The sequence below is a fragment of the Micromonospora sp. NPDC005163 genome, from assembly GCF_053599835.1.
Genome location: NZ_JBSFYP010000058.1, coordinates 1 through 42636, shown reverse-complemented (window position 1 = coordinate 42636; position 42636 = coordinate 1). Strand labels below are relative to the sequence as shown.

36 protein-coding genes and 7 pseudogenes are annotated in these 42636 nt (G+C 69.2%); 21 read left to right on the top strand and 22 right to left on the bottom strand.

All coding sequences use genetic code 11. From position 1 onward, the window contains the following. The 4 genes and pseudogenes from ACWD6N_RS29290 to ACWD6N_RS29275 form a co-directional block, all read right to left on the bottom strand. Window positions 1–218, bottom strand: a 218-nt coding sequence (locus ACWD6N_RS29290) for a hypothetical protein (RefSeq protein ID WP_450005415.1), incomplete at its 3' end; no start/stop codon positions are given. Between the two features lie 247 nt (window positions 219–465). After that, window positions 466–1686, bottom strand: a pseudogene (locus ACWD6N_RS29285) (IS30 family transposase); the annotation flags it as partial. Continuing rightward, window positions 1655–2597: pseudogene (locus ACWD6N_RS29280) on the bottom strand (IS3 family transposase); the annotation flags it as partial. The pseudogenes ACWD6N_RS29280 and ACWD6N_RS29285, both read right to left, overlap by 32 nt. Before the next feature lie 274 nt (window positions 2598–2871). Next, window positions 2872–3030, bottom strand: a complete 159-nt coding sequence (locus ACWD6N_RS29275; RefSeq protein ID WP_354968791.1) for a hypothetical protein — start codon at window positions 3028–3030, stop codon at window positions 2872–2874. A 53-nt stretch (window positions 3031–3083) separates the two neighbouring features. Between ACWD6N_RS29275 and ACWD6N_RS29270 the strand changes: the two genes are divergently transcribed. Continuing rightward, window positions 3084–3827, top strand: a complete 744-nt coding sequence (locus ACWD6N_RS29270; protein ID WP_354968792.1) for an MOSC domain-containing protein — start codon at window positions 3084–3086, stop codon at window positions 3825–3827. A 478-nt stretch (window positions 3828–4305) separates the two neighbouring features. Here the strand turns inward: ACWD6N_RS29270 and ACWD6N_RS29265 are convergent, their stop codons facing one another. Continuing rightward, window positions 4306–4569, bottom strand: coding sequence for a transposase (locus ACWD6N_RS29265; protein ID WP_450005413.1), 264 nt, complete (start codon window positions 4567–4569; stop codon window positions 4306–4308). Between the two features lie 34 nt (window positions 4570–4603). Here ACWD6N_RS29265 and ACWD6N_RS29260 point away from each other — a divergent pair, with 34 nt between their 5' ends. Then, window positions 4604–5095 carry a hypothetical protein gene (locus ACWD6N_RS29260; RefSeq protein WP_354967714.1) on the top strand — a complete coding sequence of 164 codons (492 nt, stop codon included), beginning with the start codon at window positions 4604–4606 and terminating at the stop codon, window positions 5093–5095. A gap of 106 nt (window positions 5096–5201) precedes the next feature. Here ACWD6N_RS29260 and ACWD6N_RS29255 read toward each other — a convergent pair. Beyond that, a pseudogene (locus tag ACWD6N_RS29255) lies at window positions 5202–5330 on the bottom strand (transposase); the annotation flags it as partial. 332 nt (window positions 5331–5662) lie between these two features. Here ACWD6N_RS29255 and ACWD6N_RS29250 point away from each other — a divergent pair. Next, on the top strand, window positions 5663–5947 hold the full coding sequence (locus ACWD6N_RS29250) for a GNAT family N-acetyltransferase (RefSeq protein ID WP_354967804.1): 285 nt from the start codon (window positions 5663–5665) through the stop codon (window positions 5945–5947). Window positions 5948–6130: 183 nt separating this feature from the next. Here the strand turns inward: ACWD6N_RS29250 and ACWD6N_RS29245 are convergent. Next, window positions 6131–6860: pseudogene (locus ACWD6N_RS29245) on the bottom strand (SDR family oxidoreductase). A gap of 292 nt (window positions 6861–7152) precedes the next feature. On the opposite strand from ACWD6N_RS29245, the gene ACWD6N_RS29240 reads away from it, so the two are divergent. Together ACWD6N_RS29240 and ACWD6N_RS29235 are read left to right on the top strand one after the other, a co-directional pair. After that, window positions 7153–8442 carry an NAD(P)/FAD-dependent oxidoreductase gene (locus ACWD6N_RS29240; protein ID WP_354967715.1) on the top strand — a complete coding sequence of 430 codons (1290 nt, stop codon included), beginning with the start codon at window positions 7153–7155 and terminating at the stop codon, window positions 8440–8442. Between the two features lie 206 nt (window positions 8443–8648). Continuing rightward, complete coding sequence (locus ACWD6N_RS29235) at window positions 8649–9077, top strand: methyltransferase family protein (RefSeq protein WP_354967716.1); 429 nt, start codon at window positions 8649–8651, stop codon at window positions 9075–9077. Between the two features lie 6 nt (window positions 9078–9083). Here the strand turns inward: ACWD6N_RS29235 and ACWD6N_RS29230 are convergent, their stop codons facing one another. From ACWD6N_RS29230 to ACWD6N_RS29215, 4 genes are read right to left on the bottom strand one after another with little or no spacing between them, the layout of a single operon-like run. After that, entirely contained in the window at window positions 9084–9518 is a 435-nt protein-coding gene (locus ACWD6N_RS29230; RefSeq protein WP_354967717.1) for a PaaI family thioesterase, read from the bottom strand. 17 nt (window positions 9519–9535) lie between these two features. Then, window positions 9536–9943, bottom strand: coding sequence for a nuclear transport factor 2 family protein (locus ACWD6N_RS29225; protein WP_354967718.1), 408 nt, complete (start codon window positions 9941–9943; stop codon window positions 9536–9538). 54 nt (window positions 9944–9997) lie between these two features. Continuing rightward, complete coding sequence (gene nadC / locus ACWD6N_RS29220) at window positions 9998–10933, bottom strand: carboxylating nicotinate-nucleotide diphosphorylase (RefSeq protein WP_387330769.1); 936 nt, start codon at window positions 10931–10933, stop codon at window positions 9998–10000. A gap of 17 nt (window positions 10934–10950) precedes the next feature. Beyond that, window positions 10951–11805, bottom strand: a complete 855-nt coding sequence (locus tag ACWD6N_RS29215; RefSeq protein WP_450005408.1) for an NAD(P)H-dependent flavin oxidoreductase — start codon at window positions 11803–11805, stop codon at window positions 10951–10953. A 269-nt stretch (window positions 11806–12074) separates the two neighbouring features. Here ACWD6N_RS29215 and ACWD6N_RS29210 point away from each other — a divergent pair, with 269 nt between their 5' ends. Beyond that, window positions 12075–12455 (top strand): winged helix-turn-helix transcriptional regulator, encoded by a 381-nt coding sequence (locus ACWD6N_RS29210; protein ID WP_354967721.1) that lies wholly within the window; start codon window positions 12075–12077, stop codon window positions 12453–12455. A 35-nt stretch (window positions 12456–12490) separates the two neighbouring features. On the opposite strand, the pseudogene ACWD6N_RS29205 reads toward ACWD6N_RS29210, so the two are convergent. Beyond that, window positions 12491–13496 (bottom strand): annotated as a pseudogene (locus ACWD6N_RS29205) (IS3 family transposase); the annotation flags it as partial. 41 nt (window positions 13497–13537) lie between these two features. Continuing rightward, window positions 13538–13957: a hypothetical protein gene (locus ACWD6N_RS29200; RefSeq protein WP_354967722.1), complete on the bottom strand. Its 420-nt coding sequence runs from the start codon at window positions 13955–13957 to the stop codon at window positions 13538–13540. A gap of 232 nt (window positions 13958–14189) precedes the next feature. Here ACWD6N_RS29200 and ACWD6N_RS29195 point away from each other — a divergent pair, with 232 nt between their 5' ends. The 3 genes from ACWD6N_RS29195 (at window position 14190) to ACWD6N_RS29185 (ending at window position 16796) form a co-directional block, all read left to right on the top strand. After that, window positions 14190–14669, top strand: a complete 480-nt coding sequence (locus ACWD6N_RS29195; RefSeq protein WP_354967723.1) for a nuclear transport factor 2 family protein — start codon at window positions 14190–14192, stop codon at window positions 14667–14669. A 517-nt stretch (window positions 14670–15186) separates the two neighbouring features. Further along, window positions 15187–15789: an AfsR/SARP family transcriptional regulator gene (locus tag ACWD6N_RS29190; protein ID WP_354967724.1), complete on the top strand. Its 603-nt coding sequence runs from the start codon at window positions 15187–15189 to the stop codon at window positions 15787–15789. 536 nt (window positions 15790–16325) lie between these two features. Further along, window positions 16326–16796 carry a carboxymuconolactone decarboxylase family protein gene (locus ACWD6N_RS29185; protein ID WP_354967725.1) on the top strand — a complete coding sequence of 157 codons (471 nt, stop codon included), beginning with the start codon at window positions 16326–16328 and terminating at the stop codon, window positions 16794–16796. Between the two features lie 201 nt (window positions 16797–16997). Here ACWD6N_RS29185 and ACWD6N_RS29180 read toward each other — a convergent pair whose 3' ends face one another. Then, window positions 16998–17204 carry a hypothetical protein gene (locus ACWD6N_RS29180; protein WP_354967726.1) on the bottom strand — a complete coding sequence of 69 codons (207 nt, stop codon included), beginning with the start codon at window positions 17202–17204 and terminating at the stop codon, window positions 16998–17000. 1066 nt (window positions 17205–18270) lie between these two features. On the opposite strand from ACWD6N_RS29180, the gene ACWD6N_RS29175 reads away from it, so the two are divergent. From ACWD6N_RS29175 to ACWD6N_RS29155, 5 genes are all read left to right on the top strand, one after another. Beyond that, window positions 18271–18561, top strand: coding sequence for a metal-dependent hydrolase (locus ACWD6N_RS29175; protein WP_450005419.1), 291 nt, complete (start codon window positions 18271–18273; stop codon window positions 18559–18561). Between the two features lie 78 nt (window positions 18562–18639). Beyond that, a complete protein-coding gene (locus ACWD6N_RS29170) occupies window positions 18640–19011 on the top strand; it encodes a type II toxin-antitoxin system RelE/ParE family toxin (protein ID WP_354967727.1) in 372 nt (123 codons plus the stop codon). A 32-nt stretch (window positions 19012–19043) separates the two neighbouring features. Then, window positions 19044–19316: a helix-turn-helix domain-containing protein gene (locus ACWD6N_RS29165; RefSeq protein WP_354967728.1), complete on the top strand. Its 273-nt coding sequence runs from the start codon at window positions 19044–19046 to the stop codon at window positions 19314–19316. Window positions 19317–19352: 36 nt separating this feature from the next. Then, window positions 19353–19577 (top strand): hypothetical protein, encoded by a 225-nt coding sequence (locus ACWD6N_RS29160; RefSeq protein ID WP_354967729.1) that lies wholly within the window; start codon window positions 19353–19355, stop codon window positions 19575–19577. A gap of 218 nt (window positions 19578–19795) precedes the next feature. Next, a complete protein-coding gene (locus tag ACWD6N_RS29155) occupies window positions 19796–21511 on the top strand; it encodes a hypothetical protein (RefSeq protein WP_354967730.1) in 1716 nt (571 codons plus the stop codon). 14 nt (window positions 21512–21525) lie between these two features. On the opposite strand, the gene ACWD6N_RS29150 is transcribed toward ACWD6N_RS29155, so the two are convergent. Beyond that, on the bottom strand, window positions 21526–22629 hold the full coding sequence (locus ACWD6N_RS29150; RefSeq protein ID WP_354967731.1) for a TolB family protein: 1104 nt from the start codon (window positions 22627–22629) through the stop codon (window positions 21526–21528). A gap of 99 nt (window positions 22630–22728) precedes the next feature. Further along, window positions 22729–23973, bottom strand: coding sequence for an amidohydrolase (locus ACWD6N_RS29145; protein WP_387331112.1), 1245 nt, complete (start codon window positions 23971–23973; stop codon window positions 22729–22731). A gap of 147 nt (window positions 23974–24120) precedes the next feature. Here ACWD6N_RS29145 and ACWD6N_RS29140 point away from each other — a divergent pair. The 5 genes and pseudogenes from ACWD6N_RS29140 to ACWD6N_RS29120 all read left to right on the top strand — a co-directional run. Next, window positions 24121–24417 (top strand): annotated as a pseudogene (locus tag ACWD6N_RS29140) (transposase family protein); the annotation flags it as partial. A 172-nt stretch (window positions 24418–24589) separates the two neighbouring features. Continuing rightward, the gene (locus tag ACWD6N_RS29135; protein WP_450005417.1) at window positions 24590–25333 is read left to right on the top strand and encodes an ISAs1 family transposase; all 744 of its coding nucleotides are present in this window, start codon (window positions 24590–24592) and stop codon (window positions 25331–25333) included. Between the two features lie 241 nt (window positions 25334–25574). Beyond that, complete coding sequence (locus ACWD6N_RS29130; protein WP_354967732.1) at window positions 25575–26039, top strand: amidohydrolase family protein; 465 nt, start codon at window positions 25575–25577, stop codon at window positions 26037–26039. Window positions 26040–26153: 114 nt separating this feature from the next. After that, window positions 26154–26786 (top strand): ISAs1 family transposase, encoded by a 633-nt coding sequence (locus tag ACWD6N_RS29125; RefSeq protein WP_450005402.1) that lies wholly within the window; start codon window positions 26154–26156, stop codon window positions 26784–26786. A 399-nt stretch (window positions 26787–27185) separates the two neighbouring features. Then, the gene (locus ACWD6N_RS29120) at window positions 27186–27371 is read left to right on the top strand and encodes a hypothetical protein (RefSeq protein ID WP_354967734.1); all 186 of its coding nucleotides are present in this window, start codon (window positions 27186–27188) and stop codon (window positions 27369–27371) included. A 130-nt stretch (window positions 27372–27501) separates the two neighbouring features. Here ACWD6N_RS29120 and ACWD6N_RS29115 read toward each other — a convergent pair whose 3' ends face one another. Beyond that, window positions 27502–28194, bottom strand: a complete 693-nt coding sequence (locus ACWD6N_RS29115; RefSeq protein WP_387330090.1) for a hypothetical protein — start codon at window positions 28192–28194, stop codon at window positions 27502–27504. A gap of 147 nt (window positions 28195–28341) precedes the next feature. Between ACWD6N_RS29115 and ACWD6N_RS29110 the strand changes: the two genes are divergently transcribed. Next, the gene (locus tag ACWD6N_RS29110; protein WP_354967736.1) at window positions 28342–31464 is read left to right on the top strand and encodes a BTAD domain-containing putative transcriptional regulator; all 3123 of its coding nucleotides are present in this window, start codon (window positions 28342–28344) and stop codon (window positions 31462–31464) included. A gap of 375 nt (window positions 31465–31839) precedes the next feature. Here ACWD6N_RS29110 and ACWD6N_RS29105 read toward each other — a convergent pair whose 3' ends face one another. Continuing rightward, entirely contained in the window at window positions 31840–32910 is a 1071-nt protein-coding gene (locus tag ACWD6N_RS29105) for an integrase core domain-containing protein (RefSeq protein WP_450005399.1), read from the bottom strand. A gap of 312 nt (window positions 32911–33222) precedes the next feature. Between ACWD6N_RS29105 and ACWD6N_RS29100 the strand changes: the two are divergent. Continuing rightward, a pseudogene (locus tag ACWD6N_RS29100) lies at window positions 33223–33392 on the top strand (site-specific integrase); the annotation flags it as partial. Between the two features lie 346 nt (window positions 33393–33738). Here the strand turns inward: ACWD6N_RS29100 and ACWD6N_RS29095 are convergent. The 4 genes from ACWD6N_RS29095 to ACWD6N_RS29080 are packed head-to-tail and all read right to left on the bottom strand — an operon-like array spanning window position 33739 to window position 42116. Next, a complete protein-coding gene (locus tag ACWD6N_RS29095) occupies window positions 33739–34989 on the bottom strand; it encodes a TIGR02679 family protein (RefSeq protein WP_354967738.1) in 1251 nt (416 codons plus the stop codon). Further along, window positions 34986–39140 carry a TIGR02680 family protein gene (locus tag ACWD6N_RS29090; protein ID WP_450005397.1) on the bottom strand — a complete coding sequence of 1385 codons (4155 nt, stop codon included), beginning with the start codon at window positions 39138–39140 and terminating at the stop codon, window positions 34986–34988. The genes ACWD6N_RS29095 and ACWD6N_RS29090 overlap by 4 nt, the downstream gene beginning before the upstream one ends. A gap of 16 nt (window positions 39141–39156) precedes the next feature. Further along, window positions 39157–40551, bottom strand: coding sequence for a TIGR02678 family protein (locus ACWD6N_RS29085; RefSeq protein ID WP_354967740.1), 1395 nt, complete (start codon window positions 40549–40551; stop codon window positions 39157–39159). Continuing rightward, window positions 40548–42116, bottom strand: a complete 1569-nt coding sequence (locus ACWD6N_RS29080; RefSeq protein WP_354967741.1) for a TIGR02677 family protein — start codon at window positions 42114–42116, stop codon at window positions 40548–40550. Before ACWD6N_RS29080 ends, ACWD6N_RS29085 begins: the two co-directional genes overlap by 4 nt. Window positions 42117–42636 lie beyond the last annotated feature (520 nt).

Genomic DNA, 42636 nt, shown 5'->3' with positions numbered 1-42636 from the left:
GCGAAGCTGCCAGTGCCCTCCAGCGCCCAGACCCGACGGCCGGGCGCGTGTTCACGGGCCCAGGCCAACAGCCGCAGATAACCGAGTCCATCCGCACGGTCACCGGCGAGGTGGCCACGGACCCCGCCGGTGACCGTGTCGAGGATGGCCAGGTCGATCGTGTCGCGGTCGAGGTCACCACCGATGACGAAGTCGTAGTCCTCTGCCAGCATTACCATGCGTTGTCCTTCCGAGGGCGAGCGCGGTCGACGCCGACCTGGGAGAGGTCACCTGTCGCGGCAGCACTGTGAGGAGTCACGCCTGCAGGCGGACAAGCTCCTGATCAAGCCAAGACGAGTGGGTCAGGCCGGTGTCGGCTGCTCGAGGGACGGGTCCAACGCAAGGCACACCTGCCGGTGGCCAGTGTTCTCGAGAGTCACCTCATGCAGCCGGCACCAGCCTGCCGGTCTGACCCTCCCGGGCCACCAACAGACTCACAGTGTTCTCGTTCGTGCCTCGCTGCCACGGGCTGTGGGGATCGCAGAAGAAGACCGGAATGCCCGTGTCGACGCGTAGCTGGGCGTGCTGGGCCATCTCCGCGCCTTGGTCCCAGGTCAGCGACCGGCGCAACTGCTTGGGCAGCGTGGTGATCGTGGTGGCGATCGCGTCGCGGACTGCTTCGGCGCCATGCCCGGCAAGCGGCGGGCCGTTCTTGACCGGTGGGCCCTGGCCGTGGCCGTCCATCCGGGGCAGATGCAGCAGCATCGTGAACCGGGTGGTGCGCTCGACCAGCGTCCCGATCGCGGAGCTGTCCAAGCCGATGATGAGATCGCCTTCCCAGTGTCCGGGCACGGCCCGGTCCTCGGCCTCGGCAGGCCGCGCGCTGATCATCACTTCTTCGGTGACGAACTTCTTCCCGCGTCCGCGGGTCCTGGCCCGGGGCACCCGCAGCGCACGACCGGTGCGCAGACAGGCCGTCAACTCGCGGCGCAGCGCGCCGCGGCCCTGGATGTACAGGGCCTGGTAGATGGCCTCGTGCGAGATCCGCATCGTCTCGTCCTCGGGGAAGTCGACCGGGAGCCGGTTGGCGATCTGCTCCGGACTCCATGACGTCGCCCAGCGCCGGTCCTGACGACGCCCGTGACGACGCCCGATCCAGCGGACCTGCGGTCCTTCAACCCCGCTGCCGTCCGGAGCGCAGACCGTGCCAGCCAGCCGCTCCTGCACATATTGCCGCAGCCGGTCATTCGCGGCGAGCTTGCCCACCTTGGGCCGGCTCGCTTGGCGGTCGGCGTGCCACTGCGCGACCGAGGCCCGGTAGTCCAACCGGCCGCCACGGGTGGCCGCGTTGCGCCGCAGCTCCCGCGAAATCGTCGCCGGGGACCGCCCCAGATGGCGGGCGATCTCCCGCACTCCGCGCTCCTGGGCACGCAGCACGGCGATCTCCTCCCGCTCGGCGAACGACAGGTAGCGGCCAGACGACGGGTCCAGGCTGATCGACGGCATACCGCCACCCTCGCGGAACCACCGCGGCCCCAACGGCATTGACACACCGCACGCGACGGCGGCGTCCTCGCTCGACAGCCCCTCGGCGATCAGCCGCCAGAACCGTTGCCGTTCCTCACGCCGATTGACCGGAGGCCGGCCAGGTGACCGAAGCGGCGGCCGACCAGCCAGAATCGCCGCACGCGCCCTTCCTTGCGCCACAACATCCTCCTGCACGATCGAGGTGTTGCGACGACCAGTTGAATCCGCCCTGGCTACCTCTGTCGGAGTGCACCACGGTGCCGGCCGGGTCCCGTAGTCGGATTGCGTTGTGCAGCGCCGAGACGGCCAGGGAGGCCTTCATGCGGGTGCCGATGGAGTAGCCGACGATCCGGCCGGAGTACATGTCCTTGATCGCGCAGAGGTAGAGCTTGCCCTCAGCGGTGGGGTGTTCGGTGATGTCGGTCAGCCACAGCCGGTTCGGGGCGTCGGCGGTGAAGCGACGTCGGACCAGGTCGTCGTGCACCGGCGGCCCAGCCCGCCGGGTGAGGCCCTTGCGCTTGGCGAACACTGACCAGATGCGCTGCTGTGAGCACAGCCGGGCCACCCTGTTCGGGCCGGCGGTGATGCCGTGGGCGGGTAGTTCGTCGGCGATGAACCGGTACCCGAACGCCGGATCATCGGCGTGGATGTCCAGGGCGGTGTTGATCAGGTGCGCGTCGTCCCAGTCCCGCTGCGAGACCGGATTAGCGCGCCACGCGTAGTAGGCCTGCTTGCTGAACCCCAACACCCGGCAGGTCACCGCGACGGGGATCCCGTCCGCGGCCAGGTCACCGACCAGCGGGTACATCATTTGGGGAGATCTCCTTGGCGAAGTACGCCGCGGCCCGACGCAGGATCTCGTTCTCCTGCTCCAGGACCTTGTTACGCCTTCGCAACTCGCGCAGCTCCGCTGACTCGGAACTGGTGGTCCCGGGCCGCACGCCGTCCTCGACGTCGGCGAGCTTGAGCCAGCGGTGCAGACACGCCTCGGAGATCCCGAAGTCCTTCGCGATCTGAGCGATCGGGGCCTCGCCCTTGCGGGCTACCGCGACGACATCACGGCGGAACTCCAGGGGAAACGCTTTCGGCATGACAGACATCCTTCCAGCGAGGAACACGTCCTCACAGGTCAGGAGTCAACCGAACCGGGGGCAGTCCCCTTCCTCGGTACTGGTCCTGTCCGGTTTCTTCTCGGCGACGCGGACCAAAGCGCCACCGCCCAGGCGCTTGAGTCGGTGACGGCCGCGCTACGCCCGTACGAGAAAGCCGATGGCGTGCAACTGCGGGGCTCTTTCTGGCTGGTCAGCGCCGCCCGACCATAGAGGCTCAGGCGAGCCGGCCCGCCTGCTCGGCATCGCATGAAGCTCACCACGTGACCGCGCTGAATGTTGACAGCGCCCTCTGGTCGAGCAAACCTAGATCTGCCTCGGTAGCGGGACGTACCAGATGCGCTGTACGGTGGCGCAGGCCGAGCGTCGAGAGGCGCTGCGACGGACTCAGTCCGCCACGCTCGACCTCGGTCATGGGGAAAAGGGTGCCTCTGATCCAGGAGGTGGCCGGTGGCTGCACACCATCAGATGTCACAGCGTGACCGCGCCGAGGGCGGCGGGCAGGTGGGCCGGGTCGCCGCGCTGTGGCGCTACCCGGTCAAGTCGATGGGCGCTGAGGCCCTGCACGAGGTCGACGTGTCCTGGAAAGGCCTGGCCGGCGATCGCCGCTGGGCCTTCATTCGCGACGGCATGGTCCGCAGCGGCTTTCCCTGGCTCACAATCCGGGAACGCCCGGATATGAGCGCCTACCACCCATCGTTCGTCGAGCCGGACCGGCCCGATGCGTCCGGCGTGCTGGTGCGTACACCGTCCGGCGATGAGTTCGACGTCGTGGATCCGGTGCTGGCCGGGCAGCTGGGCGAGGGGGTACGCGTCATCAAGCAGGATCGCGGGGTCTTCGACGCCATGCCGCTGTCTGTCATATCGACCCAGGCCTGCGCCAGCATCGGGGCGTTGGTTGGCGCTGAACTGGATGTCCTGCGTTTTCGACCCAACCTGCTGATCGACACACTCGGCGAGGAGGCCTTTCCCGAGGAAGCGTGGGTCGGCCATATGCTGCGCGTCGGCGGCATGCGAATGCGGGTCGATCAGCGCGACAAGCGATGCGTCATGGTGAACATCGAGCCTGGGACAACGCGGCGTAATCGGGCGATCCTGCGGGCGATCGCCCGCGAGCGCCAGGTCTGCCTCGGGGTTTACGGCTCGACGGTCGAGCCGGGCCGTGTTGCCGTCGGCGACCCGGTGTGGCTTGACGACCGATATGGTCCATAAAGAACTGCCGGGCGATAAGCCCTCCACACTGGACTGATCGGCAGGTTTCATCCTGGTAGTCAGATCGCGACGCCCTGGCGTTCTAGTCGATGCGTGGGGCTTTCCGATCTGGTCCGACTCCGCTGCCCCAGCGCGCGATTACCAATGCAGCCGGACACCACCCGCAAGCCCAACCGTCATCCCGGGAGCTGGCGGCCGCCGTTGCGCGCGAACGGACTGGACCGTGAAGGGTGCAACCTCATGGATCGGGTGTTTGGGTGAGGTAATTGTCATCGGGCGTTCAGCGTAGCTGGGTGCGGTTGTGGCTGGGCACGGCGTCCGAAACGCCGGGCCCGGTCAGATCGGCCGGGCCTGTCTGTTCGACGTTGGTAGAGCTGGCTTTCGCCGGACTGGGTAGCAAGCGTCGAGGCACGTCGTTGGGAAATGCCGGGCCAGGGCGGGGAGGATGAGCGGCTTGGGCAAGGCCCCGGCAAAGTCGTTAGGTGATGCCAAGCAGAGCCCGTGGTCGGTTGCTGTCGCGGGCGTGGTGGCGGTTGGCGGCGGCGATGTTGGTGACCCCGGTCAGGCGTAGTGCGCTGATGGCGGCGTTGCGGAGGGCCGCCATGACTTGGGGTCCGGTGCTGATGCGGATCTGGGAGCGGTCTTCGACGTAGGTGACGTCGCGGACCCAGTGGACCTTGTTCTCGATCGACCAGTGGCTGCGGGCCCAGCCGGCCAGGTGCGCGGGCGTAGCTTGTGGCACGCGCAGGTCGGTGATGGCGTAGACGGTTTCGGTGGTGAAGCGTTTCGGCTGGTCCAGGCGGCGTCGGCGGCGGCGGATCTGCAGCGCCTGCGCGGCGTGGGGCCAGCCAAAACTGGTTCGGCCCGTCGGCGGTGAAGTCTCGTTTCACGAGGTCGTCATGCACCGGCGGACCGACCTTGCCACCCTTGCCGCGCCTCTTGCGCTTGCCGAAGGCACTCCACCAGCCATTATCCGAGCAGATCTTCCACGCGGTGCGCTCAGCCATCACCTGTCCGGCGGTGCGGGCCTCATCGACCAGGAACCGGTACCCGAACTCCGGGTCATCGCGATGGGCGTCCACCAGGGCGTTCGCGCGGTAAGCGGCAACGAGTTCGGCGTTGCCGACGGGCCGGGCGAGCCACCGGTAGTAGGGCTGACGAGCGATGTTCAATACCCGGCACGTCACCGCCACGGGGATCCCGTCGGCGGCCAGCTCGCTCACGAGCGGGTAGAGCCTTTTCCCGGCAGGTTCGCCTGCGACAAGTAGGCAGCGGCCCGGCGCAGGACCTCGTTCTCCTGCTCCAGCAACTTGATCGCTTGCGGGCCTCGCGCAGCTCGGCTGATTCGCTGCCGCTGACACCCGGTTTGGTTCCAGCGTCAACGTCAGCCTGCCGCAGCCATTTGAACAACGTGATCGGGTGGACTCCGAAGTCCTTCGCGATCTGCTCGACCGTCACGCCCGGATCACGGTCACGGGCCACCCGCACAACATCATCACGGAACTCACGAGGGTAGGGCTTGGGCGAAGCCGCCCTGGGACCTCCGCCCCGCTGTCACGGCACCCCGCCTCGGCGCGCTCGTGCACGCCGGCATCGTCTTCGTCAACCGTCATATCTTCGAACGCCTCGCAAACACCGCGGCATGAACACCATCGGCCTTGGCCCAGCCGCTTCGACGGACAGTCCATTCTGTTACACCGTCCACCGCGCTGCGGTCTGCGCGTATTTTGGGGCCATCTGGGCCGGAACGAACAAACCCAGTACGCATTCCACGAGCGCGGCTCGACCCCACCCGCACCCGGATCGTCACCGTCAACGGCCACGACGCCAGCGTGATGATCGTCGAGCACCGTCCCACTGAGACCTACCTGGAACGCGTCGAGATCCATCCCGGCTACCAAGGTCGCGGCATGGGCAGCCAGCTCATCGGTCAGCTGCTGCGCGAGGCCGCCGGCCGCGGCCTACCCGTCGTGCTGGACGTTCTAGACATCAATCACGGCGCGCGCGCCCTCTACCGGCGGCTCGGCTTCCAGAACGTTAACCGACACGGCGCGAACAACATCAGGATTAGGATGCGGTGGACACCTCAACCGCCCACCGACCTCATGCACACGTCCTGACAGTTCCTCCGGAGGCCAGCTGGAGCCCACCGCAACCGTCGCATCTTGGATTCGCGGTTCCCGACCAGAGCTTGGAGGATCAGCATGGGCGCCGTCATCGAGCGGGCGGGTTCGTCGGGCAGGACCTGTCTGAGCGGGGATGGGCGGCGGTACGGGTCGGCTCTACCAGGGATCGAGCGCTTTCTAGCGTCCGCCCGCCACCCGCAGGTTGGTTCCCGAAACATAGGACGCTTCGTCGCTCATCAGCCACACGATCGCGGCGGCGACCTCGTCGGGCTGCCCGGACCGGCCGAGCAGCACCTACGATCCGAGCCGGTCAGGCCGACCGGGCTCGCCGCTGTGCGTGGCGTGGAACTCGATGTAGATGATGCCCGGGGACACGGTGTTGATCCGGATCCCCGCCGGGCCGAGCTCTTTGGACAGCCCGATGGTGAGCGGGTCGGCGACCACGTTGCTCGCCACGTAATGCACGTACTCCCCCGAGCTGCCCAGCATCGAGGCGGCGGAGGAGATGTTGACGATGGCGTCGCCCGGTCCCAGCCGCCGGGCCGTCTCCCGCGCGCAGGATGCCACCGATCACGTTGACGTCCACGACCCGGCGCAGGTCGGCCTCGTCCAGGTCGACGAACGCGCCGATCGGGCTGCCCACCCCGGCGTTGTTCACCAGGCCGGTCACCGGTCCGAGCGCGGCCGCCGTACCGTCGAATAGGGCCTGGACCGAGCCGGCGTCGGCGGTCTCGACGCCGATGGCCACCGCGGACTTGCCCGGGCGGACGTCCGCGACGACGACCTCGGCGGCCGCCGGGTCGCTGCGGTAGCCGACTGCGACGTCGTGGCCAGCGGTGGCCAGGCGACGGCAGGTGGCGGTGCCGATGCCGCGCGATCCGCCGGTAACGATAGTGACTCGCCTCATGCGACCAACCCTTCGTCGAGCAGGGTCCGGGTCAACGATCCTCGACACGGCGATGTCGTTGGCGCCGCGCCTCGTGTCGGCCGTCGATCGCCGATCATGACGGTCGTGACCTCCGGTCCTCAATGGCTCATCAATTCGCACCGGCAACTGCGGGCCGCGCAAGCGAAGGCCGATGTGGAGCGCGGCACACTCCCGCCGCTGTCGGAGGCCGATCACCCCTGCGGTAGTAGGGTCAACACGCGTAGGCCAACGAACGTTGGCAAGGGATGAGTTGTGTCGGAGGAGCACGCGCATGACAGGCAGATGGGACGTCATCGTGGTAGGCACGCGGGTCGCCGGCGCGGCCACGGCTATGCTGCTGGCCCGCCAGGGCCTGCGCGTGCTGGCCGTGGACCGGGCGCACTTTCCCAGCGACACCATTTCCACCCATCAGGTGCACGTTGCGGGAACGGCACGCCTGCACCGCTGGGGTCTCCTCCACAAGATCCTCGCGGCAGGCGCACCGGCGACCCGCCGTGCCCGTTTCGATACGACGGCGGCTGTACTGGAAGGCCGCTTCCCGGCGCACGAGGGCGTGGACATGCTGATCAGCCCACGCCGCACCGTTCTCGACTCCATCCTCGTGCAGGCGGCTCGCGATGCGGGAGCCGAGGTCCGCGAAGGCTTCATCGTCGCAGGCGTCGTATCAGACGGTGACCGGATCACAGGCATCTACGGTCGCGCGCGCAACGGTCCCGACGTGGTCGAGAAGGCGCCGCTCGTCGTGGGCGCCGACGGCAAACACTCCACCATCGCCGACGCCGTCGGGGCCGGCCGCTACCGTGAGAGGCCGACGGCGAGCTTCGCCAGTTATGCCTACTTCACCGGTGTCAGAGTACCGTCGGGCGGCTTCTACCTGCGTCCCGATGTCGCCGCTGCCGCTTTTCCCACAAACGACGACCGCCTCCTCCTGGCCGTGTTTGCACCCCTGGCAGGCTTTAGCGCCTATCGCGCGGACGTCGAGCGCAACCTCTACCGCCTCCTCGACCGATGCGGCAACCTCGGCTGGCTCGCCCGCGAAGGCACCCGCGTCGAGCGAATCCGGACGACACCCGATCTACCGAACACGCTCCGCGTCCCACAGGGTCCGGGATGGGCGCTCGTCGGCGACGCCGGCCTTGTCATGGACCCCATCACCGCTCATGGCATCAGCAATGCCCTCCGCGACGCCGAACTGCTTGCCGATGCGATCGCCAACGACAGGCTCGCGACGTACGGCGCCCAGCGCGACGCGGCGGCGATCCCCCTGTACGAATTCACCACCGCACTGGCGAGGTACGGTCCGCCCAGCCTTCGGGAACGGCTCTTTCTGCGGACATTGCACGGACGTCCGCGGCAGATCGAACGGTTCCTCGGGATGTTCGCCGGCACCGTCCCAATCCAGGACTTCATGTCCACCGGGAACCTGCTTCGAGTCATAGCCGGTGGAGCATTCGGACTCAGGCCGGAAGCGCGCACCGCCGCGACGCTCCACGAACGACCGAGTGCTGCCCTGCGTCACCACCCGCGAACCGCTGTCCACAACATGTACCGGGGTCTCTGAGTCTGAAGGAGGGACACGACCCAGGCGAAAGACATGCTGGACACCTGATCCTCTGCCCTCCCGCGGAGCATCGACGTCATCGAAGAGGAGTCGTGACATGCAGACGACGAAGGCGGCACTAACCAGCGCGGCGTTCTTCGTAGCCGTCCCGGGCACCGTCGTCGGGCTGGGACCCTGGCTCATCACGCCGCTGGGACACGCAAGAAGTGACGCCCTATTGGATCGCCGCGCAACTCGTGGGAATCGTGCTGATCTGCGCAGGGCTCATCCCGCCCGCACACGCGTTCACGCGGTTCGTCCTGGCAGGGGGCACACCGATGCCACTGGCGCCCACCGAACGGCTGGTGGTCGACGGATTCAACCGATACGTTCGCAACCCCATGTACGTAGGGCTCCTGGTTGTCATCATCGGTCAGACACTCCTACTCGGCCGGATCAGTCTCCTGTTGTACGCGGCAGCCTTCTGGATCGCCACGGCGTCGTTCATCCGCTGGTACGAGGAGCCGTCACTCGTCCGCCGGTTCGGAGCCGACTACGAGGAATACCGGTGGGCCGTACCGGCCTGGCTGCCACGCCTGCACCCATGGACGGGCGACACGAGCCGCGGCGCCAACGACATCGTCAGCCCCACATAGGCAGACTCAACTGTGGATCCCTCCGCCAGCTCTAGTCGACCTGACGATCGTTCCCTGCGCAACGGCACACAGCGACTCAACGCCTGCATCGTCAACGGCCCACAGCTCGCAAACGCACACGGCCTGGCGCCGCGTCCAGTGAACCGCCCGAGCGCGGGCGACGAGGGTGACACCACGCGCCGGCCGCAGATAGTTCACCTTGAACTCCGACGTCAGGACAGCCGCGCCAAGCACCGAGCCGCCGGCGAACGTCAACGCGTTGTCCGCCGCATAGCTGACCACACCCCCGTGCAAGTGACCGTCCTGCTGTGTCAGGCCGGCAACGATCGGCACTTGCAGGACGGCATGTCCGGTCGTCAACTCGCTCAGACTAGCGCCGATCAGCGAACTGAACGGCTGGTCGGCCAGCATGCGACGTCCCAACGCCAGTAGCTCCTCCACAGGGGTCCTCCTGGGTGTCACGGCGCCGATCCGGGCGCTCTGATCCACTGAGCAGTGTCGGTGATTTGCCTGAGCCCGGCAATTCGTCCGTCGTCGAGGATCCATTGATGTGCGAACCAGGCCTCGAACCGCTGGCCGGTAGCTCGTGCTTCGCCACGGTAGACGCCGACGCCCACGACCGTCCCGGCCGAATCCGGGATGCATCTCTCGACATCCGGCCATACCGAGAGGTGTCGATCAATCTCAGCCCAGACGAGTTCCAGCGCTTCGGCAGGGCCATGCGTCGTGCTGCCTCCGGCGAACGGCAGGCCTGGTGCGGTCCGCACGACGCAGTCCTCGTGCAAAAGAGCCACGATCGCGGCGGCGTCGCGGTCACGAAGGGCCCGGTACATCTGCCCAACGACCTTGAGTTCGACCGAAGGCACCTCGGCACCCGCCCAATGGTCTGTCTCCTTGTCTGGCTGGTGGTGAGTCCATCCTCAGCCGAGCCGGGTAGGTGGAGCGGCCGTCGGCGATATCAGTAGGCTCAGGTCGAGAGCATGGACACTGTGGGTCAGTGCTCCGATCGAGATGGCATCCACGCCGGTTTGCGCGATGCGGCGCACGGTCGCGATGGTGACGGTGCCGGAGGCCTCCAGTTTCACGTGCAGGTGGTCACTCCTGTCGCGCAGGGCGACCACGTGTGCGATGTCATGCTGGGACATGTTGTCGAGCATGATCCAATCTGCGCCGGCTCGGAGAGCCTCCTCGGCCTCGGCGACGTTGCGGACCTCCACTTCGACGGTGACGCGGCGCGCCTCGGCGGTCATGCCTGCCCTGATGGCATCGATCGCGGCGGTGATCCCGCCGGCTGCCTCGATGTGGTTTTCTTTGAGTAGGACCATCGCGGAGAGGTTTAGGCGATGGTTGCTCGCTCCTCCGGCAGTGACCGCATATTTGTCGAGGGTCCGTAGGCCTGGGGCGGTCTTGCGGGTGTCGAGGATGCGAGCCGGCACGCCGCCCACGGCATCGACGAAGTGACGGGCCATGGTGGCGATGCCGGACAGGCGCTGCAGAAAGTTCAGGGCTGTTCGCTCGCCGGTGATGATGCTGCGTGCCGGGCCGTCGAGTCTGACGAGAACATCGCCGGCCCGTACGCTCGCCATCTCATCGACGGCCGTCGTGACTGTCACGTCGGGGTCTACCTGGCGGTAGACCTCGGTGACGACTGGTAGTCCAGCGAGGATGCCAGCCTCTCGGGTGATAATCCGCGCCTGGGCCCAGGTGCCGCGAGGGACACTCCATCGAGTGGTCATGTCGTCGGCGGTGGCGTCTTCAGCGAGGGCGCGACGCACGGCGTCCTCACCGCTCGCGGTCGGGAAATTTGGTGGACCATATGCCGGCGTGGTGCTGGTGGCGCACGTTGCTTTCAACACCTGGTCTTCCTTTCGTGCTAGCGGGCCGTCGTCGACGGGCGCTGGCGCAACGCTTCGATGATCTGGCCAGCTTGGATCGCTATCGCGGTGACGATCTGCGCGGCGGGTGCGATCTCGCGAATCAGGCCGGCGGACTGGCCGGCGTAGAGGGGCATGGCCTCCGTGTCACCGGTCATCCCCGCCAACGGCATCCCGACCCCATACCGCAGACGGGTACGGCCACTGGTATCCGTGGCTACCATCTCGTTTTCACCGGGCCGGCGTGGAGCCGTGGGCGAGCCGGCGGCCTCCCATTGCGACAGGGTGGAGTTCCGGATAGCGCGGTGCGGGGCGTTTGGCCATCTGTCGTCGAAGCACCGGGTGTATACCGCGTCCTGTGCGGCGGCTTCGATCACTCGCCGACGATGGATGTCGTGCGTCAGCGCTTCGACGGCGGTGAGGAACCGTGTCCCCAGCCAGCCCGCCTGCGCGCCAAGGGCCAGGACAGCAGCCAACCCCCGCCCGTCGCCGATCCCGCCGGCAGCGATAACGGGTACCGGGTCCACCGCGTCCACCACCGCGGGCACCAACGCCAGCGTCGTGACCTGGCCTCGTACATGGCCCCCGGCTTCCCAGCCCTGTGCGACGACGATGTCCACACCCGCGTCGACTGCCCGACTGGCCTCCTCCACACTTCCCACCACATGCAGGTGCAGCGCCCCGGCGGCGTGGATGCGCCCGGTGACGGTCGCCGGGTCGCCCCAGAAGGTGGAGACGACAGGGACCCCCTCGTCCAGACATGCCGCCAACGTGTCAGTGATCGGGAAGTCCAGGACGAAGTTCACTCCGAACGGCCGGTTGGTGGCCTGTCTGACTCGGCGCACCCAATCCACCGCCTCCGCCTCGGTGGCCAGGTCAGCGCCAACATCCCGAGCCCGCCGGCATCGGCGACTGCCGCAGCGAGCTCAGGCGTGGCCGCAGAGCCGATCGGCGCCTGAAGATGGGAACGTCGATGCCCAGCTTCTGGCATAGTGGCGTTGCTAGCAGGCTCATGTTCAACCTCCAACACCGATACTGGCGCTTTGATCTTCGAAGCAGGCGTCTTGACGGTAGTGTGTCGGAAAACGAAGCGCAAGGTGAGACAAGGAGTGGCAGGGCTCACATGACGACGCCAAAGCCGGGTCACAAGGTCCGTGGATCCAGCACCGGTCGTCCCTTGATGGCCGCGCTCGACCTTTTCGGGCGGCGGTGGAGCCTGCGCATCGTGTGGGAGCTGCGCGCGGGCGCACTCGGCTTCCGCGCCCTGCAGCAACGCTGCGACAACATGTCCTCCAGCGTCCTGCGGCAGCGGCTCGCCGAACTGCTCGACGCCCGTCTTGTCGAACAGTTGCCCGACACAAGCTACGCCCTGTCTGCGCTAGGCCAGGGCGCCTACCAGGCCCTGCGCCCTCTTGTTCGCTGGTCCAACCGCTGGGCTGCCGAGTTCGCCGATGCCCCTTCGTCCGCCGAGCAGGACCTGAAACGCACGACGGACACGTTCTAACGACGGAACGTGTCAAGATTTTTGAGGCGGCGTTTTCAAGATATTTTTAATGGAGGCTGGTGCTCGGTGCTGGTCTCCTGCGCGGGTGGCTGGTTGATCCAGGCGGGTTCGGGTAGCGCGGGTGGTTCGGGATGTTTACGCACGAACCGTTCGGGGGTTGCGGGTGTAGGCCGCGGCCAGGACCTCGGCGCGGGCTTCGCGGACGTCGCCGGCTTGTCTATGGTGGACGTCTGAGGGTGTGTGGTAGCCGATCCCGCTGCGCCGGTGTTCGTCGTTGTACCAGGCCATGAACGTCTTGCAGAACGTGCGGGCGTCTTGCAGGCTGCCGAAGCGCTGCGGGAAGTCGGGCCGGTACTTCAACGTCTTGAACTGCGCTTCGGAGTACGGATTGTCGTTACTGACATGCGGTCTGGAGTGCGTTTTCGTGACACCGAGGTCGGCGAGGAGGAACGCGACCGGTTTGGATGCCATCGAGGAGCCGTTGTCGGCGTGGATGGTCAACGTGTCGCGGTCCACGTCCTGCTTGACGACCGTGTCGGCGAGGAACTTCTCCGCCAGCGCCGCCGATTCCCGTTCGGCGATCATCCAGCCGACCACGTACCGTGAATAGATGTCGATGATCACATACAGGTAGTGGTACGACCATTTCACCGAGCCATGCAGCTTCGTGATGTCCCACGACCAGACCTGATTCGGTTTCGTGGCAAGCAGTTCCGGTTTCACCCGCGCTGGATGCGCCGCCTGCGCGCGGCGTTCCCTCACCTCGCCATGGGCGCGCAGGATCCGGTACATGCTCGACACCGAACAACGGTAGACACCCTCGTCGAGCAGCTCGTGATAGACCGCCGCGGGCGCCTTGTCGCCGAAGCCGGGGCTGTTGAGCAGCGCTCGCACGCTGTCGCGCTCACGCTGGTCGAGTGCTCGTGGCGACGGCCGGCGTTCACGCCGTGCCGTTACCGTCGGCTTGGGCGACTGCCGGTGCCAGCGATAGTGGTTGGCCTGCGCACGGCCGGTCGCGCGGCACGCCGCCCTGGTCCCGATCAACGGCTCCAGCTCCGCGATCGCGTCATCGACCAACGCGGTCATGAGGTGGGCTCGCTCCCGGTCGGCGGGCTGTCGGTCGCGAGTTGACCCAGCAGCGCGGAGAGTTTTCCCTGCACGTCGATCACCGTCCTGGCCTTGCCCAGGTCCGCTTCCAGACGCTCGACCCGCTGACGCAGCCGCGAGATCTCCTTATCCCGCGCTACGCGGGCGCCAAGCGGATGCAGATGTTCCTGGCCGGCTACCTCCGGCGCGCCGCCCACGCCCGCAAGCTCGGGATCCGGTTCGTCGCCCTGGCCCCGCGCCAGTTCCTGGTCGGCACAGCGATTGGGGAGGCCGCGGCCGCCGCCTACGGCGCCGAGGCCGGCCTGTCGGCCGAGGCGCTTTCGAGAGGCCATCTTCTGCTCGTAACTTAAAGCCCGGTCGTCCCAGTAGTCGATCAGCCGCTCGCGTTGTGACACCTTGGTTCCTCGATCCTCCCGGTCAGCCCTCGCCCGTTGGATGACGTTCTCGGGTGCTTGCCTTCTGCTCAGCGGTGGACGTGCGGCACCGTGTGGTGTGACCAAACGGCGCCGCACGGTGGCGTCCGGCCACTCCTTTCGCATCTTGCGCTTCGTTTTCCGACGCATTACCATCGAGGCGGCTGCTTCGAATACCAAAGCAGCTAGGTGCAGATCCTGGAGGGGCCGGGTCATGCTGTTGGCTGGGATGCTCGTGGAGCAGTTGTACGACGCGCTGCGGCGGCGGGACACGGATGCCGCTGTCGGTTTGTTGCATCCGGCGTGCGTGGGGCTCACGTGTCCGGGTCTGCCGCATGTTGGCGGGCGGGTGGCCTACGGACCGCAGGAGTGGCTGTCGCGGATATGGGTGGAAACGTACCGTCACTTCGACGTGGTCGCGGTACCGGAGGAGCACCTGCAGGTCGGGACTGGCACAGTCGTGACCCTGGGCACCTACCGCGGTGTCGCGCGCGGCACTGGTCGCGTGTTCGAGGCGTGGTTCGCCCATGTGTGGACGGTCCTCGACGGCCGAGTGTCCGGCCTCCGGCAGGTCACGGACACCGCCCGGTGGGCCGCCGCGCTGGACCAGTCGGCTACCAGCGTAGGGGATCCTGAACGCCACAAGGGTGATGCCGCGGATAGCGGGCCTGCCTACTCGCAGGGGCGGGAGTGACGGTGGCCATGACGGTCAGCACAGCACGGCACCGCGTTCGGACGATCTATATAGGACGCGAGCCGCGCGCGACCTTTGCCACACCGGCGTCACGGTCCCGGCTCGACGTCCCGCCACCGCGACTGACCGGCGGCCGGAACGCACCGGTCCAACCGGTAACAGTGGCCACCTACAGCGGTGGGTTCGACCAGAAAGAAGGCAGTGAGAATGACTCGGCATATCGTGTTGAGTGTGTGGACACTCGTTATCGTCCGCGCTATGTGCGCACCAAGATGCTGACCGACCCTCCAAGGGCTGGGCGGCCTACCCAGTTCCGGCTTCTCGGTCCTCTCGAGGTACGCACCGACCTGGGCGAGGTGGCCATCGCAGGCACGCGCAGCCGCTGTGTCCTCGCGGCGCTGCTCTTGCAGGCCAACCGGGTGGCTCCGATGGACCAGCTCGTTGACGCAGCTTGGGGCGAAACCCGCCGTCTAGTGCCCGGTTTCAGGTACAGAACCGAGTATCGGGTCTGCGCCGCGTGCTACGCGAGGCTGGCCTGGGCGCCGATCTGATCGCCACGAAAGGGTCGGGCTACCTCATCGTCTTGTCCGACGGGCAGCTCGACCTCCATCGGTTAGACAAGGATCTAGCCCGCGCTGACGCACTAGCGGCAGACGGCCGGCTGGTCGAGGCCAGCAGCACCCTCAACGACGCCTTAGCGCTCGGGCGCGGACCCGCGCTCGACGGGCTGCCGACCCCGTACCTGCAGGCTGCTGGGGAGCGCATCGAGGAGCGGCGCCTGGTTGCGCTGGAAAGGCGGATCCAGCTCGATCTCGACCTGGGCCGTCACTCTGAGCTGACTGCCGAGCTGGCAGGGCTCGCGGCCGCGCACCCCTACCGCGAAGGTTTTCACGCCCTGCTGATGTTGGCGCTTTACCGGGCCGGACGGCAGGCCGAGGCGCTGCACGCCTTCCGTTGCGCGCGGTCGCTGCTCATGGAACAGCTCGGCGTGCAGCCGGGCCCGAACCTCCAGCGCCTCCACGAGGCTGTGCTGCGCGCGGACGAACAACTCGTCCGCACGGGGCGATGGCTCGCCTTCGGGTGGGGCGTCGACGGCGCGCCAGGTCGAGTCGAACGCTAGAAGCTTGCCAACGGTGCGTAGCTCGTCGGGCAGTTGGCGCGGTGTCCACACCACCAGATGGCCTTCCGGGCGATTGGTGCGAAAAATCCATGCCACCACGATCTTGGCTAGGAGCAGATGCCGTACCCGGGTATGTACGACCCGATTGCGCCGGAGACATCGGCCCATCGGTCAATGCGATGGGAGCGCGACGTGAAACTTTTGCCAGCCCTGCTGTTGATGTCGCACCGCTGCCTCCGGTTGACGCGACCGATGTCTCGCGCTGGGCACCATGCTAGAGGAACGGTGCCACGAAGGTGACAACACGTGCGTCCGGGCGATCTTCGCCCGCGCCGCCTGGGTGCCGGTAGATAAGACGGTCGAGGCCACCTCGCCCACGCTGCTGGACCACATCATTCGCATCACCGGCCATGATGTTCGGGCGCTATGTGCCGGCCGATCTCGTTTCCGTGAACTGCCTTGGCCGTCCGTCAGAACGACGTTGCTGCCTGCTTGCTCGATACAAGGACGTAACCGATAACAAGGGAGAGGAACCAATGTCGACATCCCCGACGCCACGCCTGAACCTGAGTTCGATCGCGCCCGACGGGTACGCCTCGATGCGAGCGTTCGCCCAAACGGTCGAGACGTCGGCGCGGAAGGCCGGCATCGAGCCGGAGATCCTTCTTCTCGTGCAGATGCGTGCGTCTCAGGTGAACGGCTGCGCCTACTGCCTCGATATGCACTCCGCGGCGGCGCGGCGACTCGGGGAGACGGAGCAGCGCCTGTATGTGCTGGACGCATGGCGTGAAGCGCCCTTCTTCACCGAGCGGGAACGGGCAGCACTAGCCCTCACCGAAGCTGTTACGTCGCTGCATGAGGGCCACGTGCCGGACGAAGTCTTCGAGGCCGCCAGGGCGGCATTCAGCGACGACGAGGTCGGGAATCTGATCATGGCGGCCACCGTCATCAACGCCTGGAACCGCATCGCCGTCTCTGCCCGGCTCATGCCGAGCCGCCGCGGGTAGCGCTGGGCTGGGGTCGGACGGGGCGCAGCAACACCTCCGGACAGAGCGGAAAGCTGGCAGCGGGCTGGCTGTCCAGCTTCGTGAGCGCGATTTCGCCGAAGACTCTGCAGGAGGACCTTTGCCCTTACGACCTGGAGATCACTTGTGATGGGTGTTGGGTTGGGTTTCATCGGGAGGCGGCGCGGTCGTTGGCCAGGCCGGTCACGGCGCGGATGGTCTAGCGGAGATCAGGCTGTACGCCCCGGGTGGAGCTACCTTGCCGGCGACCATTGTCCCCAGCGTGAAGGCGAACAGGCTGAGCGCGAACGTCCAGCTCAGGGTGCCGGTGATCCAGAGCTTCGTGGTGGTCCGCATCCTCATCTTCTTGTTCTCCAACCAAGGGGTGACCGGGTTGGAGGTGCGCAGCACCTCCCCGCCGTCGCGCCATCGGGGTGCGCGGCGGCATGGGCCGCGCGAAGCGGCCGGAGGAGGAGTTACGCGGGTCGGGTTGCCGGTCGGGGCCTCCACCGGGTCTCACCGTCCTGGGGCGTACTGACGGCCGGCAGAGCGGCGGCCTCGGGCGCGACCACCGGGGCGCCCGCGCCGACCCAGCCGGGCGGCGTGTGCGCCCCGCCCGACTCCACTCGTGGCGCCGCCGTGGGTCGGGGCGGCAGAGGGTCGGGTGAGACGGTCGTGCTGGGGCGCTCGTTGTAAGGCACGCGCGCTGGCGTGCCCGCTCGCGTATGGCCGGCGGCGCGTTCCTCAACCGCTGCACGCCTGTCGGGCGTGGCGCCGGTGGGGGCTCGCGCAACGGCGGTTGCCGGCGCGGCGCGGGGCGGCGCAGCAGGGACGGAGACGATCGAGCTCTCGCCGAGGCCCAGGGGCGTGAGTATCGGCGTGAGCGCGTCCGTCAGACCGGGCTCGACGACGCTGCCGGGCAGCGTGGCCGTGTGCCAACAAAGGTCGTCGACGGGGTCGATGAGCGGCAGCGCGAGCAGCGCCTCCACGACGGGGTCCAGTTGTGGCCCGACGCGGAGTACGACAGACCCCGCGCCATCGACGGTGCGACGCGCGGGTTTGGGTGTGCCGCCGTTCGCAACGGGTGCCGGCTTCAGCACCTCGGCCGGCTTCGGCCCGGGGTGCGGCTGTGGCCGCGGTTCCGGCCTCGCGTCGGGGCGGTCCAGCAGCAGCGGGCGTTCCTGTCTCGGCCGGTCCGGGTTGAGCAGCTGCGGTTTCGGCCTGGGCCCTGGCGTGATCGCGTCGCGCAGCGGGGCGTTCGGAAGCAGCGCGTCCAGCGTCTCGCCGACGCCACCGAGTAGACCCGTGACTACCGGTGGAGGGCGGTCGTTGGCTCGGGCGGTTCCAGGGTCCGCCGAGTCGGCAGCGGCCCATGCGCCGAGGGCCAGCGCCGTCAGCGCCAACCCTCTGAGCACGAGTCGTGTGATTCCGGCGGCTCGGCCGCGGCGCGCACCGCTTCGCCGCCACCCTCGGCTCGCTGCTGCTGACCGGCCTGGCGCTGATCTGCGTCGACGCCCTGGTGCCCGGCGGTTCGTGGTGGTGGGTCGGGGCGGCCGCTGGCCTGGGCACCTTCACCCACTCCCTGGGTGACTCGCTCACTCGCAGCGGCTCGCCGCTGTGGTGGCCGCTGCGCATCCGCGGCTGCCGCTGGCGCAGCGTCGGCAGCCCTCGCGCCATCCGGTTCACCACCGGCGGGATGGGGGAGCGGGTGGCTGTTGCGCTGCTGTTCCTCGCAGGCGCCGGATGCGCGTATGCGCTGGCGATGTGATGAAGACGATCCGTGTGTCGCATTCCGAGGAAAGCGATCGTTATAACGCAGGAGTGATACGTGCGCTATAGTGGCCCTGTGAGCGGCTGGCAGATCAACCTCAGTGATGGGGTTGAGGACTGGCTGATCCGCCTGGAAAAGGACGATCCGGATTCTGCGCACCAGGTGGCCGCGGCCATCAAGGTCCTCAGCGAGGAGGGTCCCACACTGGGGCGTCCCCTCGTCGACCGCGTCAAGAACTCCGACTACAAGAACATGAAGGAGCTGCGGCCGGGCTCGGCAGGAAAGACCGAGATCCGCATCCTGTTCGCCTTCGACCCTCAGCGGGAAGTCATCCTGCTGGTGGCAGGCGACAAATCCGGCAACTGGAAGGGTTGGTACGAGACCAGCATTCTGGAAGCCGACCGACTGTTCGCCGAACACCTGCGAGAGCTGAAAGGACCAAGCTGATGGCACGTAGTTGGCAGGAAGTGCGCTCCCGCATGAACCTCGACGAGGCGAAGGTCGACGAGCTCGCCGAGCAGATGCGCAACGAGGTGCGTGCGTACCGCCTCAAGGAGATGCGTGAGAGCCGCGGCCTCACGCAGCAGGATGTCGCCGCGCGGATGCACGTCTCGCAGCCCCGGGTTGCCGCGATCGAGAAGGGCGAGCTGCCGGCGGCCGAGGTCGGCACGATCGAGCGGTACGTGTCTGCCCTCGGCGGGAAGCTCGAGATCGTCGCGGACTTTGAGGGCGAACGGCTCGCTTTGAGCTGAACCACCACGACGGCTGACAAAAGGGGGTGCCGAGGGATGCAGCGGCAACGCGCGGAGCCCTCGGCCCCGCTCATTGAGCCGGCCAGCACGTTCGGCAGCACGCCATTCTGGCGACGGCTGAACCGGCTCGCCGCCGAGCGTGGGCACGCCGAGCACCCCACGATGTTGGTCGGTAGCGCCGAGGTCACCGACCGGTACGGCCTGCGGTGCACACGCTGCGACGAGACGGTTGTCTCGATCGGCGTCGACCGCGCGGCCTGAGCGAGGCCTACCCTCAGCGGGCGGCTTGCCCTGAAGTGACCCAGGGCGAAGGCAGAACGAAAGGGGCGCTGCTCAGGCGGCGCCCCTTTGTCGTGTGCGGTGCCCGGCGGGCACGACGTGGCGATATTGGCTTGGTGAGACACCCACTGTTGTCTATGGTTTTGACGCGGACGGCGGTTGACGAGATGCCGGCCCGGAACCCGGTGGGGTGTATCGTCGTGGTGAGCCAGGGACGGGGTCGGCAGCGTGTTCGTCCGCGAGCGGCCCGCCGCGCCGCCCAACGGGCGTCGCTGAAGGTTGGCGGCAGGGCTGAGCGGCGCGGACGTAGCGTTCCACCGACCGTTGCAGGTTTCGAGGCCGCGCTGCACGACCGTGGTCACGACGGCGTTGCCGAGGCATTGATCTCGCGGCACAACCAGCGCATGGAACGTATGGCCGAGGTCGGTCACACGATGCAATGCATCGGCCTGCCGCTGCTTGCGAGCTACCTGCCGTTGGCGCTGGCTGCTGAAGAACTGGGGGCGCACCCAGGGCGTGCGCCCATTCATTCAGGCCCGGCCTGGGAAGACCACCTGGCGTGGGGGCTGGACAGCATCGCCGCGGCGGTGCGTCTGATGATGAGTCTGCAGCCGGTCGGTGCGAGCATTATCGCCCGGACCCAACTGGAGCGCTGGTCGTCGAATCTCGAATTCAACAGCCTGATCCGCCAGGAGTCGGGCGAGACCACCGTCGCCTGGCTCAACCGGCTGTGGAGCGCGCCGGTGGTCTGGCCAGACGGAGTCGCAACCCCGGTGGGCGATCTGTTCGCTGATGTCAGCGAGCTGCTGCATGGACGCGGCCGGCTGATGCCGCTCGTGTGGCTTGATATCGCCGACGTCACCGATACCCCTTCGAGCGAACACGTCAGGCTCCTCGACACCATCAGCGATTCACTGGTGGTCAGCCTCAGCCACATCCGCAGGTGCCTCGCGACCGTTGCCGAAGCAAGGGGCTGGGGCTATCGGGCCCAGATGGTCAACATGGTTCGGCTCGTCTCGCCAGCCCGAAGCTGGGTGCCCGACCTTCGAGCCTTCCTGTTCCCTCTGCTGCCGGATCACTTCCGGGGCGTCGAGGGCGTGCTCGGTGCGACCGCCTCCGAACACCGGCGTGTGGTCTCCGCGCTGCGCGCCGGTCAGCGCCCCGATGCGCCATCGGAACTGTGGCCGGTCCTGAGCTTCGGCGCTCAGCGGTTCCGGGCGCTCATACTCGCCGAGCACGCCCAGAAGATGGAGCGGGAGGTGCGTGGTGACCGGTTTGATGAAAAGGGCATCCAGGACCTTGCAACCGAGGCTGTGCTGGCTGGCGAGATGGCAGCGATGCTCGCCCTGTGGCTGCGTCAGGACCCCGCAAAGCGCTCAGCGGCAGACGCATTCGCGGTCTGCGCATCTGGCCTGCGATCAGCACAGTGGCTGTGGCTCGAAGACGACGACCGTGGCATGGGCTGCCTGCGGTGCGTGATCGAACAGGTGGCACGAGCACGCACCTGGCGGCTGAGGCCGGATCGCGCTGTCAGGATTGAAGCGAGCCCGAAGTCCACCCCTCGCGACTGGATAGAGGGCGCTGGCTGGAAGCGCCTGAACCTGTTGAACCGGGCCCTCGGCGAGTTCGCGCACGGGTCGACAAGGACGAATTGGAACGTCGCGCGTGGTGCACTCGTCGCGCTTCAAGCCAACGCCGAGGCAGATGAAGAAGCGCAGTACACCGGCCGCACCCACGCACTGGCCGCGATGATCTTCATCGTAGCTGTGGAATGTGCGGCCTGGGTCGACAGCTTCAGCAGTCAACTGGGCGAGGCTTACCGCAAGGTCGTTCGTGTCGACGACGCGCGGGCCGACCGCGCCGTCGACGCACTGATGAATCGGGCGTGGGAGAAGCGCGGAACACCGCTGCGGTGAGCGAAAGACCGAGGCTAGGGCGCTGAAGGGCGCCAGGCGGGCGCAATCTCACACTCACCCGGAGTGTTCGTGATGTTCGTCGCGGCCCCACCGGCGATCGGCTGTACCCAGATTTCACACCCGCTTGGGTACGCTAGTGCCTTCCCATCCGGGGACCACGTCGGGTCATCGGCGTCCTCGCTGCCCGCGGTCACCTCGGTGACATCACCACTCTGGGTCGCGAGGCGTACCTGCCGCTTGCCGTTGACCAGCCAGCTGTAGGCGACCGTCGAACCGTCCGGAGACCACGACGGGTTTGCGGCCACCCCGCCCGTGGTGACCGCCGAGCCATCTGTCACCTTGAGCAGCTGCTCGCACGGCCTCTCGGGGGTCGCCCGACAACCCGGGGTCGCGGTCACGTAGGCGAGCCGCTTCCCGTCGGGGGACCACGCCGGATGATAGACCGAGACCTTCTCCTTGAGGACGGACCTGCTGGTTCCACCGCCGAGACGTAGGACCTCAACACCTGAAACCGACTGTGCTCCGGACGACTCGCGAGACGACACCTGCGCCGTCTGTGCGTATATCTCGTCAGCCGAGCGGAACGTCGATGTGGAGGGAATCCGCGAGCCGGTCAGCAGCTCCTTCACCCCTGAACCTACACCGAGCACCAACACGGCCTGCTCGTAGTGCGAGTCCTCGAAGATCCGGCCGACCACGGCCAGGCGCGCCCCGTCCGCCGACCATGAGGGTGATGTCGCGGCGAGCTCGGACAGCCGCACGAGGCCGGACCCGTCGGGACGGACTCCCGCAAGGCGGAACGCCCCACCTTGGTTGCTGGCGAACACGATCGGAGGCACCGTCGCGAGGTCGAGAGAGGCGAGCTTCGGGTCTCGCGTGAACTCGGGCGTGCGGACGGGCGCATCGTGGATGTGACCGTGGTCCTCCTCCGAGTGGCTCTCGGTGGCCTCGTGACCGTGTTCGTCCTCGTTACCGGCGGAGACGCTCGGACGAGGCGTGCCGCCGATCGTCGTGGCATCACTGGTGGCCGCACACCAGGAAAGGAGCAGGAGCGCTGCCACACCGGCGGTGACGGCGCTGGCGGTCCGGGAGGGAACACTCCGGTTCAGGAATCCCATCGGAGTCTCTTTACCTCTCTACGGGCAGAACGTGTCGACGGGGGAAGGAGCAGGCCGGTGGAGCTGATGCCCCACCGGCCTGCCGTCAGTGTGATCGCGTCACAGGACCGGTGCGTCCGGGTCCGAGTAGACGACCTCGCCCTTGAGCATGGTCATGAGCACCTTGGTGTCGGAGATCTTCTCGGTCGGGATGCCGAACAGGTCCTGGTCGATGGCGATAAGGTCGGCGAACTTGCCCACCTCGATCGAGCCGGTGACGTCGTCCTGGTGCAGCTGGTAGGCCACACCGATGGTCGCCGCCTTGAGAGACTCGACGAGCGAGATCCCCTCGGTGGCCACGAGCTTGCCGGGCAGGATCCCGGCGGCCTCGTTGACCTCACCTTCGCGGTCGATCGCGGTCTCGATCGCGGTCCACGGAATGAGATCGGTGACCGGCCAGTCCGAGCCGGCGGCAACAACCGCCCCGTTGCGCAGCAGCGACTTCGTCGGGTACATCCCGGCGAGGTCCTCAGGAGCGATGTAGCCCTCGGCGCCGTTGACGGTCCAGCCGTCCCGCTGCGCCCACTGCAGGGACATGCTCGCCACAACGCCGATCTCCCCGAACCGCTTGTAGTCCGACTTGTTGACGAACTGCAGGTGGGTGATGGTGTCGCGACGGTCCCACGCAGGGTTGGTCTTCTTGATCTCCGCGAAGTTCTCTAGCGACACGCGCACGGCCCGGTCACCGATGCTGTGCGTGTGGATGGTCCACTTGTTCGCGTCGAGCTTGAGGAAGCCGAGTCGCGCGTCGTCACACGACGGCTCCTCTCCGCGCAGGTCACCCTCGACCCAGACCGGGTTCTCCGTCGTGCCGACGTTGATCCGGTAGGGCTTCTCCATGGCCGCCGTCTGGCCGGGGTACTCCGGCACGCCGTCACAGAAGATCTTCACCGTGTCGATGCTGAGCGAGCCGGGGCTGTTGGGCGAGGAGTAGCCGTCGAACTCATCGCGGACCTTGTTGACCCCCGCGATGAGTTCGTCGACCTCGGCCTCGGACGCCCCGCGGACGCCGCCGGCCGAGAGGGCTTGGTTGAAGTGGACCGTCATGTTGCCGTCATCGGCCAGACGCTTGGCCAGTTGTGCATCCGTCGCGCTGCCGCCCGGCCGGAGGATGGCCGTGACGCCCAGACGATTGGCCTTCTTGATGTTGGCGACGAGTTGCTGGTAGTCCGCGTCCGGCGCCTGCGGCGTCGCCGGGCCGAAGTTCGCCGAGAAGTCGGCGAACGTCCCGTTCGGCTCACCGTTCTCGTCATGCCCGATGAATCCACCCGACGGCGGCACAGTGTCGGCGGTAATGCCGGCCAGGGTGATTGCGTAGTCGGTCGGGGGGTTCCCTAAGCTGGGAATCTATGGAGTGAGTGGCCTCTGTGGAGGCGAGAAGAGCGGGTGAGATCACGTCGGTGATCATGGAGTTCTCTACGCTTCACGACACCCCGAGGATCTCACCCGCCGATGCCATCATGCCCGATCCCCGCACTGTCCGCGGTCGCCGGCAGCCCTGACGCGTCACCACCCGCGGTGACCGAGGGTGAGACGATGGGGCTGCTGCACGCCTTGTCAGCAGTCCCGGATCCCCGCGACCCGCGTGGGGTGCGTTACCCGCTGTCGAGCCTTTTGACGGTCGCGGTGTGTGCGGTCCTGGCGGGCGCGTCGTCGTTCGCCGCGATCACCGACTGGTTGCACGATCTGGACGAGCAGGCCCGCGACCGGCTCGGTTTCGGTCGTCAGGTGCCCGTGGGTACGACCGTGTGGCGCCTGTCGACCCGCCTCGACGACGGGCTGCTGGCCACCGTTCTGGCCGGCTGGCTGCGGGCCCGAACTCGGCCGGTCACATCCCGGCCACGCAGGTACCGCACGGTGATCGCCGTGGACGGCAAGACCCTGCCCGGGAGCCCGCCGTCCCGGCGGCGGCCAGGTCCACCTGCTCTCCGCGCTGGACACCAGCACCGGCATTGTCCTGGCCCAGGTCACCATCGCCGCGAAGTCGAACGAAATCCCTGCGTTCGCGCCCCTGCTCGACGCGATCGAGGCAGTGCTGGGCAGCCTGACCGGCCTGCTGTTCATCGCCGACGCCCTGCACACCCAGACCGCCCACGCCAACGAGATCGCCGCCCGCGGCGCCTACCTGATGATCCCGACGAAAGGCAACCAGCCCACCCTGCTCAAGCAGCTCAAAGCCCTGCCCTGGCCAGACGTCCCGATCGGAGACCGCCGCCGCGACCGCGGCCACGGACGCCGCGAGACCCGCACCGTCAAAGCCATCACCGTGCACACCCCCGGAGGCATCGGGTTCCCCCACGCACAGCAGGCCGTCCGGATCATCCGCACCCGCACCACCGGCGGGAAGACCAGCCGCGAAACCGCCTACTACACGGTGTCCCTACCCGCCGAACAGGCCCAACCCGCCGACCTGCAGGACTGGGCCCGCCGCGAATGGCACATCGAAAACCTGATCCACCACGTCCGGGACGTCACTTTCCGTGAAAACCTACATCAGGCCCGCACCGGCACCGGACCCGCCGTCATCGCAACCCTGCGTAACACCGCGATCGGCTACCACCGCACCAACGGAGACACCAACATCGCCCGCGCAACCCGACGCGCCGACCGCCGCCCACACGACCTCATCACCGCGGTGACCAGCAGCTACCGCACAACGCAATGACCCTGCACGTAGGACCGGGAAGTAGCCGCACACCCTCACGATTCCGCCGCAGTGCCATCGCCGTCGCCGCGGCTCTGGCACTTCCTCTCGGCATTACCGGCGCGGCCGGGGCGGCTTCGGCCCCCCAGAGCGGGGCCGGCCATGCCGACACGTTCTTCGTTAACGGCAAGGTGCTCCAGTACGGCCCGAACCAGGCGAAGTTCTCGGATGCCTCGCCGTCAAGGACGGCAAGATCGTCTTCGTGGGGGTCGGTAACCCGGGCCAGACCAAGAAGTGGGTCGGGCCGAACACCAAGGTCGTCGACCTCAAGGGCAAGGTGCTCATGCCGGGCCTCGGTGACGGGCACCTGCATGGCGCCAGGATCATCGACTGCGACATGGGCTACGAAGGTGGCACGGTCGACGTGGTGCTCGGCAAGCTCAAGGCCTGCCTCACCAGTGCCGAGCAGGCGGGCTACCTTAACAGAAACTACATCCTGTCCGCCCGCAACTTCATGGGCGACGCGATGCAGCCCAAGGGCACGATCCTCGACCGCGCGACGCTCGACCGGCTCTCGAAGTCGCCGGAGGAGGACCCGTACGGCACGGGTACAACGCGCCCGATCATGGTTCGCAACATGGATGGCCACAAGTTCTCGACGAATTCCCAGGCCATCATCAACGCCGGCATTACAGGGCGATTGCGTAGTCGGGCGGTGGGGCGTTGAGCTGGCGATCTGTGGGGTGAGTGGCCTCTGTGGAGGCGGCATGAGCGGGTGAGATCGCCATGGTGATCATGGAGTTCTCTACGCTTCACGACACCCCGAGGACCGCACCCGCCGATGTCATCATGCCCGGTCCCGGCACTGTCCGCAGTCACCAGCAGCCCTGACGCGGCACCCTGCGCAGTCACCGAGGGTGAGAGACCGGGACTGGTGGACGCCTTGTCGGCGGTCACGGATCCCCGCGACCCGCGTGGGGTGCGTTACCCCCTGGGCGGGCTGCTCACCGTCGCGGTCTGTGCCGTGTTGGCCGGAGCGTCGTCGTTCGCCGCGATCACTGACTGGCTCCACGACCTCGACGACAAGGCCCGGGACCGGCTCGGCTTCGACCGTGGGCTGCCCGTCGGCACCACGGTGTGGCGGTTGCTGACCCGCCTCGACGACGGTCAACGGGCAACCGTCCTGGCCGGCTGGCTCCAGACCCGCGCTCGGCAGGGCCCTACCCGGCCATGCAGGTACCGGACAGTGATCGCCGTGGACGGCAAGACCCTACGCGGAGCCCGCTGCGGCGACGGCCGCCAGGTTCACCTGCTGTCCGCGCTGGACACCAGCACCGGCATCGTGATCGCCCAGGTCACCGTCGACGCGAAGTCGAACGAAATCCCGGCGTTCACACCACTGCTCGACGCGGTCGAGGCCGTATTCGGCAGCCTGACCGGCCTGCTGTTCATCGCCGACGCCCTCCACACATAAAACCGCCCACGCCGAACAGCTCGCCGCCCGCGGCGCCCATCTGATGATCCCGACGAAAGGCAACCAGCCCACCCTGCACGCCCAGCTCAAAGCCCTACCCTGGCCGGACGTCCCGATCGGAGACCGCCGCCGTGACCACGGCCATGGACGCCGCGAGACCCGCACCGTCAAAGCCATCACCGTGCGCACCCCCGACGGAATCAGGTTCCCCCCACGCCGAGCAGGCCGTCCGGATCACCCGGACCCGCACCACCAGCAACGGCAAGACCAGCCGCGAGACCGCCTACTACACGGTGTCCCTGCCCGCCGACCAGGCCCAACCCGCCGACCTGCAGGACTGGGCCCGCCGCGAATGGCACATCGAGAACCTGGTCCACCACGTCCGGGACGTCACTTTCCGTGAAGACCTCCACCCAGGCCCGCACCGGCACCAGACCCGCCGCCATCGCAACCCTGCGTAACACCGCGATCGGCTACCACCGCACCAACGGCGACACCAACATCGCCCGCGCAACCCGACGCGCCAACCGCCGCCCACACGACCTCATCGCGGCCGTGACCAGCAGTTACCCGAGAACGCAATGACCCTGGCCCGTCCACGACCAACCGGACGTCGACGTGGCGACCCTCGACGACCGGTTCCTGGGCGCCACAGGCAGTTGGCCCACTGCCGGCCTAGACAGCCAAGCGGTGGGCCAACGCGGCCGGCCTCACGTCAGTTGAGGCCCTTGGCGTCGATGTCCAGTTCCTCGACGTGGGTCTTGTCCTTGTTCCATTTCTGGACCCGGTGCATCAGGTACGCGAACGTGGTGCCCTCCTCCAGCACGATCGCCGTCGTGCCGCTCGCGCTGCCCGACTTCTTGACCGTGAGCCGCAGCTTGGCGGCGGAAAGGACCTCGGCGTCGATAGCGCCGGTGGACGTGCCGGCGGCGGCGAACGATTCGGCGATCTTGCCTTCCACCACGACCCAGATCGTGGAGACGATCCGGCCGTCCTTGCCCTCCTGGGCGAGGAACCGCCGCGCGCCCGTGGCGTCGTTGTTCAGCAGCGACTGCAGCGGTCCCTCGTCGATGACGAACTTCGCCAGCTTCAGCCGGCCACTCTTGGCCTTTTCGTACGAGAAGGTCGCGGTGCCGGCGGCGTCCAGGGTGAAGTACTTCAGCTGGCCCTCGGCCTCGACGTCCGCCCGGGCCTGGCGGGTCCACTCGACGTCCGCGGTGGTGACGTAGCGGACCTTGCCCTTCAGCAGGGCGCGGTCGACGTGGTTGGTGACGTTGAGGCTCGCCTTGGTGCCCAGTGGGTCCTCCTTCTCGCCGTAGGAGCACATCAGCACGTCCTCGGACTTGTCCCGGAAGTACCTCTCCCCGTTGTAGACGAAGGTGTGCTTGGCGACTCGTGCTTCGGACATCTCTTTCTCCTTGCTCGTGGGCCGTGGCCCTGATGGATGTCCTCAGCGTGGTGCCGCGCCGTTAGCCGATCGTTAGCCAGGCGGCCGCCAGTCCGATACGTGACTCGCCCCTTGTCCCGGGCCTCGTCGCGGCCGCCTCATGGGACTATGCACCCTCGGCAGGGCACCGAATCCGTACGGGCGCCGGTGCCCCGGCAGCTCGACGGGCCACCGCAGGCGATCGTCGGCGAGATCCTGCGGACGCGTCTGATCGATCGGCTCGACGAGCGATGGGACGTACCGGTGACGACCGTGGTCGCCGGCCCGGGATTCGGTAAATCGACGGCGCTGGCGCAGGCGACGCGATCGCACGCCGCCGACCCGCGCGGACTGGAATCGTGGATCACCTGCGAGCCGGGTGACGAGGACGCCCGCCGCTTGGCCGAGGCGATCTGCCGTGCGGTCGGCTTCGACGCCCTGGCGGCGGGTCCGCTGGACACCGTGCTGGAGGCGTTGCGCTCCTGCTCACCGCTCGAGTCCTGCCTGATCCTCGACGACGTCCACGAGGTGGCGCCGCACTCCTCCGGTCACCGTCTCATCGCGGATCTGGTCACCCGGCTGCCTGCGGGTGCGCATCTGGTGCTGTGCGGGCGCAGCATCCCGCCGGTGCCACTGGCCCGGTTGCACGCCGCGGACCGGATCCGCTGCTTCGACGAGTCCGACCTGGCGTTCGACGCCTCCGAACTGGACCGGGTCGCGCTGCACGCCGACCGCCCGGTCGCCGACGTGAACAGTTTGGGCGGCTGGCCGGCAATGGTGCGGCTGACCCTGGCCGTGCCAGCCGGCATCGCCCGCGACTATCTGTGGGACGAGGTGCTCTCCACCCTGACCGACGCCGATCGGGAGGTGCTGCTGCACCTGGCCGTTCTCGGCTCCGCCGACGGCGACACCCTGTTCACCCTCGCCGGCGTGCGCACAGATCTCGATTTGCTCGCCGCGCGGGTGCCGCTGGTGTCGCGATTCGGCGACGACGAGGTGCGCGCGCATCCGCTCTGGACCGGTGCACTCGCCCGGCTGCTGCCCGCCGACCGGGTGGCCGCCGTCCGCGCGCAGGCCGCCGACCTACTCCTCGAACGCGGTGACGCGCTACGTGCCGGGACGATCGCCATCACGGCCGGCGACGTGGCCCTGCTCGACCGCGCCGCGACGTCGCTGGTGGAATCGACCCTGGCGACGTTCCCCCACGACACCGGCGTGCGCTGGCTCGCCGCGGTGCCGGAAGCCGACCACGGCCGGCCCGGTCTGCAGTTGCTGACCGCCGCCACCCGGTACGCCTCCCGGGCCGACGACATCGAGGTCGACCGCATGGTGGACGCCGTGGCGGAGGACGCCCACCGGGCCGGCGACGTCCGTACCGAGACCGCGGCGCTGAGCCTGGCGACCATCGCCGCACACGCCCGCGGCGACGAGTCGCGATTGGGCGAGCTGTTCCAGGCGGCCCTCGACCTGCCCGGCGCCGACGACCTGCCCACCCTGCGGCTGCTGATGGCCGGAGTCCGGGGAGCCATCCACGAGCTGCTCGGCTCGCTCGACGACGCCCTGGCCACCGTCGAAGCGCTGTCGGCCGCCGACATCGACCAACAGCCCGGGAAGATCGTCGTACGGTTCCACGTCTACCTGCTCCTGCTCGCCGGACGCGCGGACGAGGCGGCCGACCTCGCCGAACGACATCTCGCGGCTTCACCCCACGCCCACGTGCGCCGAATGCCACAGTTCGCGCGCTGGATGGCCGGGCGGCCCGCCGATCTGCTACCCGGCACAGCCCGGCACCGCTCGACGCAGCCGCCGTACCTGCCGGAAGCCGACGCCAATGACCGCTACCGCTTCAACTTCCTGGCGTTCGCCGCGGTGGTCGCCGCCTCCTTGGGCGACCGGACGGCGCTGCGTCACGTGTCGGCGCAGCTGGATGAGAGCGGGCTGGGCGCCGACACCCGCGACGCGGCCATGTTGGCGACCGCCGCAGCCGCACGGGCCGTTCTGCACGGTGACGAGGCAGCCGCACGCACCCGGATCGAGGACTTCCTGGCCCAGCATCCCCTGTCCGACCCGGTGGCAGCCGTGCACCTGCGCAGGTTCCTCGCGTACGGCTACGTGCTGTCACCCGAAGCCCGCCGCCTGTGGGACGCTAAGCCACTGGGGCCGTCCCACCAACGGGTCCAAGCCGCCGCGCGCCTGCTGCTCGCCGCCCGAGCCGGGCGTATCACCACCACCGGAGACGTCGATCCGGAAACGGTGCTCATCGCCTTCCCGTTGCCGTGGTCCGCGGAACTCGCGGCCCACGCGGAAGCCGCCGGCCTGCCGTTCGGACGGCAGCTCATGCAGTGGCTCTCCGATCATCTCGACCGGCCCGCGCACGACGCACTGCTCCCGCTCACCGATCACCCCCGGCCGGCGCTCGCCACGGCTGCCCGCCGGCTGCTCGCCGCCGTCCCCGCCACCCCGGCCGGCCGGACCCGCATCGAGGCGCTCGGGCCCCTGCGGCTGTTCGTCGACGGCACGCAGGTGCGTCCGCCGGACCTGAGCCGCCGCCGCGTACGGGAACTCCTCACCGTGCTGGCCGTGCACGGTGAGATGGACCGGGTCCGCCTCATGGATCTGCTCTGGCCCGGCCTCGACCAGGACGCCGCCGCCCGCAACCTTCGGGTGACCCTCACCTATCTGCGCCGCGTCCTGGACGCGGACCGTCCGGCCGGTGACAGCGGCGGACACCTGCGCAGCGATCGGAGCAGAGTCTGGCTGGTGCGATCGAAGGCACTCACGATCGACGTGGCCGACTTGCGGGATCACCTCGACGAGGCCGGACGGGCCCGCCGCCGTGGTGAACCGACGGCCGCCGACGCCGCGCTGACCGCGGCCGTCGGACTGTGGCAGGGAGAACCGCTCGTCGAACTCTTCGGCCTGCCGGACTTCGACACCGTGCGGGCGTCGATGCTGGCGGAACTCACCGAGGCGGCCCTGACGCTCGGCGAACGTCGGCTGGCCGAAGGCGACACCACCGCCGCCCGGGACCTGGCCCAGCGAGCGCTGGCGGTGGAGCCGTACGCCGAACGCTGCATGCGACTGCTGCTGGCCGTGGAGACGCAACGCCGTGACCCGGCCGCGCTGCGACGAACCGTGCACCGCGTACGGGAGACTTTGACCGCGCTCGGCACACCGCCCGAGCCAGCCACCACCATCGTCCTGCGCCAGGCGAACCTCGCGGGCGCCCGCGCCTCGGCGGCTCTCCGCTGACCAGCCACCATTCCGCCCCCGACCCACGCACCGGGTCCGACCAGGGCGGATGGGGTTTCCGGCAGGGGCAAGGTCGGGGAGGTCGAGTTCGGTCACGAACCAGGTGGCAAGGAACTGCCGTTCGTCGGTAGCGTCGACGCAATGCTGGGCTGCTTGCTCGAGCCCGGCTCGGACGCTTGCCGGCAGACTGAGCCAGAGGCCGGAAGAAGCCGGGCCGAGCACGTCGGATGGTCAAACGATCTCGCTGATCAGCGTCCGTGGTGCCGCGGCTGAGTTCGGGCGGCGGGCCTACCGGCCGCAATCTGGGCACGATGGCGATCCTATACGGTGCCAAAACTCTGTTTCAGGCTTGTGAGCTGCGAATTTGCGAGTAGCTCAAGCTGCCCGGTGATACTCGTTGATCACGCCGCCCAGGACGCGGCGCCGCCGGATCGGCTTGTCGATCGCGACGACCGCACGGGGGTCGTGGTCGGGTGGATGCTGGTCCAGGCTCTGGTGCGGCCGGTGCCGGTCGAAGTGGTCCTCATAGTCGCGTAACACCGTGCGGGCGTGCTGTTCGTTGTAGATCAGGACCCGGTCGGTGCACTCGGCCCTGACGCTGCGCACGAAACGCTCCGCGAACGCGTTCGCCCGAGGTGTGCGCGGCGGGATCTTCACGACGTCGATGCCTTCGGCAGCGAACACGGCGTCGAAGGAAGCTGTGAACTTGGCGTCGCGGTCGCGGATCAGGAATCGGAATGGGTTCGTACGGTCCCCGAGGTCCACCACCAGATTCCGGGCCAGCTGGGTGGCCCAGGCAGCGGTCGGGTGGGCCGTGACGCCGAGGATGTGGACCCGCCGGGTCGTGACCTCCATGACGAACAGTACGTACAGCCGCCGTAGTGTGATGGTGTCGATGTGGAAGAAGTCGGTTGCCAGTAGCCCAGCCGCCTGGGCGCGCAGGAATGTCCGCCAATTGGTGTCGAGCTCACGCGGGGCGGGGCCGACACTCGATCCGGCGAGGATGCGGCGGATGGTGCCGGCGCCGACCCGGTGGCCGAGGCCGACGAGTTCGCCTTGGATGCGCCGGTGCCCCCAGCCGGGGTTCTCCCGGGCCAGGCGCAGCACCAGGTCACAGATCTCGTCGCTGATCCGTGGCCGTCCCTGCTGGTTCGGATAGGTCCAGCGTCGGCCGACCAGTCGGCGATGCCAGGCCAACAGAGTCGCCGGGGTGACGATCCGGTGCTTCCACAGTTCTCGTGGCAGGGCCCGGACCAGCGCGGACAACACCGCGCGTTCCGGCCACGACAGCCGCGGCCGGCCGATCTGGCGTCGCAGTACAGCAACCTCGTGGCGCAGCACCAGCAGTTCCGCGACCATCGCGGCCTCGCTCCGCGTGGCCTGCCACAGCCAGCCGAACACGCGCACCGCGCTCAAGTACAGCAACCGAACCAACACGCCCGCCATCCTGTGCCAGGGACGCGAAACAGCAGCTCACACCAGGTGCGATGAGTTTGGCACGGTACAGGGTCGCCTACGGTTCCGTACGGAGGTGGGGAGCCTCGGCCGGCCGTTCTGGGGTTCCAACGGTCCAGCTCGTTGCTGCACTTCCGTGCTGTACGGCGATAGCCCTTGGCCCGGGGTTGCCTTGGCGGCGTCTGCGACTGTGGTGGCATGGACAACCGGTTCCGCCGGCTGCCGCCGCGGATCGAACCTCGGTACGAGACACATGACGTCTCCGATCCGCCGCCGTTGCCGGAGGTGGAGGAAACGAGTTGGCACAGCTTCGTGTCCCTGCTGTCGGACAGCGGCATGAGCCTTGAACAGATCGCCGCCTCTGCGGCCACTCCGGCACGACTGTCACCGAGAGCGTCTACCGGCACCAACTGCGGCCGGTGCTGCTGAGCGGCGCTGTCGCCATGGACCGGATCTTCGACGCTGAGGCATAGTCACTCAGTTAGTCACCCAGGTACGACAAAGGGGCCGTCTCGATCTTCCGAGATGGCCCCTCACCTGCGTCGGGACGGCCGGATTCGAACCGACGACCCCTTGACCCCCAGTAGTTGAAGGCCACCGCGGCGTACTCAAGCACGTTCTCCCAGGTCGCCAATCAGCATACCCGGCCGAGTAAAGGGGTCGGGCTGCCCGCTTACACACTCGACGCCGACTGGACCGCCCATTACTCCTGGTCCCGTTCACTAGCCGTCGTCACGACCCGGCGCCGCCGCGAGGAGCTCACCACGTCGGTGCATGGACATCATCGCCACCGTCGGGTCTGCAGGCCATTGGGGATCCTCACCTGCTGGCGTCACCGCCGGCCTTGCATAGGTCGGCGAGGAGTGCATCGAGCAAACGTTCCTCCATGACCGCTCGACCCGCCTTTCGCATCTCCTCCTGCAGTGGCGGATCCCAGGACGTTACGGCCGGCGCTCCGATCAGGTCGGGACCGGTGCCGGCTCCTGGCACGTAGTCGGCTGCCGTCATCCGCCACGGAACCGCATTGGGATACCGGTCGAGGGCCGCTGCCGTCAGGCGTACGCCGGTCCAATCGAAGTCGTTGCGCCAGCGGATCACTACGCCCGTCGCGGCGCGCAGCAGCGTGTGCACTGCGGCCGAGGGCACGCCTTCGGTGCAGACCAGCGCCGGCGCTCGCGGCCCCAGGGCGGTGGCCGCCGCGCGCAGTACAGCCGGGTTCTCGCAGACGAAGACCTCTGCACAGGCCAGGGCGAGGGGTGCCAGGCGGAGTTGGTGCAGGGTGACCCGCATCGGCACGCCGGAACCGGCGGCATCGGTCAACCACCGCCCGAGCAGGCCACCGGTGGCGGGCACATTGAGCACCAGCACCTGGCTGGCCAGGTCGTCGGGGACCAGGCCGACGGACTCCCACAGCGCCCTTTCCTGTTCGCCGCTGGCCGGCATGGGCGCCCGCTGCCAGGCTGCGACCGCGCGCAGAACCAGCCCTCGTAGCGCCCCGTCCGCGAGGGCCTTCGTGTCGTTGAGCACCCGGTCGGCGAAGACCGGCATCGGCTCGTCCGCGGCAGGCAAGGCGTCCAGCACGCGGACCACGTCCTCGAACGGCAGCCCGGCTCGGACGGCCCGGGTGAGGGTACCGTCCCGACGAAGTCCTTCGAGCCAGCCTGCGTACCAGTCGGTGCCGGCGTGCCGGCCTTCGTGGGCCACGGTGAGGATGGCGTCCCGCGCCAGCGCCTCGCGCTTCGCGTCCGCCGGCCGGTTCCGCAGCGGAGCCGCCGCGGCGAGCACCTCCGGCAGGCCGACTCCGTACACGCCGCGCAGATGCGCATCCACGTCCGACAGCCGTACGGTGAACCGGCCGGCGCCGGCGGAGCGGTGGCTGCCGGTCAGCCCGATGACCAGGAGCCGTTCGTCGTCCGTGGGCGCGCTCAGGGAGACGGCGGTGTCGAGCCGGCCGCCCGTGCGTTCCAGGCTGCGCCGGGCGACGGACAGCAGCCGCCGCCAACCGGGTGCGTCGGGAAGCTGCGCCCACCCGACCCGGCCGGGCGGGCGCTGCTGCTCACCGCCACTCATTCGTCGCCGAGGCCGAACTCGACGAGCGCGGTGTCACGGCCCGACGCCCGGCGGGTTTCCGGCGAGCCGAGCGCCCGCGTCAGCGTCCCGTCGAAGTCGGCCACGTTGACCGAGCCGTCCCAGACCAGCAGCACGGTGGACACGGCGTGTTCCAGGGTGGAGTGCGACAGGTCGTAGTGCGCCGCGCCGCTGACCGCCGGGTGGGTGGCCCAGAGGTCGTACCCGGTCATGAACAGGTCCAGGTCGAACTGTTTCGCCAGGGCCATCAGCTCGCCGCGGCCAGTGTCGTCCACCCCGGCGAATGCCTCGTCCAGGCCGAGCAGACGGGGCGCGTCCGGCCGCGCCGAGCCGAACAGGGCGTTGGCGGCGGCGAAGAGCGGCAGGTGCAGCGAGATCGACTGCTCGCCGCCGGAGAGCTGGCTGTGCCGCGCCCGGGTCAGGGCTTCCGCGCCGCCGCCGGGACGGTGCAGGGTGAAGGCGAAGGTCCGCCACTGCCGGTAGTCGAGCACCTCCCCCAACAGCTCCCGGTACGGCCGCTCAGGCGCCGTCGCCCGGGCCGCCTTGATCCGGGCGGCGAAGTGCCGGCGCATCGTGGTGAGCTGACCCGGCCCGAGCCGGGCCGGGTCGCGCTCCAGCAGCTTGCAGACCTCGCGCTGCTCGGCGTCGAGGTCGTCGGCCAGCCGCCAGCCGACACCGACGGTGAGTCCGGAGGACATCCGCCGCGCCCGCATCTGGCCGTCCATCGCCTCCACCAGATCGCGGGCCTCGATGGTGCGGTGGTGGATCTGCCGGGCCAGCTGGCCCAGCAGCGCGTCCTCCAGCACCCGCTGTTCGGCGTCGGTGAGCAGCTGCTCCTGATCGCGGCGCTCGCGGGCGATCCGGTCCGCGAAGTGGGCCACCGGGGTCAGCCCCTGCTCGTCGGCGACCCGGACCACGATGACACCGTCGTCGGTGTCCCACTCGGGCCGGTGATCGAGCCCGGCTGCGGGCAGCTGCGCCTGCAACTCGGTCAGGGCGGTGGTCAGCCGGGTCGCGCTCTGCTTGAGCGACGTCTCGGTCGGGCTCAGTTCCCGGGTGGCGGCCAGGATCGCCTCGTGCAGCGCGGCCACCTGCGGGTCCAGCTGCGAGCCCTCCTCACCGGCGGACTCGGTCCGGACCGGCCAGCGCAGCCCGGTCGGGCAGCGCAGCAGACCGAGCAGGTCCGGCTGAGCGTACGGGCGCAGCCGCAGCGCGTCGTGGTGCGCCTCGGCGACCGCGGCGGCGAGGGCCTGCTCGCCCAGCTCGACCCGGGTCGCCGCGGCGGCCCGCCGTTCCCGGGCGGCGCCGACGTCGCCCCGGGCACTCTCGACGGCCCGCTCGACGGCGATGACCTCGTCGGCGGTCCGGGCCACGCCGGCCAGCACCCGTTCCGCCTCGGCGCCGACGCTGGACCGCAGCGTCCCGTACGCCTCCGCCTTCTCTTCGTGCCGGGCGGTGGCGGCACGCGCGGCGTCCTGCGCGACCGTGAGCCGGTCCACCGCCTCGTCGTGCCGCAGCTGGGCCTGGTCTTCCTGTTCGGCGGCGCGCGCCGCGGCCGGCCGGGCGCTCTCCAGCCGGACGCCCCGCTTCTCGAAGCGATCCACCGCGTCGGCGGTCTGGTCGAGCTGCTCCACCGGCAGGGACCGCTCCGCCGTGGCCCGGCGCAGCGCGGCGGCTGCGGCGGCCCGCTCGGCCAAGGCCTGGTCGAGGCGGGCAGAGGCGGCGTTGGCGGCCTCCTGGCGGGCGCGCAGCGTCGCGGCCGCCCGATCGAGTTCGCGCAGCGCCGTCTGGATCGGCGCGATCGGCGGGAGCTGCGCTCCGGCGGCGTCCACGGCGGCCAGCAGCTGCTCGTCGGCGGCGAGGTCGCGGTCCAGCGCGCCGAGATCGGCGTCGACGACCGCCAGGATCCGGTCGCACTCGGCGACCCGGGCGGCGCGGCGGGCCGCCCGGGCAGTCGCGCCGATGTACTCGCACTCCATCTTGGCGAACCGGCCGACGCCGACGCCCTGGGCGTACCGGCCGTCCACGCCCACCACGACCGGCGCGGTGGCCTCCGGCGTGACCGCGTCGGCCAACGCTACCGAGGCGAGCACGTCGGTGATCCGGGCGACGGGTACATCGTTTTGGTCCTCGGCGGTCAGCACGTCGGCGAGGGTGGGGCCGGTCGGGCGACGACCCGTTGGCAGTGGCAGCAGGTAGCCGTCCAGGTCGGCACCGGCCAGCCCGGCCGTCAGGTTGTCCGGCTCCGGGTGCAGCCAGGCGTCCAGCAGGCCGGCGGCGTGCAGGGCCGCCTCGATGGCTGCGGCGTCCGCTCCGGTGACCGCGTCGGTGAAGCGGACCAGTCGCCACAGCGGTGCCCCGGACCTGCCGGCGCGCGACGCCGGACGGGTCGCCGGGGTGGGTGGCGCGTCGTCGTGCTCGTCCGCGATCCGGTCACGTTCGGCGACGACCTCACCTCGCCGGTCATCCAGCGCCGTGCGGCGGGCTGCCAACACCGCGAGCCGATCCCGGCGCTGCGTCACGCCGGCGGCGGTGGCTGCGGCGTACACCTCCCGCAGCGTGTGCGTGCCGGGCTCACCGGCGGCATCGACGGCCTCGCCCAGCCGGGCCGCCAGGCCACGCCCAGCGGCGGTACCGTCGGGCGGCCCGAGGTCGGAGAGCAGCCGCGAGTTGTCGTCCGCCCACTTCCCGACCTGGGCGTGCACCTGCGCGCGGGCGTCGGTGACCGCAGCCTCTGCGCGCTGTTCGGCCTGCTCGGCGTCGACGACAGCCTCCGCCGAGCCCGCCGCATCGGCCGCCGCCCGGTCGTGGTCCCGCTCGGCCTGGCCGTGCCGGGCCGACTGCTCTCGGACGGCGCGTACGTCGTCGCGGCGGGCACCGGCGCGGGCGGTGAGCCGGGCCGCCAGATCACTGGCGTCGGTGTCGGCGGCACTCCAGGTGATCCCGGCGGTCTCGGCGTCCAGTATCAGGTCAGCGGCGAGCCGGTCGGCGGCGGCCCGCGCGTCGCGCGTCGCCACCGCGGCGCGCTCCCACTCGCCGCGCCGCCGCGACACCGCGTCCTGCTCGACGGTGACGGCCAGGCCGGCCCGGTCCGCGGCCTCGGCCAGGTCGTGCACGTGCCGTTCAAGGTCGGCGAGCTGCTCGTGGGACTGGTATGCCGCCGAACTCTTCAAGCTGTCCAGGTGGGCCCGGAGGCGACCCGGCTCGCCCTCGACCGCGCGCAGCCGCGCGGTGGCCGCCGACTCGGCCTCAACGGCTTCCCCCGCGACGCGGCGGGCGTCGACCAGCCCGGTCGAATGCGCGGCGACCGCCTCACGGCGGGCCGTCAGGATGTCGGCCGCCGCCCGGGCGTGGGTGCGCAGGTAGGTCGAGTAGACCGTCAGGAAGGCCGCGGTGGCACCGTCGGCCGCCACCAACCCCTCCAGGGTACGGGCGACCGCCTCCATGTCGTCGAATGAGCGGGCCGCCTCCACGAGAAGGTGGTCCTCGACCGGACGCAGGCCGCGCTGCAGCGTGCGGGACAACTCGACCGGGTTGAGGTCCTTGGCCAGCTGTGGCTTACGGAGGGTGAGCACCAGGTCGAGCAACTGTTCGTAACGGGCCGGACCGAGTCCGAACAGCCGGGCGTCGACGAGGTGCCGGTAATCCTCCGCCGAGTCCCGTACCGCGTCGGCGCCCAGGTGGGTGATCAGGTCGCGGCGGTTCAGCGGCCGGTCGTCGGCATCCAGCAGGGAGAAGTCCACCCCGACCCGGCCGTCGACAACGAAGTGCCAGCGGGTCACCCGGTCGACGTGCCGGTGCGCCCGCAGGCCGATGCCGACCGTCACGTATGACTCGCCGTCGCAGAACTCCATCCACACGTACGCGTGGGTGACCTCCTGCCCCCGGTACAGCAGGTTCGACTTCATGGTCCGGTCCTCGCTGGCGAACGGGTTGAGCCGGCGCGGCTCGATCCGCCCATCGAGGACGAAGGGAAAGAGGACCTCCAAGGCCTTGGTCTTGCCGGAGCCGTTCGGCCCACGCAGCACCAACCACCCGTCGACGAAGAGGAACTCCTCGTCGCGGTAGTCCCACAGGTTGATGATCCCAGCCCGGGTGGGGGCGAACCGGCGGACGGTGCGCTGCTCGATCACGATCTACCTCCCGAGGTCAGAAGAGGGTTTCGGCGGAGGCGCGTTGCCTGACCGCGGCGACGGTGTGGCGGTACCGGCCCGCCAACGGCAGGACCAGCACCCCGCCCGGCACGGTGGTGGTCGCGCCGAAGCGCTCCAGCAGCGCCACCGCCTCGGTGCGCAGCCGTTCCGGGTCGGCGTGCCACTGCGCCCCGAACGCGGAACCGTACCGGCGCAGAATCTCACCGACCGCCTCGCGGAGAAAACTGTCGGTGATGAACGGCAGCCGGCCGCCGCCATCGGTCTCGTCCGGGTTGCCGCCGCCGTCCACCGGGTACGGATGGTCCGCGGCGGCGTCGTCCAGCACCACCAGGGTGGCGGTGGGCAGACCGGCGTCGACCCGGTCAACCATCGCCTGCTGCCGGCTCAGCGGGTCGGGCGGGGCGAGCCGCTTGACCCGGCGGCCGTCCGGGTCGGCGATCCGGTCGGCCATCTCCACCAACAGCAGCACCGCCGCCTGCGCCACCGAACCGGTGCCCGGGAACCGCTCCCCGGTGAACCCGGCGGTGTCCACCAACAGCACCCCCTCGGCGCGTCGCTCCACCCGAAGCCCGGTCAGCCGGGCCAGGTCGGTGGCGAGCGCCGCCCCGCGCAGGTGATTGGCGACCGTCGGCTCGACGTCGGCGTGATAGACCACCGGCGACTCCACCACCGCCCGCCGGGCGGCCTGCGCGGCGGCCCGGCGTTCGGCGTTGCCGCTGCTGGCCATCGTCCGGTCGAGCAGCGCCGCCACCGACTCGACGTGTTGCAGCACGCGGGTCGGCCGGAACAGCGCGAACACCACGTCCCGCGCGACGTCGTACAGTGCCTCGCCGGAGCCGGGGTCGCTGGCCCAGGCGACGCTGGAACCGTCGGCAAGCCGGATCACACCGCGCTCCTCCAGCCAGCCCACCGCGTCGACGAACGCCCGCCGGTCCGGCCCGTGGTCCGGGTCCAACCCCAGGCCGGTGATCCGGTTCGCGTCGCCGCCGACCGAGTCGGCCAGCTCACTGAGGGTGATCTGGATGCCGGCGCGGCCCAGCACGGCCAGGCACAACGACAGGTACGCGTAGCGCTGCCGGTCGAACGGACGCCCGGTCCGGGACATCGCCGGCTGGGTCGCGTCGAGCCCGTCGGACACCCGGACCAGCCGGGCCGTCGCGCCGTGCAGTTCCAGCCGATAGCCGAAGGCCTCGGCGAGATCCCGACGCAGGGCGGCGGCGAAGCGGCGTACCCGGGGCAGCGCCCGCTCGTCCGGCCAGGTCGCCGTGATCAACGGGTGGCGCAGGACCAGCCGGACGGCGCGCTGGTAGTCCGCCAATTCCAGCTCGGAGATGTCGCCGGCGAACCGGTGACCGATTGTCGACCGCGTCCGCTCGCTGGCCGCGCTCATGCCGGCACCAACTCGCGGCGGACGGCGGTGTGCTGCGCGGCGGTGACCCTCAGCTCGTACCCATCGAGGTGCAGCTGCCCGGCGGCGGTGGACACCGTGCTGAACCGTCCCGGCGTCGGGGTGAGGGTGAGCCGGACGCCGTGGGCGGCCGCGGCCAACGGCACCGCGGCGGCGCCACCAACCCGGGCGGCGAGCGCGATGTCGAGCAGCCGCAGCAGGACCTGCGCCTGCGGCTCGTCCAGCCGGTGTCCGGTCGTCACCCCGTCGGCGGCCAGCACGGCGGCGGCGTCGGTCAACCGCCGCTCCCGGGCCAGTTGGTCGCCGCGCAGCCGGTGCCGGCGGTCGTCGCCACGGTCCAGGCGGGCCGGCCGACCCCTGCCCTGCCCCGGCGCACGGCCGGTCGCCACCAGCGTGCGGGACAGCTCGACCGCCGGCGCCTCCCACCACGACAGCCGGCTGGCGATCGCCTCCGGATCCGGATGTGCCACGCCGACGTGTCGGGGTGCGCCGAGCCCGAAGACCACATCGAAGAGCGCGTGCGCCGCCTCCTGCGTGGCAACCTGGGTGAACCACGCTGCCACGTGGCGCAGCTGCGACTCCCGGCTCACCCCGCCGCGGCGGGCCTCGGTCACCCGACGCAGCAGCGCCAGCACGTCGCCGATCGCCGCGATGGTGGCGTCGCCCAGCCGGTCGGCCTCGCTACTCTGCTCCGGCGAGGATGGTGCCAGCCACGATCGCAACCCACGCCACCGGCGCCGCCAGTCCTCCAGCCGCTCAACCGGGGTGTGGAACAGCCGCTCGTCTGCCTCGGCCGCCGCCTCGACCAGCCGCTCCAAGCCAGTCGCCTCCACCTCGTGCACCGCCTCGCGAAGCCGGGGGGTGTAGCGCTGCAGCTCGTCGTGGAAGTCGCGCAGGTGGGCCAGCAGAGCGTCCTTGTGGGCGAGAAACGCCTCCGGCCGTACGTCGTTGGTGCGGCCCAGGTCACCGAGCATGTGGTAGAAGCGGGCGGCCCGCTCGGCGATGTCGGCCAACGCCCGGTCGAGCCGGTTGAACTTGCGGTAGACCTCCTCGGCGTCGCCGGCGTCGTTGGCCACCGCGAGCGCCTTCAGGTCAGCCAACAGGTCGGCGAAGACCAACCGGGACAGCGTCGCGTCGTCCATGGTCGCCGAGAGCACGGCCTCCACCGCCCGGTGGGCCCGGTAGCCGGCCTCCGTAAACTGGTAGACCGAGTGCCGGTTGCGGTACTCGGCCAGCGTTGTCGCGCGCGTCCCATCCTGGCTGCGGTCGAGCACGCCCCATTCCACCAGGGCGTCGAGCAGCCGCGGCAGCTCCAGCTGTGCCGGGTCGGGGCAGTCGGGGTTCGACCGGTGGAGCGCGTCGAGCGCGGCGGCCACCTCGGCGGTGTGAAGAACGACCTGGTAGCTGGATCGCGCCGCGTCGAAGGCGCGCAGCAGCCACAGGTAGGCGAACCGATTATCGGCCGTGACGTAGCCGAACAGCCGCATCCGGTCGTCAAGACCAAACTCGTCCAGCCCGAACGTGGGCCCTGATGCTGCTGCAGCCATCCGTCCCCTTCCCGGTGCGTCGACCAGCAACCCTATCCATCGGTGGCGGGAGGCGTTCTCGCGACTCGACCGCTCGGCGGCCTGCCCAACTCGCACAGTGAACTCGTTGCCCGCTTCCATGGTCCGCGCACACCGGCGCGCCGCTGGCCAGCGGGGGGTCCTCGTGCATTCCTGCACGTTTGCGGTCCGTGACGCGTCATCCGAAGGCATCGTCGGCTGCAAAGCCGGAGGCTGCTGCAAGACGGACCTGAACCTCGGCGCCTCGGAGTACGGCATCCGGTCCCAGAACGTGCACGACCAGCAGTTGACCAGCGCAACGGCCGAGGGCCGAACGAAAGATGCCAGGCCGGCCGTCCGCAGTGCGGGCTTTAGGACCCGCAGGGTCGAGGGATCCGCCGAGTCAAGGGCTCCACGAGCACCCGGCACACAGACGCCTTGACCAACTCAATCATGAAAACGAGGGTTTCCACAGGCTCTGACCTGCGGAGACCCTCTCGCTGTCGGGACGGCCGGATTCGAA

Coding starts and splice junctions, on each gene's coding strand:
- ACWD6N_RS29185 (WP_354967725.1), top strand. CDS start 16,326: ATGTCGACATCCCCGACGCCACGCCTGAACCTGAGTTCGATCGCGCCC.
- ACWD6N_RS29250 (WP_354967804.1), top strand. CDS start 5,663: ATGATCGTCGAGCACCGTCCCACTGAGACCTACCTGGAACGCGTCGAG.
- ACWD6N_RS29085 (WP_354967740.1), bottom strand. CDS start 40,551: ATGAGCGCGGCCAGCGAGCGGACGCGGTCGACAATCGGTCACCGGTTC.
- ACWD6N_RS29150 (WP_354967731.1), bottom strand. CDS start 22,629: ATGGGATTCCTGAACCGGAGTGTTCCCTCCCGGACCGCCAGCGCCGTC.
- ACWD6N_RS29080 (WP_354967741.1), bottom strand. CDS start 42,116: ATGGCTGCAGCAGCATCAGGGCCCACGTTCGGGCTGGACGAGTTTGGT.
- ACWD6N_RS29195 (WP_354967723.1), top strand. CDS start 14,190: ATGCTGTTGGCTGGGATGCTCGTGGAGCAGTTGTACGACGCGCTGCGG.
- ACWD6N_RS29110 (WP_354967736.1), top strand. CDS start 28,342: ATGCACCCTCGGCAGGGCACCGAATCCGTACGGGCGCCGGTGCCCCGG.
- ACWD6N_RS29115 (WP_387330090.1), bottom strand. CDS start 28,194: ATGTCCGAAGCACGAGTCGCCAAGCACACCTTCGTCTACAACGGGGAG.
- ACWD6N_RS29165 (WP_354967728.1), top strand. CDS start 19,044: ATGAACCTCGACGAGGCGAAGGTCGACGAGCTCGCCGAGCAGATGCGC.
- ACWD6N_RS29240 (WP_354967715.1), top strand. CDS start 7,153: ATGACAGGCAGATGGGACGTCATCGTGGTAGGCACGCGGGTCGCCGGC.
- ACWD6N_RS29105 (WP_450005399.1), bottom strand. CDS start 32,910: ATGGCGGGCGTGTTGGTTCGGTTGCTGTACTTGAGCGCGGTGCGCGTG.
- ACWD6N_RS29125 (WP_450005402.1), top strand. CDS start 26,154: ATGTCATCATGCCCGGTCCCGGCACTGTCCGCAGTCACCAGCAGCCCT.
- ACWD6N_RS29095 (WP_354967738.1), bottom strand. CDS start 34,989: ATGAGTGGCGGTGAGCAGCAGCGCCCGCCCGGCCGGGTCGGGTGGGCG.
- ACWD6N_RS29210 (WP_354967721.1), top strand. CDS start 12,075: ATGACGACGCCAAAGCCGGGTCACAAGGTCCGTGGATCCAGCACCGGT.
- ACWD6N_RS29275 (WP_354968791.1), bottom strand. CDS start 3,030: ATGACCGAGGTCGAGCGTGGCGGACTGAGTCCGTCGCAGCGCCTCTCG.
- ACWD6N_RS29270 (WP_354968792.1), top strand. CDS start 3,084: ATGTCACAGCGTGACCGCGCCGAGGGCGGCGGGCAGGTGGGCCGGGTC.
- ACWD6N_RS29160 (WP_354967729.1), top strand. CDS start 19,353: ATGCAGCGGCAACGCGCGGAGCCCTCGGCCCCGCTCATTGAGCCGGCC.